The 57,671-nt window shown below is 71.1% G+C and carries 49 protein-coding genes and 1 tRNA gene (2 of these 50 running past the window's edge); 21 read left to right on the forward strand and 29 right to left on the reverse strand.

Going from position 1 to position 57,671, the window contains the following annotated elements; translation table 11 throughout:
- Positions 1-119 carry the 3' portion of a hypothetical protein gene (locus J2X55_RS01465; RefSeq protein ID WP_115916748.1) on the forward strand. 106 nt of this gene lie to the left of the window's left edge, so 119 of the gene's 225 nt are visible here — the last part of the coding sequence; the start codon falls outside the window, past its left edge; the stop codon is at positions 117-119.
- 109 nt (positions 120-228) lie between these two features.
- Here J2X55_RS01465 and J2X55_RS01470 read toward each other — a convergent pair whose 3' ends face one another.
- From J2X55_RS01470 to J2X55_RS01500, 7 genes are all read right to left on the reverse strand, one after another.
- On the reverse strand, positions 229-1,515 hold the full coding sequence (locus J2X55_RS01470; RefSeq protein ID WP_309821585.1) for a glycosyltransferase: 1,287 nt from the start codon (positions 1,513-1,515) through the stop codon (positions 229-231).
- Between the two features lie 5 nt (positions 1,516-1,520).
- On the reverse strand, positions 1,521-2,777 hold the full coding sequence (locus J2X55_RS01475) for a glycosyltransferase (RefSeq protein ID WP_396653234.1): 1,257 nt from the start codon (positions 2,775-2,777) through the stop codon (positions 1,521-1,523).
- 152 nt (positions 2,778-2,929) lie between these two features.
- A complete protein-coding gene (locus J2X55_RS01480) occupies positions 2,930-5,101 on the reverse strand; it encodes an ABC transporter ATP-binding protein (RefSeq protein WP_309821586.1) in 2,172 nt (723 codons plus the stop codon).
- On the reverse strand, positions 5,098-6,825 hold the full coding sequence (locus J2X55_RS01485) for an ABC transporter ATP-binding protein (RefSeq protein WP_309821587.1): 1,728 nt from the start codon (positions 6,823-6,825) through the stop codon (positions 5,098-5,100). The genes J2X55_RS01480 and J2X55_RS01485 overlap by 4 nt, the downstream gene beginning before the upstream one ends.
- A 158-nt stretch (positions 6,826-6,983) precedes the next feature.
- Positions 6,984-13,127 (reverse strand): non-ribosomal peptide synthetase, encoded by a 6,144-nt coding sequence (locus tag J2X55_RS01490; protein WP_309821588.1) that lies wholly within the window; start codon positions 13,125-13,127, stop codon positions 6,984-6,986.
- Positions 13,124-19,459, reverse strand: a complete 6,336-nt coding sequence (locus tag J2X55_RS01495; RefSeq protein WP_309821589.1) for a non-ribosomal peptide synthetase — start codon at positions 19,457-19,459, stop codon at positions 13,124-13,126. The genes J2X55_RS01490 and J2X55_RS01495 overlap by 4 nt, the downstream gene beginning before the upstream one ends.
- Before the next feature lie 3 nt (positions 19,460-19,462).
- Positions 19,463-20,788 carry a SidA/IucD/PvdA family monooxygenase gene (locus J2X55_RS01500; protein ID WP_309821590.1) on the reverse strand — a complete coding sequence of 442 codons (1,326 nt, stop codon included), beginning with the start codon at positions 20,786-20,788 and terminating at the stop codon, positions 19,463-19,465.
- Positions 20,789-20,917: 129 nt separating this feature from the next.
- On the opposite strand from J2X55_RS01500, the gene J2X55_RS01505 reads away from it, so the two are divergent.
- From J2X55_RS01505 to J2X55_RS01530, 6 genes are all read left to right on the forward strand, one after another.
- A complete protein-coding gene (locus J2X55_RS01505) occupies positions 20,918-21,862 on the forward strand; it encodes a methionyl-tRNA formyltransferase (protein ID WP_309821591.1) in 945 nt (314 codons plus the stop codon).
- Positions 21,859-23,544, forward strand: coding sequence for an ABC transporter ATP-binding protein (locus tag J2X55_RS01510; RefSeq protein ID WP_309821592.1), 1,686 nt, complete (start codon positions 21,859-21,861; stop codon positions 23,542-23,544). Before J2X55_RS01505 ends, J2X55_RS01510 begins: the two co-directional genes overlap by 4 nt.
- A complete protein-coding gene (locus J2X55_RS01515) occupies positions 23,541-25,331 on the forward strand; it encodes an ABC transporter ATP-binding protein (RefSeq protein ID WP_309821593.1) in 1,791 nt (596 codons plus the stop codon). The genes J2X55_RS01510 and J2X55_RS01515 overlap by 4 nt, the downstream gene beginning before the upstream one ends.
- A gap of 71 nt (positions 25,332-25,402) precedes the next feature.
- Positions 25,403-25,633, forward strand: coding sequence for an MbtH family protein (locus J2X55_RS01520; protein ID WP_309821594.1), 231 nt, complete (start codon positions 25,403-25,405; stop codon positions 25,631-25,633).
- 7 nt (positions 25,634-25,640) lie between these two features.
- Positions 25,641-26,321, forward strand: a complete 681-nt coding sequence (locus tag J2X55_RS01525) for a 4'-phosphopantetheinyl transferase superfamily protein (protein WP_309821595.1) — start codon at positions 25,641-25,643, stop codon at positions 26,319-26,321.
- A 68-nt stretch (positions 26,322-26,389) separates the two neighbouring features.
- Positions 26,390-26,983, forward strand: a complete 594-nt coding sequence (locus J2X55_RS01530; RefSeq protein WP_309821596.1) for a hypothetical protein — start codon at positions 26,390-26,392, stop codon at positions 26,981-26,983.
- A 116-nt stretch (positions 26,984-27,099) separates the two neighbouring features.
- Here the strand turns inward: J2X55_RS01530 and J2X55_RS01535 are convergent, their stop codons facing one another.
- From J2X55_RS01535 to J2X55_RS01555, 5 genes are all read right to left on the reverse strand, one after another.
- A complete protein-coding gene (locus J2X55_RS01535) occupies positions 27,100-27,537 on the reverse strand; it encodes a heat shock protein transcriptional repressor HspR (RefSeq protein ID WP_115916729.1) in 438 nt (145 codons plus the stop codon).
- 91 nt (positions 27,538-27,628) lie between these two features.
- On the reverse strand, positions 27,629-28,609 hold the full coding sequence (locus J2X55_RS01540) for a DnaJ C-terminal domain-containing protein (protein ID WP_115916727.1): 981 nt from the start codon (positions 28,607-28,609) through the stop codon (positions 27,629-27,631).
- Between the two features lie 11 nt (positions 28,610-28,620).
- Positions 28,621-29,235 (reverse strand): nucleotide exchange factor GrpE, encoded by a 615-nt coding sequence (locus J2X55_RS01545; protein ID WP_309821597.1) that lies wholly within the window; start codon positions 29,233-29,235, stop codon positions 28,621-28,623.
- Positions 29,236-29,245: 10 nt separating this feature from the next.
- Complete coding sequence (gene dnaK / locus J2X55_RS01550) at positions 29,246-31,120, reverse strand: molecular chaperone DnaK (protein WP_115916723.1); 1,875 nt, start codon at positions 31,118-31,120, stop codon at positions 29,246-29,248.
- Between the two features lie 538 nt (positions 31,121-31,658).
- Complete coding sequence (locus tag J2X55_RS01555; RefSeq protein WP_309821598.1) at positions 31,659-33,407, reverse strand: DEAD/DEAH box helicase; 1,749 nt, start codon at positions 33,405-33,407, stop codon at positions 31,659-31,661.
- Positions 33,408-33,534: 127 nt separating this feature from the next.
- On the opposite strand from J2X55_RS01555, the gene J2X55_RS01560 reads away from it, so the two are divergent.
- A complete protein-coding gene (locus tag J2X55_RS01560) occupies positions 33,535-34,905 on the forward strand; it encodes an MFS transporter (RefSeq protein WP_309821599.1) in 1,371 nt (456 codons plus the stop codon).
- Positions 34,906-35,025: 120 nt separating this feature from the next.
- Here J2X55_RS01560 and J2X55_RS01565 read toward each other — a convergent pair whose 3' ends face one another.
- Positions 35,026-35,547, reverse strand: a complete 522-nt coding sequence (locus J2X55_RS01565) for a MarR family winged helix-turn-helix transcriptional regulator (protein ID WP_309821600.1) — start codon at positions 35,545-35,547, stop codon at positions 35,026-35,028.
- Positions 35,548-35,654: 107 nt separating this feature from the next.
- Here J2X55_RS01565 and J2X55_RS01570 point away from each other — a divergent pair, with 107 nt between their 5' ends.
- A complete protein-coding gene (locus J2X55_RS01570; protein WP_309821601.1) occupies positions 35,655-36,404 on the forward strand; it encodes a hypothetical protein in 750 nt (249 codons plus the stop codon).
- A 58-nt stretch (positions 36,405-36,462) separates the two neighbouring features.
- Here the strand turns inward: J2X55_RS01570 and dcd are convergent, their stop codons facing one another.
- Complete coding sequence (gene dcd / locus J2X55_RS01575) at positions 36,463-37,068, reverse strand: dCTP deaminase (RefSeq protein ID WP_115916713.1); 606 nt, start codon at positions 37,066-37,068, stop codon at positions 36,463-36,465.
- A 346-nt stretch (positions 37,069-37,414) separates the two neighbouring features.
- Here dcd and J2X55_RS01580 point away from each other — a divergent pair.
- The 3 genes from J2X55_RS01580 to J2X55_RS01590 all read left to right on the forward strand — a co-directional run bounded on the left by J2X55_RS01580 (position 37,415) and on the right by J2X55_RS01590 (position 38,852).
- A tRNA-Gly gene (locus J2X55_RS01580) sits at positions 37,415-37,485 on the forward strand.
- Between the two features lie 116 nt (positions 37,486-37,601).
- Positions 37,602-38,006: a hypothetical protein gene (locus J2X55_RS01585; RefSeq protein ID WP_309821602.1), complete on the forward strand. Its 405-nt coding sequence runs from the start codon at positions 37,602-37,604 to the stop codon at positions 38,004-38,006.
- 414 nt (positions 38,007-38,420) lie between these two features.
- Positions 38,421-38,852 carry a hypothetical protein gene (locus J2X55_RS01590; RefSeq protein WP_115916709.1) on the forward strand — a complete coding sequence of 144 codons (432 nt, stop codon included), beginning with the start codon at positions 38,421-38,423 and terminating at the stop codon, positions 38,850-38,852.
- On the opposite strand, the gene J2X55_RS01595 is transcribed toward J2X55_RS01590, so the two are convergent.
- Positions 38,853-39,350 (reverse strand): MarR family winged helix-turn-helix transcriptional regulator, encoded by a 498-nt coding sequence (locus tag J2X55_RS01595; protein ID WP_309821603.1) that lies wholly within the window; start codon positions 39,348-39,350, stop codon positions 38,853-38,855.
- A gap of 153 nt (positions 39,351-39,503) precedes the next feature.
- On the opposite strand from J2X55_RS01595, the gene J2X55_RS01600 reads away from it, so the two are divergent.
- From J2X55_RS01600 to J2X55_RS01610, 3 genes are all read left to right on the forward strand, one after another.
- Positions 39,504-39,677 (forward strand): hypothetical protein, encoded by a 174-nt coding sequence (locus tag J2X55_RS01600; protein ID WP_181906400.1) that lies wholly within the window; start codon positions 39,504-39,506, stop codon positions 39,675-39,677.
- Positions 39,678-39,709: 32 nt separating this feature from the next.
- Positions 39,710-40,051 (forward strand): hypothetical protein, encoded by a 342-nt coding sequence (locus J2X55_RS01605; RefSeq protein ID WP_309821604.1) that lies wholly within the window; start codon positions 39,710-39,712, stop codon positions 40,049-40,051.
- 83 nt (positions 40,052-40,134) lie between these two features.
- Positions 40,135-40,512 carry a hypothetical protein gene (locus J2X55_RS01610; RefSeq protein WP_115916703.1) on the forward strand — a complete coding sequence of 126 codons (378 nt, stop codon included), beginning with the start codon at positions 40,135-40,137 and terminating at the stop codon, positions 40,510-40,512.
- A gap of 113 nt (positions 40,513-40,625) precedes the next feature.
- Here the strand turns inward: J2X55_RS01610 and J2X55_RS01615 are convergent, their stop codons facing one another.
- Both J2X55_RS01615 and J2X55_RS01620 read right to left on the reverse strand, forming a co-directional pair.
- Positions 40,626-41,387: an SDR family oxidoreductase gene (locus J2X55_RS01615; RefSeq protein ID WP_309821605.1), complete on the reverse strand. Its 762-nt coding sequence runs from the start codon at positions 41,385-41,387 to the stop codon at positions 40,626-40,628.
- 186 nt (positions 41,388-41,573) lie between these two features.
- Entirely contained in the window at positions 41,574-41,933 is a 360-nt protein-coding gene (locus J2X55_RS01620; RefSeq protein WP_115916699.1) for a hypothetical protein, read from the reverse strand.
- A 125-nt stretch (positions 41,934-42,058) separates the two neighbouring features.
- On the opposite strand from J2X55_RS01620, the gene J2X55_RS01625 reads away from it, so the two are divergent.
- On the forward strand, positions 42,059-42,643 hold the full coding sequence (locus J2X55_RS01625; RefSeq protein ID WP_309821606.1) for a YdeI/OmpD-associated family protein: 585 nt from the start codon (positions 42,059-42,061) through the stop codon (positions 42,641-42,643).
- A 21-nt stretch (positions 42,644-42,664) separates the two neighbouring features.
- A complete protein-coding gene (locus J2X55_RS01630; RefSeq protein ID WP_309821607.1) occupies positions 42,665-43,354 on the forward strand; it encodes an SGNH/GDSL hydrolase family protein in 690 nt (229 codons plus the stop codon).
- Here J2X55_RS01630 and J2X55_RS01635 read toward each other — a convergent pair.
- From J2X55_RS01635 to J2X55_RS01650, 4 genes are all read right to left on the reverse strand, one after another.
- Positions 43,349-43,984: a Pr6Pr family membrane protein gene (locus tag J2X55_RS01635; protein WP_309821608.1), complete on the reverse strand. Its 636-nt coding sequence runs from the start codon at positions 43,982-43,984 to the stop codon at positions 43,349-43,351. The genes J2X55_RS01630 and J2X55_RS01635 overlap by 6 nt on opposite strands.
- 40 nt (positions 43,985-44,024) lie before the next feature.
- Complete coding sequence (locus J2X55_RS01640; protein WP_115916691.1) at positions 44,025-44,462, reverse strand: BLUF domain-containing protein; 438 nt, start codon at positions 44,460-44,462, stop codon at positions 44,025-44,027.
- Positions 44,459-44,743, reverse strand: coding sequence for a hypothetical protein (locus J2X55_RS01645; RefSeq protein WP_181906399.1), 285 nt, complete (start codon positions 44,741-44,743; stop codon positions 44,459-44,461). Before J2X55_RS01645 ends, J2X55_RS01640 begins: the two co-directional genes overlap by 4 nt.
- 135 nt (positions 44,744-44,878) lie before the next feature.
- Positions 44,879-45,268: an ester cyclase gene (locus J2X55_RS01650; RefSeq protein WP_115916689.1), complete on the reverse strand. Its 390-nt coding sequence runs from the start codon at positions 45,266-45,268 to the stop codon at positions 44,879-44,881.
- Between the two features lie 135 nt (positions 45,269-45,403).
- Here J2X55_RS01650 and J2X55_RS01655 point away from each other — a divergent pair, with 135 nt between their 5' ends.
- Complete coding sequence (locus J2X55_RS01655; protein WP_309821609.1) at positions 45,404-46,723, forward strand: cytochrome P450; 1,320 nt, start codon at positions 45,404-45,406, stop codon at positions 46,721-46,723.
- A gap of 135 nt (positions 46,724-46,858) precedes the next feature.
- Here J2X55_RS01655 and J2X55_RS01660 read toward each other — a convergent pair whose 3' ends face one another.
- From J2X55_RS01660 to J2X55_RS01680, 5 genes are all read right to left on the reverse strand, one after another.
- Complete coding sequence (locus J2X55_RS01660) at positions 46,859-48,385, reverse strand: amino acid permease (RefSeq protein ID WP_309821610.1); 1,527 nt, start codon at positions 48,383-48,385, stop codon at positions 46,859-46,861.
- A 91-nt stretch (positions 48,386-48,476) separates the two neighbouring features.
- Entirely contained in the window at positions 48,477-49,475 is a 999-nt protein-coding gene (corA, locus tag J2X55_RS01665) for a magnesium/cobalt transporter CorA (protein ID WP_115916684.1), read from the reverse strand.
- An 88-nt stretch (positions 49,476-49,563) separates the two neighbouring features.
- Positions 49,564-49,893, reverse strand: a complete 330-nt coding sequence (locus J2X55_RS01670) for a DUF3140 domain-containing protein (RefSeq protein ID WP_115916682.1) — start codon at positions 49,891-49,893, stop codon at positions 49,564-49,566.
- 70 nt (positions 49,894-49,963) lie between these two features.
- Positions 49,964-50,872, reverse strand: coding sequence for an EamA family transporter (locus J2X55_RS01675; protein ID WP_309821611.1), 909 nt, complete (start codon positions 50,870-50,872; stop codon positions 49,964-49,966).
- A gap of 7 nt (positions 50,873-50,879) precedes the next feature.
- Entirely contained in the window at positions 50,880-52,151 is a 1,272-nt protein-coding gene (locus J2X55_RS01680) for a serine hydrolase domain-containing protein (RefSeq protein WP_309821612.1), read from the reverse strand.
- A 186-nt stretch (positions 52,152-52,337) separates the two neighbouring features.
- On the opposite strand from J2X55_RS01680, the gene J2X55_RS01685 reads away from it, so the two are divergent.
- Positions 52,338-52,991 carry a heme oxygenase (biliverdin-producing) gene (locus J2X55_RS01685; protein ID WP_115916676.1) on the forward strand — a complete coding sequence of 218 codons (654 nt, stop codon included), beginning with the start codon at positions 52,338-52,340 and terminating at the stop codon, positions 52,989-52,991.
- Between the two features lie 20 nt (positions 52,992-53,011).
- Here the strand turns inward: J2X55_RS01685 and J2X55_RS01690 are convergent, their stop codons facing one another.
- Positions 53,012-54,385, reverse strand: coding sequence for an ATP-dependent RecD-like DNA helicase (locus J2X55_RS01690; protein WP_115916674.1), 1,374 nt, complete (start codon positions 54,383-54,385; stop codon positions 53,012-53,014).
- Positions 54,386-54,394: 9 nt separating this feature from the next.
- Positions 54,395-54,880, reverse strand: coding sequence for a MerR family transcriptional regulator (locus J2X55_RS01695; RefSeq protein ID WP_309821613.1), 486 nt, complete (start codon positions 54,878-54,880; stop codon positions 54,395-54,397).
- Positions 54,881-54,899: 19 nt separating this feature from the next.
- On the opposite strand from J2X55_RS01695, the gene J2X55_RS01700 reads away from it, so the two are divergent.
- Positions 54,900-55,766, forward strand: coding sequence for an NAD(P)/FAD-dependent oxidoreductase (locus J2X55_RS01700; protein ID WP_309821614.1), 867 nt, complete (start codon positions 54,900-54,902; stop codon positions 55,764-55,766).
- A 42-nt stretch (positions 55,767-55,808) separates the two neighbouring features.
- Positions 55,809-56,888: a hypothetical protein gene (locus tag J2X55_RS01705; protein ID WP_309821615.1), complete on the forward strand. Its 1,080-nt coding sequence runs from the start codon at positions 55,809-55,811 to the stop codon at positions 56,886-56,888.
- A gap of 14 nt (positions 56,889-56,902) precedes the next feature.
- On the opposite strand, the gene J2X55_RS01710 is transcribed toward J2X55_RS01705, so the two are convergent.
- A protein-coding gene (locus tag J2X55_RS01710) for a cytochrome c oxidase assembly protein (RefSeq protein ID WP_309821616.1) crosses the window boundary here: on the reverse strand, positions 56,903-57,671 show its 3' end. The gene runs 1,214 nt beyond the window's last position; 769 of the gene's 1,983 nt are visible here — the last part of the coding sequence; its start codon lies off the right edge, out of view; its stop codon occupies positions 56,903-56,905.

Consider the following 57,671-nt stretch of genomic DNA (forward strand, 5'->3'; position numbering starts at 1 on the left):
GCGCGACGCCACCCGAGCCCCGCGACGAGCAGGCTGAGGCGCCGCGCGAGACACGGCGGGTGACGACTCCCGACGCTCGTCGCACCGTGACCAGCCCGATCGTCGTGCAGACGCCGTGACGGATGCCGCCGCGCGCGTCCTCAGGGGCGAGGCATCCCGGATGCCATCGCCCCGCGCGGCACGCATCGCTTCAGCGTCCCGCGCGCCTCTGAGGCGTCGGGAGTCGGTTCAGCGGCCCGCGGAGACGGCGCGGGCGTACACGTCCACCATCGCGGCCGTCCGGGAAGACTGGCGGAACCGCTCGGCGATGGAGGGGTCCGGAGCGACCGCGGCGTCGGCGGCGATGTCGTCGGCGGCACGACGGAGCGCCTCCGCGAGCGCCGGGACCGTGGCATCCCGAACCGCCCAGATCCCCGAGCCGAGTTCGGTCGCGATATCCGGGTCGCTGACCACGGCGGGGGTTCCGAGCGAGGCCGCTTCGAACACCGTCATTCCCTGGGTCTCGAACCCGATCGAGGTCTGCACGACGGCGTCCGCGTCGGCGAGACGGCGCAGCGTCTCGGCGTAGGGCAGGCGTCCCGAGAAGAGCACCGACGCCGTCGGCGACGACCTCTCGACCAGCCGCCGGGCGGCCCGGAGCTGCGCCCCGCCGCCGACGATCTCGACCTCGGCGTCGATGCCCGAGGCCACGACCGCCTCGAGGAATGGCAGCAGGCGCTTCTCGGGGCTCATGCGTCCGAGCCAGATGAACCGCGGGCGACCGGGACGACGCTCCGGCGCCTCGGCACTCAGGGCCGCGTCGAGCACGTCGTCGTCGATGCCGTTCCAGATGACGTCGACCGCGTCGGCGACGCCGTGGCTCTCGAGGCGGCGGGCGAAGTGGCCGGACGGCGCCGTGACCACGCGCGAGAGACGGGCCAGCTGGCGGAGGAACGCCCAGCCGTCGGCGGCGCGGCCCGCTACCTTCGTCGAACTCGGAGATTCGCGCCGATCTCGGAGCGGTGCGCCCGCGTTCTCCGAGGTCGGTGCGGTTCTCCGAGATTTCCCGCCGGCCGATGCCCCACCCGGGAGCACCCTCCGCGCCCAGGCGTTGAGCGCGCGGAGCACGAGCCCGGGAAACGGCGCGGTCGCCTCGATCCCCACGTCGACACGGTTGTGCATGGTGTGCACCACGGGCAAGCCGTGGCGCGCGGCGTAGCGGTGGCCGATGAACGCGCCCCAGAAATCCGCCTGCACGTGCACGACGTCGACCGGCAGTCGCGCGCCCATCTCGGCATCCAGGAATCTGTCGGTCCGCGTACCCGGCCAGCTCAGCGCGTACTCGCGGTCGGGGGTGATCGCGATCGACGGGAGGTCGAGGTACGCCGGGTCGTGGGGGGCGTCTCGGTGCAGGTGCGGCGCCACCACCGTGACCACGTGCCCCGCGCGCTCGAGGAAGCGCTTCTGCAACCGCATCGACACCTGCGCGCCGCCGAGCGACTCGAGGTGCTGGTCGGCGAACATCACGACGTGCACGGGTGTTACTCCGGCAGGGGTCGACCGCGGTACAGCGCCTCGAAGGTGTCGAGCGTGCGGGTGATGTCGTGCACGGCGACCGCATCGAGGGAGGCCTGCTGCATGCGCTCGCGATCCTCGGGGGCAGCGGTCAGCACGTCGGTCAGGCGTGCGGCGAGCTCGTCGGCGTCGCCCGGCTCGAAGAGGTAGCCGTTCTCGCCCTCGTGCACGAGGTGCGGGAGCGCCACGGCATTGGCGGCGACGATCGGCAGACCGGATGCCATGGCCTCCATCGTGGCGATCGACTGCAGCTCCGCGATCGAGGCGATGGCGAAGACGCTGGCTCGCGAGTACAGCGTGCGCAGGTCGTCTTCCGAGGCGTGGCCGTGGAAGGTCACGCGCGAAGCGACACCGAGCTGCTGCGCGAGGGCCTCGAGCTTGGCGCGCTGGTCGCCGCCGCCGACGACGTCGAAGGTGACGTCGAGGGCGGGGTCGAGCTGCGAGAGGGCCCTCAGCACGACGTCGATGTGCTTCTCGGTCGTGAGGCGCCCCACGAACAGGATGCGATTCGCGTCGCGCGGGGTGAGGTCGGGCCGGTAGTTCGAGCGGTCGATGCCGCACGAGACGGGGATGACGCCCGAGATGTCGATCGTCGACTCGAGGAAGTCGGCCGCTTTGCGCGTGGGGGTGGTGACGGCGCGGGTCAGCTTGAACGTGCGCTCGGCATCGGCCCACGCCAGCTTCACGAAGAGTCGGTCGAGCGCGTCGGGCAGGGTCGTGAAATCGAGGATGTTCTCGGCCATCACGTGGTTCGTCGCGATCACCGGGATGCCGCGCTTGCGCGCCTCGCGGGCGAGACCGCGGCCGATGATGATGTGCGACTGGATGTGCACGACATCGGGCTTGATCTGGTCGAGCAGGATACGGGCGTAGTGCTTCGCGCGCCACGGGAACACGAAGGTGAGCCAGTCGTGCGGCAGGAAACGGTGAGAGGGCAGCCGGTGCACCGTCATCGGCTGGTCTTCGATCACCTCGGTGCTCGTGCCGACCGGGCCGTGTTGCGCGCTGGGGGCCGCGACGTGCACCTCGTGTCCGCGGGCGACGAGACCCGCGGCCAGTCGTTCGGCGAAGCGCGCGGCGCCGTTGACGTGCGGGAGGAACGTGTCGGCGCCGATGAGGATCCGCAGCGGCGGATCGGGGGTCGGCGGCACGTCGGGCGCGGCCGAGGAATCGGTCGAGGCAGCGGGCGCGGAGGGATCGGCGGGCGTCGCAGGAGTGGTCACGAGGGGTGAGGCCTATCTATGCGGCGGTCGTGGCGAGGTCAAGGTGCAAGCGTCCGACCACTGTACCCGAGCGGGTTTTGCAGCCCCGGGTGGGCGCGGGCACGCGGCCGGTGCGAGGACCGGGCGGACTTCGAGGGCGACGCGGGGCGGCGTCACTCGCCGGGGCGCGACTCGGGCGAGGGAACGCCCTGGGCCGGACGCGGCGGACCGTCGGTGCCCGCCGCGGCGGGGATCTCGGATGCCGCGACCGCCATCGCCGAGACCACCACGGCGTCGTCCGTGGCGGGGGCGGGCTGCGCGTCGTCCTCGCCCCGCGTCTCGGAGGGAGCCGCGTCGAGGTCCGTCGTGGCTTGTTCGAACTGCGAGCGGTACAGGCGGTAGTAGGCCCCCTCGACCGCGATGAGTTCGTCGTGGGTGCCCTTCTCGACGATGTCTCCGTGCTCCATGACGAGGATGAGGTCGGCGTCACGGATCGTGGAGAGGCGGTGCGCGATGACGAACGACGTCCGGCCCTCGCGAAGCGCGGCCATCGCCTGCTGGAGCAACAGCTCGGTGCGGGTGTCGACCGACGAGGTCGCCTCGTCGAGGATCAGCACCGACGGGCGGGCCACGAAGGCGCGCGCGATGGTGATGAGCTGTTTCTCGCCCGCCGAGACGTTCGCGGCGTCTTCGTCGAGCACGGTGTCGTACCCCTCGGGCAGCGAATGCACGAACTGGTCGACGCGGGTCGCGACGGCGGCCTCGACGATCTCGTCGTCGGTCGCGCTCTCGCGGCCGTAGCGGATGTTGTCGCGGATGGAGCCGGCGAACAGCCACGGGTCCTGCAGCACCATTCCCGTCCGCGAGCGCACCTCGTCGCGACGGAGTTCGGCGATGTCCTGCCCATCGAGGAGGATGCGCCCGCCGTCGAGCTCGTAGAACCGCATGATGAGGTTCACCAGGGTGGTCTTGCCCGCACCGGTCGGCCCGACGATCGCTACGGTCTGACCGGGCTCGACGCGGAACGACAGGTCGGTGATCAGCGGCCGCTCGGGCGTGTACGAGAACCGGACGTTCTGGAACTCGATGACACCGCGTCCATCGACGTAGGCCGGGGCGTCCGCGGCATCCGGGTCTTGCTCGTCGGCGTCGAGCAGCGCGAAGACCCGCTCGGCCGAGGCGGTTCCCGACTGCACGACCGCGGCCATGCCGCCCAGTTGCGACAACGGCTGTGTGAACTGCTGCGAGTACTGGATGAAGGCCTGCACGTCGCCGAGGCGGATCTGCCCACCGGCCACCATGAGTCCGCCGAGCACGGCGATGCCGACGTACGTGAGGTTGCCGACGAACATCATGCCCGGCATGATCATGCCCGAGAGGAACTGGGCCCTGAAGCTCGCCTGGAACAGCTCCTCGTTCTCGGCCTCGAACTTCTCGCGCGCGTCTTTCTCGCGGCCGTAGACCTTGACGAGGGCGTGGCCCGAGAACGACTCCTCGACGCGGGCGTTGAGGCGACCGACCTTCTTCCACTGCTCGCCGAAGGCCTTCTGCGACTTCGGCCCGATGACACCGAAGATGACCGCCATGAGCGGCAGCGAGACGAGGGCGACGAGCGCCAGCTGCCACGAGATCGTGAACATCATGATCAGCACGCCCACCACGGTCAGCACGGACGTCAGGGCGCTCGAGAGCGACTGCTGCATCGTCTGCGTGATGTTGTCGATGTCGTTGGTCACGCGTGAGATGAGCTCGCCGCGCTGGACCTTGTCGAAGTACGACAGCGGCAGACGGTTGATCTTCGCCTCGACGTCTTCGCGCAGGCGCCACATCGTGCGCACCATGATGACGTTGATGACGTAGCCCTGGATCCACGACAGCAGCGATGAGCCGACGTAGATCGCGAGCACCGTCACGATGGTGATCCGCAGCGCGTCGAAGTCGACTCCCGCGCCCACGGAGAAGGTGTCCATCGCTCCGACGATGTTGGCGATGTCGTTCTGACCCGCGGCCCGCAGGGCGTCGACGACCTCGGCTTGCGAGGCGCCCGTGGGGAACTGCTGGGCGAGCCCCTTCGAGACCACTCCCTCGAAGATGATGTTCGTCGCATCCCCCAGGACGCGCGGCGCCAGAACGGCGAGGACGACGCCGAGCGCGCCGAGGACCGACACGAAGACGAAGGCCGCGGCGTAGGGCCGGAGCAACCCGATGAGGCGGCGGAAGCTGGGACCGAAGTTCGACGCCTTGCCGGGCGCGACGCTGTCCCAGCTGCCGGAGTTCAGGCGCGCCTGCTCGGCGAGTTCGGCTTCGGCGCGCTCTTCTTCGGTGAGGGTGTCGGGGGTGCTCATGCCTCGACCCCCAGCTGCGACTCGACGATCTCGCGGTAGGTGGCGCTCGTGGCCAGCAGTTCGTCGTGGGTGCCGAGCCCGGCCATCCGGCCGTCCTCGAGCACGACGATCCGGTCGGCGCCCGTGATGGTCGACACGCGCTGCGCGACGACGATCTTGGTCACCTCCGGCACTTCTTTCCACAATGCCTGTCGCAGTCGAGCATCGGTGCTCAGGTCGAGCGCCGAGAACGAGTCGTCGAAGACCAGCACCGCGGGGCGGTGCACGATGGCCCGCGCGATCGCGAGACGTTGGCGCTGACCGCCCGAGACGTTCGTGCCGCCCTGTGCGATGCGCCCCTCGAGCCGGCCCTCCATCGCCTCGACGAAGTCCCGCCCCTGAGCGATCTCGAGGGCGTGCCAGAGCTCGTCGTCGGTGGCGTCCTCACGCCCGAGCCGCAGGTTCGATGCGACCGTGCCGCTGAAGAGGAACGGCCGTTGCGGGACGAGCCCGATGCTCTTCCACAGCACGTCGAGGTCGGCCTCGCGGACATCCACGCCGCCGACGCGCACGGCACCCGACGTGACGTCGAACAGGCGCGGGATGAGCGAGACGAGCGTCGTCTTTCCCGCGCCGGTGGAGCCGACGATGGCGACGGTCTCACCGGGTCGAGCCGCGAAGCTGATCCCCGAGACCACCGGTGACTCGGCGCCCGGATAGGCGAACGCGACGTCGTCGAACACGATCGCGCCCGGTTCGGGCAGGCGCTCGACCGGGTCGGCCGGACGCTCGAGCGTCGACCGGCTGTCGAGCACTTCGCCGATGCGCTCGGCCGAGACGGCGGCGCGCGGGATCATCACGGTCATGAAGCTCGCCATGAGCACGCCGCCCAGGATCTGCGCCACGTACTGGATGAAGGCGAACAGCGTTCCGATCTCGACCCCACCGGCGTCGACCTGGATACCGCCGAACCAGATGACGCCGACCACCGTGACGTTGAGGACCAGCATCGCCAGGGGAAACAGCAGCACGAAGAGGGAGCCGACCTTGCGGCCGACGACCAGGATGTCGGTGTTGGCCTCGCGGAAGCGCTCTTCTTCGATGCGCTCGCGGACGAACGCCCGCACGACGCGCACGCCGGTGAGCTGCTCGCGCATGACGCGGTTCACGCCGTCGAGCTTGGTCTGATAGCTGCGGAACAGCGGCACCATGCGCGCGATGATCAGCCCGGCCGCCACGAGCAGCGTGGGCACCGCGACGGCGATCAGCCAGCTGAGGCCGACGTCTTGCTGCAGGGCCATGACGATGCCGCCGATCGCGAGCAGCGGGGCGCTGACCAGCATGGTCGCGCCCATCATCGCGAGCATCTGCACCTGCTGGACGTCGTTGGTGTTGCGCGTGATGAGGGAGCCCGCGCCGAAGTGCGACAGCTCGCGCTCGGAGAACCCGCTCACGCGTTCGAACACGTCGAGGCGGATGTCGCGGCCCGCGGCCATCGCCGCCCGTGCGGCGAAGTACGTCGCGATGACGGACGCCACGATCTGGCCCAGCGAGATCACGAGCATGAGCCCGCCCTGCGTCCAGATGAAGCCGGTGTCACCGCGGGCGACGCCGAGGTTGATGATGTCGGCGTTCAGGCGCGGGAGGTAGAGCGTCGCGATCGCGGACGCGGCCTGGAAGACGAGAATCGCGACGAGCAGCCAGCGATAGCGCGAAAGATAGAGGACGAGGAGTTTGCCGAGCACGAAGCCCTCCGAGGAGATCGACGCGGTCGCGATGACCGCTGGTCTCAGCCTGGCACCGACCTCCGACATCGGCCACCCCGAGCCGAGACGGCTCGCTCCTCGCGGTGCGGACCGGACCCGGCATCCCCGAACGTGTACCGGAGGAGAACGAATCGCCGTCAGCGGATGCCCTCGACCCATCGGGCGACCATCCCGCCGAAGACCTCCCAGTTGGCCGCGCGGCCGAGACCACCGTGGTCGAGATCGACCGGCTCGATGCGAAGCCGACCGTCGATGCGCGACCGCCAATCGGCGTCGCGGCGGGCCGCCGTCTCGGCGGTGACCCCCTGCGTCGCCGCCACCAGCAGTGTGTCGGCGCGCGCCGAGGCGGTGAGCGCGGGAATTGACAGCCGGAGGTGACGCTCGAACGTCGACACGAGCCTCTCCCGCGCTTCGCCATCGAGGTCGGCGAGGACCGGATCGTCGGCGATGCTGCGCACGAATCCCGCGACCTGCTCGTCGACGGGGGCGTCGAGCTCGTCGTCCGCGGCGTCGGCGTAGGCGTCGAGCAAGACCACGGATGCCACCTCGTCGCCGAGTCGCGCGGCGATCTCGTGCGCGAGCTGCCCCCCGAACGACCAGCCGAGCAGGTGATACGGGCCGTGCGGACGCACCTCGCGGATGCGCTCGATCTGGTCGTCGACCATCGCGTCGACCGAGGTGAGTTCGGAACCGCCGGACAGGGCGGGATCCTGCAGGGCGTAGACCGCGAAGGCGGGGTCGAGATGGCGGCAGAGTCCCGCGTACGCCCACCCGAGCCCGCCCGCGGGCTGCAGGCAGAAGACGGCGGGGCCGTCGGCGTCGCGCAGGCGGAGGACGGGGGCGAACATGGTCTCGCTGCGCTCTCCCGCCGCCGCGCGCGCGAGGCCGGCCACGGTCGGCGCGCCATACAGGTCGCGCACGCTCAGATCGAGGCCCGACGACGTCCGCAGCCGCGAGACGACGCGCACGGCGAGCAGCGAATGTCCTCCGAGCAAGAAGAAGTCGTCGTCGCGGCCCACCTCGTCGACGCCGAGCACCTCGGCCATCGCCTCGGCGACGAGGTACTCGACATCGCCGATCGGGCGCTGTCGCTCCACCGACTCGCGCACGGGCTCGGGCAGCGCGCGTACGTCGAGCTTGCCGTTGACCGTCAGGGGCAGCTCGTCGACGACCGTCACCGTGGCCGGTACGAGATAGTCGGGGAGCGTCGACCGCAGGGCGGCGGTGACGTCAGCGGTCCGGAGCGGCGAGACGTCCGCCACGACGTAGGCCGCGAGCTCCGTCCCCCGCGGGCCCCGCAACGGCACGACAGCGGCGCGACGGATGCCGTCGAGGGCGACGAGAGCCGACGAGACCTCGGCAGGCTCCACGCGGTGCCCGCGGATCTTCACCTGATCGTCGCTGCGTCCGAGGTAGCTGATCAGGCCGTCGGCACCGACCATCGCGAGGTCGCCCGTGCGGTACATCCGCTCCCCCGGCATCCCGAACGGATCGGCGACGAACCGCTCGGCGGTGAGGTCGCTGCGTCCGAGGTAACCCCGGGCGAGGCCCACCCCCGAGAGATAGAGCTCGCCCGCGACCCCGGGTCGCGCGGGGCGGAGGGCATCGTCGAGCACGCGCGCGACGGTGCCGGTGATGGGCCGGCCGATCGTCGGGGTGGGGCGTTCCTCGACATCGGCGCCGAGGGCGTTGATCGTGTACTCGGTGGGGCCGTAGAGGTTGTAGCCGTGCACGCCGGGGGCCTCGCGCAGCGCCCGCCACAGGTCGTCGGGCACGGCCTCCCCGCCCAGGGACACGAAGACCACGCCGGGGCCGTCGGCCGTCGGGTCGGCGCAGCGCGGGCGGGCGAGGAGTCCCTCGTCGACGAGGATGCGGCCGTAGCTCGGGGTCACGTCGAAGCCGTCGATGCGGTGCTCGTCGAAGTAGCCCAGGAGCGCGCGCGGATCGCGCCGCATGTCGTCGTCGATGACATGCACGCTGTGACCCTCGAGCAGCCAGAGCAGTTGCTCCCACGACGCGTCGAACGCGAACGACGTGGTGTGCGCGATCGCCAGGCGTCGACCGCCCGCCGCCGTCACGACGGTCGAGAAGAGCTCGGCGCGGTGGTTGACGAACATGTTCGTGAGTCCGCGGTAGGGCACGGCAACGCCCTTGGGCCGCCCCGTCGACCCCGATGTGAAGATCACGTAGGCGAGGGCGTCGAGGTCGCGTGCGGGCTCGACGAACGACCCCTCCGCCGACGCATCGGGCGACAGGAGCGGGATGCCGGCCGGAACGGCGGTGGCGAGCGTGGCGTCGGTGACGACGACCGCCGGCGCCGCCTCGCGGAGGATGTCCGCCACGCGGGATGCGGGCAGGGTGGGATCGACGGGGACGTACGCCGCGTGCGCGGCGAAGACCGCGAACAGCGCGACGATCATGCGCGCATCGCGGGGCAGGTAGAGCGCCACGCGCGACTCCGGTCCGATCCCGCGCTCCTGCAGGGCCGTCGCGAGCCGCGTCGCCCGCTGCACCAGGTCGGCGAACGTCCACCGGACCGGACCGGCCACCACGGCGAGGCCGTCGGGATCGACGCGGGCGCGGCGCACGAGCAGTTCCCACACCGTCGCGGCGAGCAGCCTGGCGTCGTCGCCGCTCGGGGTCGCCCCCACGAGCGCACCCGCCCCGGTCTCACCCGGGTCGCCGACGTCGAGCGCGGCGAGCGCGCCGGTGTGCGCGGCGATGCCCTCGAGCGCCCGCACGAAAGCGGCGACGATGCGGTCGGTCGCGCGCGGGCCCTCGTCGTCGGGCCAGGCGCCCGGGCGGGTCATGACGCGCACGCGCGCGCCCGCCCTCTCGCCGCCGGGATTCACCACGACGGTCACCGGGTAGTGGGTGGCGTCGCGGACGGTCTGCGCGTGCTGGCGCAGACCCCCGTCGGGGCCGAGCGGCTCGGTCGACGGGGTGACGGGGATGTTCTGGAAGACGAACAGGGTGTCGAACAGCTCGCGGTGACCCGAGCTCGCGAGGATCTCCGACAGGGGCACCTCGGGGTGGGCGAGCATCACGCGGCGGTACCGGGTGAGGTCGTCGAGGTGGCTCTGCACGTCGCCGCCGGGGCGGACCCCCACCCGGACCGGAACGGTGTTGAAGAGCAACCCGAGCAGGTCGTCGATGCCGGGGATCTCGGGGGGCCGCCCCGAGGTCACGGTGCCGAACACGACATCGCCGCGGCCCGTCTCGTGGCGCAGCGCGAGCGCCCACGCGAGCTCGTAGACGGCGCTGAGCGGTGCACGGGCGGCCGTACCGGCCTGACGCAGCCGCGCGGTCAGGGCCGGGTCGAGGGTCAGGACGCGTTCGAGCGACCGTCCGTCGTCGGTACGGACCCCGGTCGAGGGGGCAGGCGCGACGAGCGTCGGCGCCTCGACCCCGTCGAGGGCGTCGTCCCACGCGGCGCGCGCGACCGCCCGGTCACGGGCGGCGAGCCACGAGACGTAGGCCGCGTAGGGCGGCCCCGACCGGTCGATGCCCGACCCCTGCCGGGTGTACTCGTCGAGGATGCCGCGAAGGAACCGCCAGATCGACCAGCCGTCGAGGATCGCGTGCTCCACGGTGAGCACCCACGTGTGCTGCGAGCCGTCGGACGCGGTCAGCACGCCGAACCGCAGGAGCGGCCCGTCGCCGTCGAACCCCCGCTCGCGCTGCTGCGTCACGAAGCGTTCGCGATCGTCGCCCGTGCGGACGTCCCACTCGATGCGGGGCGACCGCGGCACGACGAGCACCGTCCGCTCACCGACGCGACGGAAGTGACCCGCGACGTGGGGGTGCTGCGCGATCGTCCGCGCGGCCGCCGCGCGGAGCGCCTCGACGTCGAGCGTTCCGGTCAGGTCGGTGACGGTCTGCGACAGGTAGACGTCGGTGTCGCCGGAGAGGTCGCGATGGAACAGCAGGCCTTCCTGCAGGGCCGTCGCGGGGTGCACGGCCCGCAGCGGGCCGGTCGCGCGCTCGATGCCGCGGATCGCGGCGACTCCGATCCCCGCCGTGTCCTGCACGCGCGTGTCGACCGGGCGCACGATGGCGGTGAGCGCGCTCGCGCCGGTTCCGGGGGTGACGTGCCGGGCGATGGCCGCCGCGATCGCCGCGGCATCCCGATGCCCCGTCACCGTCACCCGCCACCGGCCGGCGACGATGCTCGCGGTCACGGTGACACGGCCCGCGGTGGGGGCGACGGGCCGATCGGAGACGTGGATGTCGAGCCGCACGTCGGGGGTCACGAGGCCGTCGAAGACCCCCGGGGTGTGCGGGCTCGTTGCGCCCGCGATCGCGTAGTCGCGCGCGGCCTCGGCGGTCGGCTCGACCATGACCCCGTCGCCGCGGAGGAAGACGGGAAAGGTGCGACGCCGCACGCCGACGGCGGAGGCCCGAGCGGGGTCGTCGCGGTCGGGCTCAGTGACCAGGGCGACGGCGGGTGCGGCGCCGAGAGCGTCGAGCCCCGACAACACGGCGGCGCGCAGGGCGGTCACCGTCGCGGGGGGCGCGGGCAGCTCGGCGTGCGCCGACACCCCGGGATCGAGCCGAGCCCACGAGGGGTCGGCAGCCGACGGGGGCGCCGACTCGATCACGTCGAGCCAGGCCTCGGCCGCATCCACGATCGCGAGGTCGTCACCCCGCTGGATCCTCGCCTCGACGTCTTCGGCGGCATCGCGGATGCCGAGGGCCGAGCCCGTCGAGAGTGCGGCGAGCAGAGCGGGCCAGGATTCCTCGTCGATCGCCTCGGACGTCGCGGCGAGGAGGATGCCGTCCGGTCCGGCGGACGCGGCGAGCGGGCGCCCGGCCGCCGTGTCGGGGTCGCGGGGTTCGTCCGTGATCTCGGCGGCGGCGAGCACCTCGTCGAGCGTGAGGGGGACGTATTCGTCGCCGCTGCGGCGCGTGCCGATCGCGTCGCTCGAGGCGTAGACGCCGACCAGGGCCGCGGCGGCATGGTGTCGGGGCAGTCCGAGTCGCCGCTCGGTGACCTTGCTGTCCCGCGGCGCGACCGCGGCGCGGCGACCGGTCGTCCGCATCAGGGGCAGCGCGTCGGCGGGCGCGGCGGGGTCGCCGGTCACGGCGATGAGCGCGAGCACCACCGACTCCAGCAGGGCGGTCGTCGTCTCGGGGCGGAAGATCTCGGCGCGCGAGACGAGGTCGACCACGAGACCGTCGTCGCCCTCCCCGATCGCGAACGTGAGGTCGAACTTGGCCGTGGGCTCGGCGTCGTGCCGCACCTCGGCCGCCACGTCGCCGAGGCCGACCCTGCGGGTGCGGCGGTCGACCTCCGCGATCATGACCTGGAAGAGGGGGTGCACGCCGGCGACGCGGGCGGGAGCGACCTCGGCGACCAGCTCGTCGAACGGCACGGCCCGCCGCTCCCACGCGTCGAGCGCGCACGTCCGGACGCGGCCGATGACCTCGCCCACGGTCGTCGTTCCGCTCAGATCGGTGAGACCGACGACGGTGTTCAGGAACAGCCCGACCCCCGACGCATCGGACCCCTCGCGCAGGTCGGCCGCCATGCCGAGGGGGATGCGGTCGCCCGCTCCCCGCGATCGGAGCGCCAGGGCGACCGCCGTGTGCAGGAGCATGAGGCGCGAGGCTCCGACCCGGTCGGAGGCGTCGGTGAGCGCCCGTGAAACCCACGCGGGCAGCAGGCGTTCCTCGCGGACCGCGGCCGAGCTCGGCGCGGCGCTCCGCGGCCGGTCGAGGGGCAGGGGGACCGCGGTCGGCATATCGGCGAACAGCGACGCGAGCCCGTTCGCCGAGGCGCTCGGCGGCTCGGCGTCGGTCGCCGGGGGCGTCGGCCAGGCGGGCGCGGCACCCGCGAGCCGCCGTGCGTAGGCGTGCTCGAGGTCGTCGAGGATCGTGGGCACCGAGTGCCCATCGGCCGCCACGTGATGGACGACGATCACGACGTGCTCGGCGTAGACCGCCGCCGCGGCCGGTACCTCCCGGCGGGGGTCGGGCGCGAACGGCAGCCGCCCGTCCCACACCTCGGCCGACCGATCGTGGACGGGGGCGTCGCCGGCATCCCGGACGTTCTCGACCCAGCCGCCGTCGGTCTTCTCGAAAGCGGTGCGCAGACTCGCGTGCCGGGCGACGACGTCGCGGAAGGCGGCGGCGAACACCGACACGTCGAGGCGGCCGTCGACGATCCGCAGGACGAGGGGCATGGCGTACGCGCCCGGCGAGTCCTCGAACTCGGCGAGGAAGAGCATGCGCTCCCGCGCACCCTGCACCCGGACGGTCTCGATCACGTTGTCACTCATGCTCTTCCTTCTCCTACCGGCACCGCACCCGCGCGCACGGCATCACCGATCTCGGTGGCGAGGCGACGCACCCCCTGCTCCGCGTCGGCGGGCAACGCCATGCGGTGGACGACCAGACGCGGCGTCCCCTCGGCGATCTCGACGGTGGCGAGCCGCCCCTCTGCCACATCGACACCGTCGCCGGGCGGGACGCGGTCGACCTGGAATGCCCGCCACAGCCGCGCACGACTCCGGTCGAGGCGCACGCGCAGTTCCGGCCGCGCCTCGACCACGGCGGTCAGCGCGCGGCGGGCGGCCGCGGCATCCACCTCCTCCAGGGGCGCCGAGACCGTCATCGCGTCGACGTCGAGACCGTCGGTGCGCGCCGCGGCGAGCGTCGGCGGCAACGGAACGGGTCGAGCCGTCACGGTGGCGGTCGGCGGGACGCACCGCGCGGCCAGCCCCTCGACGGTGCGTGTCTCGAAGAGGTCGACGACCGACACCGGGATGCCACGGCGCTGCGCCGCGGTCACGACGGCGATCGCCGAGATGCTGTCACCCCCGAGAGCGAAGAAATCGGCGTCGGCCGGTACCGCCGCCGCACCCAGCGCCTCGGCGAACGCCTCGGCCAGCGCGACCTCGGTGGTCCCCGCCGGTGCCCGGCCGCCGACGGCGACGGGGACGCGGTCGAGCTGCGGCAGCGCCGCGCGATCGAGCTTTCCGTGCGGGGTGAGGGGCAATTCCGCCACCGCCGTGAGGCGAGCCGGAACGAGCGCGGCCGGAACGACGCCCGCCGCGTGTGAGCGCACCGCCTCGGGCGAGGCCTGCCCGGTGTAGACGGCGACCAGCGTGGTCCCCGCCACGAACGCCGCCGCCCCCTCGACGCCGGGGGCCGAGGCCAGCGCCGCCTCGACGTCGCCGAGCTCGATGCGCTGCCCACCGACCTTGACCTGCTGGTCGCGGCGGCCGAGGTACTCGATCGTGCCGTCCGGCCGCTGACGCGCCCGGTCGCCGGTGTCGTACATGCGCGCACCGGCGACGAACGGGTCGGCCACGAAACGCTCGGCGGTCAGCGAGGGGCGGTTCGCGTAGCCCCGAGCCAGCTGCACACCGCACAGGTACAGGTCGCCCACCGCGCCCGGCACGACCGGGCGGAGCGCGGCATCCAGGATGCGGCACGCCACCCCGGCGATCGGCGACCCGATACCGATCGGCCGGTCGCCGTCGACACCGAGGGCGGCAGTGACGTCGACGGCCGCCTCGGTCGGCCCGTACAGATTGTCGACGCGGACGCCGGGCAGCAGCTCGCGGATCCCGCGCAGGTGGTGCGCGGTGAGCGCCTCGCCGCTGCAGACGATCACGCGAAGGCTTCGCGCCACGGCGGCGGCCGTCTCGCGCGACCCGGAGAGGTGCTCGAGGAACGCGGCGAGCACCGAGGGGACGAAGTGGACGACGCTGATGCTCTCCGCGGTGATCGCGGCGGCGATCGCTGCCGGGTCGCGGTGCGCGTCGGGCGGGGCCACCGCCTGACGGATGCCGAGCACGGCCGGGAGGAACAGCTCCCAGACCGACACGTCGAACGTGAAGGGCGTCTTGTAGAGGATGACGTCCTCGGCCCCGATCCCGTGCAGCCCGGGGGCCGCGAGCAGACGGTTCACGATCGCGCGATGGCTGACGACGACGCCCTTCGGCCGCCCGGTCGACCCCGAGGTGAACAGCACGTAGGCGGCGTCGTCGGGCAGCGGCGAGGTCGGCGGGGCGGTGGGAGCCGACGGGTCGGGGGCCGCGTCGAGCACGAGCTCGGCGCCCGCGTCGGCGACGACGGCCTCGCGTCGCGCGGCCGGCCACGCGGGGTCGATCGGCACGTAGGCCGCCCCCGCGAGCACGATGCCGTGCACGAGGTCGACCTGCACGCGGCCACGGGCTGCGCACACGCCCACGACCGCGCCCGGGCCGATCCCCCGGGCCGCGAGCGTTCCCGCGATGCGGTGGGCCTCGTCGGAGGCACCCCGCGCGATGAGGTCGACGAGCGTGCGGTCGCGGCCGGCCGGGAGCGCCGCCCCTCCCTCGAGGAGCGCGAGCGCCGCGGAATCGACCGCGTCGACGCCCTCGAGAGCCGCGCACACGTACCGGAGGAAGCGCTCGGCCTCGTCACCGGCGAGGGCATCCGTCGCGTACTCGAGCTCGACGGCGAGATCGTCATCGACCTCGGCGACGGTGATCGTCGCGTCGAACTTCGCCGTGCCCGTCGAGACGGGCACCCGCACCCCCTCGACCCCGCCCAGCTCGAGCCGGTCGAGGCGCTTCGACTGATGCACGACCATGAGTCGCGGGGCGGTCCGGTCGCGCAGCTCCGGCGCCGCCGCCACCAGGTCGGCGACGTCGGCGCGGGTGTCGAGCGCGGCGACGATCTGCGCCCGCAGGTCGGCCCCGGGCCGGGTGGCGAAGAGCGTCGTGGTGATGTGGCATCCCACGATCTGATCGTCGGGCGTCGTCCGCGCCACCGGCGAGGCGATCAGCAGCTCCGCGGGGCCGCCCAACCGTTCGACCGCGGTCGCGACCGCGCGAACGGCGAGCTCGAAGACGGTTCCGCCGCGCGCACGGACGGCCGTCGCGGACTCCCCCGTCAGCAGGGCCGCCCGGGTCGCCCCCGGGCGCCCGAAGCCGGCGGTGGTGGTCGACCACCCCGGGATGTCGGCGCGGTCGGGCAGCGGAGCGAGGCGGGCCAGCGCGTCGAGAGCGCTCTCGCCCGTCGGCGCCTCGACCGCGGCCTCCGTGTCGGGCCACACCGGGGCGCTCCCCGCCGATCGGGCCCGCATGGCCTTCGCGATCGTCTGCAGGAGGACGGGCTCGGACGCCTCGTCGACGGCACTGTGGTGCAGGGCGATGACCAGCAGCCAGCCGTCGTCACGCGCGCTCAGACCGACACGGAGGGGGATCGTGGATGCCAGGTCGAACGGTCGACGCAGGAAGGCGTCCACGTCTGTCACGTCTTCGACCTCGGGGTGCGCCCGCGGGTCACCGGCCGCGAGCCGGTCGGCGACCAGGGCATCGGACCCGCGCGACAGCAGCGTCCGCAGCGCGGGGTGCCGCCGTGTCGTGTCGGCCAGGGCCGCCCGCAGCGCCGAACGGTCGGGTTCGCGGGGGAAGAGGAAGCCGAGGGGCACGGTGTAGGTCGCCGAGGTCGTGTCGAGCTGCGACGCGAGCCACATGCGTCGCTGCCCCGCGGTCGCCGGCAGGCGAGCCGCCCCGTCGGCGGCGCCGGTCTCGTGCGGACGGGATGCCGCGGCGTCGGCGTTCTCGACGAACCGGGTGAGCTCGGCGACCGTGGGGTGCTCGAACACGGCCCGCGTCGGCACGGTGCGCCGCCACGCGCGCGACAGCCGGTTCGCCAGCCGCACCGCGGCGAGCGAATCGCCGCCGAGGGCGAAGAACCCGGTGTCGGGACCGAGCTCAGACGGGTCGACCCCGAGCACGGCGGCGACCTCGTCGGCGACCGGCCGTTGAGCGGAGGTGAGGGCACCCGAGCTGGCGGTCTGCGCAGCCGGCTCGGGGAGGGCGGCACGGTCGACCTTGCCGTTCGCCGTCGTCGGCAGGGCGTCGAGCGCCGTCACCCACGCGGGCACCATGTGCCGGGGCAGGGTCTCGATCGCGCGCTCCCGGGCCGCCGCCTCGACGTGCTCCGGCGCAGCGCCCGCCTCGGGCACGACGTAGGCGTGCACGCGCGCGCCGCGGACGACGACGACGCACGCGCGCACGCCGGGGGCTGCCGCGATCGTCCGCTCGATCTCCTCGAGCTCGACGCGCATCCCGCCGATCTTGACCTGGTTGTCGGTGCGCCCGAGGAACTCCAGTTCGTCGCCGTTCCAGCGCGCCCGGTCCCCCGTGCGGTACAGCCGCGGTGTGGATGCCGGGTCGCCGGCGTCGTGGAAGGGGTTCGCCACGAAGCGCGAGGCCGTGAGCGCGGGGGCGTTCACGTACCCGCGGCCGAGAAGGTCGCCGGCGACGTAGAGCTCGCCGCCCATCCCCGCCGGGACGGGGCGCAGCGCCCGATCGAGCACGTACAACCGGCATCCGGGGTTCGGCCGCCCGATCGAGGTGGTGCTGCGCACGCCGTCACCGCGGTAGACGACGTGCGAGACGCCGATCGTCGCCTCGGCCGGACCGTAGCCGTGGTACATCGTCGCGCCCGGCAACTGCCGGCGGAATCTCGCGAACAGCTCGGGCGTGAGCAGCTCGCCGCCGCACCACACGTGACGCAGGCCCCGCAGCCGCGGAGTCGTCGTGACCGCGTCGCTGTCGAGGAGCGCGTCGAGCATCGACGCGACGAGGTACGTGAAGGTGACCCCGCGCTGCGAGATCAGCTGCAGCAGTCGCTCGGGCTCGCGCTCCTCCCCGTCGCGCGCGACGACGACCGTGCCGCCCGAGCAGAGCGGCAGGAGCACCTCGTTGATCGAGATGTCGAACGACAGCGGCGCCTTGAACAGGCTCGCATCGTCGGGGCCGAATCCCAGCACGCGCTCGATCTGCCACCGCATGCGGCTGGCGATCGCGCCGTGGCGGATCATCGCCCCCTTCGGATTGCCGGTGGAGCCCGACGTGAAGATGACGTATGCGAGCGACTCGGGGTCGCGCGGCACGACGTCGGCGGGCGGATCGGTCTGCTCCAGATCGACGGGGAAGGTGGGGAGACCGGTCGCCGCGCCCGCTCCGGGTCCGACGAGCACGGCCCGCGCCCCCGCGTCGGCGACGACGCCCGCGCGGCGCCGGTTCGGCCATGCGGGGTCGAGGGGCACGAACGCCGCCCCCGACAGCAGGACGCCGAGGATCGCCGCGACCATCTCGGCACTGCGGTGCATGTCGATGGCGACCACTGTCTCGGGGCCGGCCCCGACCCCGTCGCGCAGGGTGCGGGCGATGCGCGTCGCCGCGCCCAGCAGGGTGCGGTAGTCGACGTCGCGGTCACCGTCGGCGACGGCGATCGCCGACGGTGCGCTCTGCGCCCGCGCGAAGATCATGTCGACGACATCGGCGTCGGAGAGGCAGCGCCCCGTGTCGTTGCGCGTGCTCAGCAGGAGCGCGCGCTCGGCCTCGTCGACGATCCGGTGCGCTCCCAGCGCCCGGTCGGGAGCGGCGACGGCGGATGCCAGGAACGCGGCGAGCCCCGACGCGTGGGCCGCGAGCTCGAGGTCATCGGCCCGGCCGCGGACGACGAGCCGCAGGGCACCGCCGGCGATCTCGCCCTCCGCGACGACGTCGAGGTCGGTCGACGGCCCCACCCAGGTCGATCGCGCGATGCCGTCGCCCCGGTCGGGACCCAGCATGACGTTGATCCCCGGCGCGACCAGCGCGGGGCTGCCGAAGCGAGCGCGCAGGGCGCGGGCGACGGCGTCGGGGTCGGCGTGGTGATGCGGACGCGACGCGCGCAGCGCCTCATCGAACGACCGCAGGTACTCCTCGACGCTCGCGCCGCCGTCGGCGATCGGCTCGAGGGGCACGACGGCCGAGCGCATCTCGATCGCGTGCGGATCACCCGGTCCGGAGACGGCCAGGCGCACCGCATGGGCACCCGGCCCGCGCACCGTCGTCGTATAGGCGGCGATGAGCCCCGCGACCGCCCGGCCGAGGCTCAGCCCGCACCGGTCGGCGAGACCGGGAAGGGCGGCGACCACCTCGGGAGCGAGCTCCACGGCGATGCTCCGGATGCCACGCGTCGGGCGCTCGATCAGACCGTCGTCGGCGCGGCTCAGCGCGGCGACGAGTGCGTCCGCGTCCGGCCGGGGCGCCTCGATGGGGCGGACCGGCGGCGCCTCGGCATCCCGCGCCTCTGCGGACCGCGGCGCCGGCGGCGCGGCATCCGGGTCGTCGAGGACGGCGAGCACGCGCCGCGTCAGCTCGCGGATGGATCGACCGTCGACGAGTACGTGGTGGTAGGCCTGCGCCCACACGCAGCCGCCGGGTACGATGAGGATCTCGTGCCGGTGGAGGGGGCGCCCCGTGCCGAGGGCGACCTCGTCGCGCAGGCCGTCGATGCGGGCGAGGACGGCGTCGTCAGGACGACTCTCGTCGCGCAGGTCGATCACGGCCGGCGCGTCGATCGGGGCGGATGCGCCCCATCGCGGCTCTCCGTCGTCGGCGACGACCGTTCGCGACAGCCGCGGTTCGGCCCGCAGCACGCGGGCGACCGCCTCGGCGATCGAGGCGGGTTCGTGCGCCGCGGAGAAGCGCGTCGTCCACCCGAGGTGGAAGTCGGAGGCGCTGTCGGGGTCGACCTCGGACGCGACCCACACGGCGCGCTGCGCCGCGGTGAGGGCGAGATCAGGAGAGGGAAGAGAACGTGCGGAAGCGATCACCGCTCAGACGCTCCGCACCAGCTCACGCTCACGGGTGCGCAGTCTCGCGGCGATCGAGTCGACGATCTCCGCGGAGCGCACGGCGATGTTCGACAGCAGCGATGAGGTGAGACCGTGCGTGTCCTCGGTGCCGCCCTGCAGGTAGACGCCTCCCGCCGTCGGGCGCGTCGTGCGCAGGCGGTAGTCACGCGTCACCCGCGCGCCGTCCACCGGCGCCGGGGCCGCGTAGAGGTCGCCGAGGATCGCGTCCAGCGCCATGGAGGTGAAGCCGGTCGCGTACACGACGGCATCCGCGTCGATCTGCTCGACCGCCCCGGTGAGGCGGTTCTCGATCCGCACCGAGACACCGTCGGGCTGCTCCCGCGCCTCGGCGAGCGCGCTGCCGCCGTGCACGAAGAGGCGACGGGCGCCGGCGACCCGCTCCGCGTACTCGATCTCGTAGAGCCGCTCGATGAGCGAGAGGTCGACCGCCGAGTAATTTGTGCCGCGGTGGTACGACAGCATGCGGGCCTTCATCTCGGCGCTGCTGCCGTAGTAGTCGTCGACGGCCTCCGCGTCGAAGATGCGGTTGGCGTACGGGCTGTCGTCGGCGGGCGTGTACCCGTACTTCCCGAAGACGGCGTGCACGTCGGCGCCGGGGTACTGCTCGTGGAGGTAGTGGGCCACCTCGGCGGCGCTCTGCCCCGCCCCGACGACCACGAACGCGTCGTGCGTCGTCTCGGGCAACGCGGCGAGGCGGCTGAGCAGCGCGTGGTTGTGGAACTGGCGGGCGCTGGAGCAGACCCCCTCGGGCAGGCGGGCGGTCAGCCCACCCGCCAGCACGACGTTCCGGGCGCGGACCGTTCCGGAGTGCGCGCCCTCGAGCACGACCTCGAAGTGGTCGGGGTGGTCGATGACCTTCGTCGCGCGCGTGTCGTAGCGCACGTCGGCGTCGACGCGGTCGGCGGCCCACGCGAGGTACTGGTGGAACTCGATCCGGGTCGGGAAGAACGTCTGGCGGTTGATGAAGTGGGGCAGCCGCCCGCTGTCGTGCAGGAAGGAGAGGAAGCTGTAGTCGCTGGCGGCGTTGCGCTGCGTCACGAGGTCTTTGAGGAACGAGATCTGCATCGTCGCCCCGGGCAGGAGCATGTCGGGATGCCATTGGAACTCGGGCTTCGACTCCACGAAGGTCGACGTGATGGGCGTGTTGCCCGGGATGGCGTTGCGCTCCCGCAGGGCGATCGCGAGTCCGAGGTTCGACGGGCCGAACCCGATGCCGACGATGTCGACGATCTCGTCGTGCGCGCCGATGTTGCGCGAGTTCTCTGCCGAAACGCGGGCCTGCGTCATCCGTCACTCCTGTCGGTCATCGCCGCCGCGAGTCCGCGGAGGCGTTGTGCTAGCTTAGGTAAGCCTTACATAAGTAAGGGCAGGCTAATCGATTTCCGGGTCGGCCGGAACCACCGCGAAGGGAAGCGCATGCGGGTTGCGATGTTCGGGTACCAGACGTGGGGCCACCGCACGCTGGACGCTCTGCTCGGGTCGACGCACGACGTCGTCGGCGTCGTGACGCACCCCGCCAGCGACCACGCCTACGAGAAGATCTGGGACGACTCGGTCGAGCAGCTCGCACAGGATCACGGCATCCCCGTCCACCTCGCCCGACGCCCCGACGACGCGATGATCGCCCGGCTCGCCGAGTGGCATCCCGACATCATCGTCGCCAACAACTGGCGCACGTGGCTCCCGTCGGAGGTCTACGCCCTGCCCCCGCACGGCACCCTCAACCTGCACGACTCGCTCCTGCCGGCCTTCACCGGCTTCTCGCCCGTGCCCTGGGCCCTCATCAGCGGCGCAGACCAGGTCGGCATCACCGCGCACCGCATGGACGGCGGGCTCGACACCGGCGACATCGCCGCGCAGCGCGCCCTCCCGATCGGTCCACGCTCGACCGGCACCGAGCTCGTGCGGGCGACGATCGACCTCATCCCCGAGGTGTTGCTCGACGCCCTGGCGCAGATCGAGGCGGGCACGGTCGACTGGCGCCCGCAAGACCTCGACCAGCGCACCTTCTTCCACCGCCGCACCGAGCTCGACAGCCTGATCGACTGGACGTGGCCCGCGGAGGACATCGACCGGCTCGTGCGCGCCATGTCGGACCCGTACCCCAGCGCGCACACGTACTGCCGCGGGGAACGCCTCGAGGTGATCGAGGCCCACGTCTCGACGTTCCGCTACGGCGGCACACCGGGGCGCATCTTCATCGCCGAAGGCGACGGCATGGCCATCGTCGCGGGCGGCGACGCCTACCGGGGCGGCCGACGCGCGCTCGTCATCGACCGCGTCCGCACTCCCGACGGGGTCGAACACGCGGCGCGCGACTACTTCCCGACCGGCGGCGGCTACCTGAGTCGCGAACCGTGACCGCGCGCGCGATCCGCGCGGGCGGGGACGTCATCCGCCGAACGGTCGCCCGCCACCGCAGCGCCCTCCTGATCGGCACGGTGCTGCTGTGCGTCCACCAGCTCGCCGAGACCTCGGTGGCGGTCGTGATCGGCGTTCTCATCGATATCGGCATCGCTCCGGGACGCGTGCCCGGGATGGTCGCGGCCGTCGCCGCCCTCGCTGGGGTGTTCCTCGTGCTCACCGTCTCGTACCGGTCGGGCATGCGCGCGCTCAACATCGCGCTGCAGAAAGAAGCGCACGCGCTGCGTCTCGAGGTGTCCGAGAAGGCGCTGTCGCCGCGCGGAATGAGGAGCGACCTCACCCCCGGCGAGCTCGTCACCGTGTCGGGCAGCGACGCCGACCAGACCGCGTGGTTCCTCGACCTGCTCCCCCGCATGATCGCGGCGGCTGTCGCCGTGGTCGCGACCGCGATCGCGCTGCTCGTCGTCGATGTCACCCTGGGCGCGGTCGCCCTCGTCGCCATGCCGGTCTTCTTCGCGCTGGCCCACGCCGCCGCCCCGAAGATCACGGCGAGGGCCGTGCAGCAGCAGTCGCGCGTGGCCGAGGCGACGGCGCTCGCCGGCGACCTCATCTCGGGTGCGCGATCGCTCGCCGGCATCGGGGCGCAGGATGCCGCGGCCCGGCGGTACAGAGGCGCGAGCCGCGTCGCCCTGTCGGCCGCGATGTCGACGAACCGGTGGATCGCGCTGCAGCGCGGTGTCACGGCGGCGCTGAGCGGCGTCGCCGCCGCGGTGATCGCCTCGGTCGCCGGCTGGTACGCCCTCACTGGGCGCATCACGACGGGCGAACTGGTCACGGTGGTGGGGCTCGCGCAGTTCCTCATCGAACCCCTCACCACATTGTCGGGCCTGCCGGCCACCGCCGCCAAGGCCCGGGGATCCGCCGAACGGGTGGCCGCCGTGCTCGCCGCGGAGCCGCTGTTGCCCGCGGCGACCTCGTCATCCGCCTCCGCCGAGGCACCGGGGGTGCGGCTGCGGGACGTGCACCACCGTTCGCTCGACGGTGTCGACCTCGAGGTGCGGTCGGCCGAGATCACGGCGGTCTTCGCGCACGACGCCGCCGACGGCGACGCCGTGGCCTCCCTGCTCGCGGGGCGGATCGCCCCCGAGTCGTATGGCGGCAGCGTCGAGGTACACGGCGGGGGTGAGGGGTCGCTGATCGCCGAGCCGCACGAGGCGCACCTGTTCAGCGGCACCATCCGCGACAACGTCATCGCGGGCGACGAGCCCGTCGACCCCGCCCGTCTGACGCGCGCCCTGCGCGCGTCCGGTGCCGACCAGGTCGTCGACCTCTTCGAAGCGGGTCTCGAGCACCCCCTCATCGACCGGGGCCACAACCTCTCCGGCGGCCAACGCCAACGCCTCGCGCTCGCGCGCGCCCTGTACGCCGATGCCCGCGTGCTCGTGCTGCACGAGCCCACGACGGCCGTCGACTCGGTGACCGAGCAGCGGATCGCCGCGGGCGTCCGCGCGCTCCGCAGCCGAACAGGCACGTCCACGGTCGTCGTCACCGGCTCGCCCGCGCTGCTCGCGATGGCCGACCGCGTCGCGGTGCTCCGGCACGGCCGCGTGATCGCCGAGGGCACGCATCGCGAGCTGCTCGAGACCGACCCGCTCTACGCCGAGGCGGTGGCGAGATGACGACGCCGCCCCCGGTCTCGCTGCCGATCGCGCGCTATCGCGATTCGCTGCGGTGGCTCGCCCGCACGACGCTGCGGCATCCCCTCCTCCTGGTCGCCGCCCTCGGAACGGGCGTGCTCGCTGCCGCAGCCGCGCTCGTGCCGGTGTACGCCATGGGCTGGCTCGTCGATGCCACGGTCGCCGGTCGCGCGGCATCCGACATCGTCGTGCTCGTCGTCGTGCTGGTGGCGGCCGCCCTCGTCGCGGGCGCACTCTCGGGACTCAGCACGTACGTCATCGTGCGACTCGGCGAGACCGCCGTCGCCGTGTTGCGCGAAGACGTCGTCGCGGGCGTGCTCGACCTGCCGTCGGGCGTGGCCGAGCGCGGTGGGCGCGGCGACGTGCTCTCGCGCGTCGGCGACGATATCGCCCGCATCACGCGCGCCGGCGGCGAGGTCGTTCCGGCCGTGCTGTCGGCGGTCCTGCTCGTGGCCGTGTCTCTGGGCTCGCTGTTCGGCGTCGATCCGGTGCTCGGGGTCGGCGGGCTGCTGACGCTTCCCCTCTACGGCGTCGCCCTGCTGTGGTACCTGCCCCGCAGTGCCCACGTGTACGCGGAGGAGCGCGTCGCCGCCGGCGAGCGCACCGAGGCCCTCGCATCGAGTCTGTTCGGCCGTGAGACGGTGCACGCGTACCGGATGGAGCAGGCGCGCCTCGACGAGATCCGCACGGCATCCGACCGAATGCGGTCTCTGTCGGTCTCGGTCTTCCGCCTGCTGCTGGGGTTCGTCGGGCGCGTGAACCTCGCGGAATTCTGCGGCATGGCCGTGCTGTTCGTCGTGGGGTTCGTGCGCTACACCCAGGGTGACGTCACGATCGGCGGCGTGACGACGGCGATCCTGCTCTTCCACCGCCTGTTCACCCCCCTCGGAACCGTGCTGTTCCTCTTCGACGACATGCAGTCCGCCGGCGCGGCGATGAACCGCCTCGTCGGGGTCGTCCGCATGCCGTCCGCCCGTGCTGCCGCGCGGGCGACCCCGGCCGACCGCGTGCTGCGGGTCGACGACGTCCGTTTCGCCTACGGACCGGGCGACGACGTGCTGCACGGCGTCTCGTTCACCGTTCCCGCCGGAAGGCGGCTCGCGCTCGTGGGCGCCTCGGGGGCCGGCAAGACCACGGCGGCCCTCGTCGCGGCGGGTGCCCTCGCCCCCGATTCCGGCAATGTCCGGCTCGGCGGTGCGGCGTTGTCCGAGATCGGCACCGACGCGCTGCGCTCCCGCGTCGCCGTGCTCAGCCAAGACGTCCACGTCGTGGCGGGCCCCCTGATCGACGATCTCCGTCTCGCCGACGAGAATGCGGACGAGGATGCCGTCTGGCGCGCCCTCGAGACCGTCGGGGCCGACGCGTGGGTGCGGGCCCTGCCCGCGGGCGTGCACACCGAGGTCGGCGCGCACCACCACCGGCTCACCGCCGCGCAGCAGCAGCAGATCGCCCTCGCCCGTCTCGTGCTGAGAGACCCCGACGTCGCGATCCTCGACGAGGCGACCGCCGAAGCCGGCAGCGCCGGTGCGTCCGCGCTCGAACGCGCCGCCCTCGCAGCGACCGAGGGACGCACGACGCTGATCGTCGCGCACCGCCTCACACAGGCGGCATCCGCCGACGCGATCGCCGTCATGGCGGCGGGGCGCATCGTGGAGTTCGGCTCGCACGAGGCCCTGCTCGCCCAGAAGGGGGCGTACGCGCGGCAGTGGGATGCTTGGCGAGGACACCCCGCGCCCCCGAGCGACCCATCGAGACCGTCTTCGGACTGACGGCGTCGCAGCCTCGTGTCGGGGCGCCCCTCCGATCTGAAAATCCCCACCCGAAGAGACAGGAGACACCTATGTCGCAGAACCCGTTCGACGACGAGTCCGGCCGCTTCCTCGTGCTGGTCAACGCCGAGGAGCAGCATTCGCTCTGGCCGGTGTTCGCGCCCGTGCCGGACGGCTGGAGCCTGGCCTTCGGGGGCCCCGACGGTGCCGAACGCGGCGAGTGCCTGACATTCGTCGAGACGAACTGGACCGACCTGCGGCCCCTCAGCCTCCGCGAGGCGCAGGACACGACGACGCGTTGAGCGGTCGATGATCGAAAGCATCCTGCCGGCCGCCGCGCATGCCGTCGAGGAGTTCGACGGTCCGGGCGGGCAGTCCCACCCGGACCCCGCGGCCGATGACGACACGCCCTTCCCCGAGGAGGAAGCCGTCATCCGGGATGCCGTGCCGAAACGCCGCGACGAGTTCCGCGCCGTCCGCCGCTGCGCACGCCGCGCGCTCGCGCGCCTCGGTCACGCGCCCGTCCCGCTGATTCCCGGGCCGGCCGGGGCACCGATCTGGCCCGCGGGCATCACCGGCAGCATGACGCACTGCCCCGGCTACCGCGCGGCCGCGGTCGCCGACCGCGCGCAGCTCCCGACGATCGGGATCGACGCCGAGCCCGACGAGCCGCTCCCCCGCGACGTGCTGGGCCTCATCGCGCGACCGGAGGAGCTCACGCGCCTCGCCGACGCGGCATCCGCCGATCCGTCGTTCCACGCGGATCGTCTGCTCTTCAGCGCGAAGGAGTCGGTGTACAAGGCCTGGTACCCGCTGACGCAGCGGTGGCTCGACTTCGACGAGGTGTCGGTGACCATCGACCGTGACGGACGCCGTTTCGACGCCGTGGTGCTGGCGCCGAGCGCCGGGACGTTCGTCCGGTACGCGGGAACGTGGACCACCGGCTCCGGCCTGATCCTCACCGCGTGCGTGCTGGCCGACACCGCCTGAGCGTTCTCTCCTCGCGAACGCCGGGAATCGACATCCCACTCCCCGGGGCCGGATCGTAGGCTGATCGCATGTCCCGACTCCAGGCCGACGCTCCCGCCGACCGCTGGGTTCCCGTGACGGGTTCCCTGGGATTCCGTGGCCGCCGCCACCGGAAGGCCGCGATCGGCATGCTGTTGAGCCAGGCCAATCGGGCCGCCGGTGCCGCGCCGAGGCCGGGCGGCGGCGCGTTCGCGTGGATCCTCAGCCAGGCGGCGCCCCTGCTCATGCGCCGAGCCGCGGGCCGCGTGCTGGTCTGGGTGTGGAAGAGCGACCCCGAGCTGCTCGTCGTCATGGCCCAGCTGCAAGAGGCCACGCCCCAGCTGCGCACGGCGCGCGCCATGATGCCGATGGAGTACGACGACACGGAGTCGTTCCGGAACCCGCACCTCGGAGTGGGCGAGAAGCTCGCGATGCCGCTCCCGAGCGATCCGAAGACCCCGCCCTTCGCCACCTACACGTGGGACACGGGTTCGCACTTCGTCACGGTGACGGCCGTGTGCGCGGACCGCGAGCGCTTCGGCACGATCATCTCGTCGGTCGACGAGGTGGCGCGCACGATCCGCGTGGTCGACGACCTCAAGCTCGGCGAATCCCCGACGGTGCTGCGACTCGACCCGGCCTGAGGCACGGCGCCGTCACCGGGAAGAGGCGTTGCATCCGCGACACGGACGCGCGCGGAAATCGCCGCGCAGGTCGGCGCGGAACGGGCTCTTTACAGCCTCAAAGAAACGACGACGTCTCAGTCGTCGTGCGGGCCGCGCGGGCGCCACAGCACGATGTCGGTGGCGCGGCGCACGCGGGCTCCGTGGCGCAGCGTCACGACCGACCCCGTCGCCCCGGCCGCGAAGACGCGGGCTCCGGGGCGAGACTGCCGCTCGATCGTCAGCTGACGTTCGAGGTCGTTCACGCGGCGCGCGAGCTCGTGCACGCGTTCCTCGAGAGCGAGCAGGCGGGCGATCGCCGGCAGGCTCATGCCCTCGCCCGAGAGGCGCGAGACCTCACGCAGTTGCTGCACGTGGCGGCTGGAGTAGCGACGCGAACCGCCCTGGGTACGCGCGGGCACGACAAGACCGAGCCGGTCGTACTGCCGCAGGGTCTGCGGGTGCATGTTCGACAGCTCGGCGGCCGCGGCGATGGCGAAGATCGGGGCGTCTTCGTCGATCTCTCTCTCGGACACGTCTTCACCTCTTTCGTCGTGCCGGGTGCGGTGCCGGGTTCTCGGCATCCTGTCGTATCGGATGCCGAGAACCTCGGCGACGCGCGCGGGGTTATCGCGCCTTCGACATCAGGTCGGCGCGGGGGTTCTCTTTGGGCTCGAGCTCGTGGAACCGCTCGAGGGCTTCGCGGGCGGCGTCGTCCAGGTGCGTGGGGACCGCGACCTGGACCTCGGCGAGCAGGTCGCCGGACCCCTTGGCGGTCTCGATCCCGCGTCCCTTGACGCGCAGCACACGGCCGGACGGTGTTCCGGGCGCGACGCGCAGACGGACGGGGTCGCCGCCCAGCGTCGGCACCTCGATGGTCGCGCCCAGCGCCGCCTCGGTGAAGGTGACGGGCACGGTGAGACGGAGGTTGAGTCCGTCCCTCGTGAACACCGGGTGCGGACGCACCGCGACGGTCACGACGATGTCGCCGCTCTCGCCGCCGTCAGGGGATTTGCGCCCCCGCCCGCGCAGGCGGATCTTCTGCCCGTCCGAGACACCCGCCGGGATCTTCACCTTGAACGGGACGTTGTCTTCGCCCGCGAGGGTGATGGTCTCGCCCTTGGCCGCGGTGACGAAGTCGAGCGTCGTCCGTGCGGTGACATCGGCGCCCTTCTGCGGACCGCCGAAGCCCCGGAACCCTCCGGTGGTCTGACCGAACCGGCCGGAGCCGAAGCCGCCGCCCTGCTGATCGAACATCGTGAAGAAGTCGTCGAAGCCGCCGGACGGCGCCTGGCGCCCCTGGCCGAAGCGGCTGAAGACGTCGTCGAAGCCACCGCCACCGCCGGCCCCGGGAGCCGAGAAGCGCGCCCCCGAGCCCATGGCCCGGATCTGGTCGTACTCCTCGCGCTGCTCGGGATCGTTGAGCACCGAGTAGGCCTCGCTGATCTCTTTGAACTTCGCTTCGGCCTTCGCGTCTCCCGGGTTCGAGTCGGGGTGGTACTGGCGCGCGAGCTTGCGGTACGTCTTCTTCAGATCGGCAGCGCTGACGCTCTTGTCGACACCGAGGACCTTGTAGAAGTCCTTGTCGAACCAGTCCTGACTCGCCATGTGTCCTCCTCTTAGGCCGGCACGGCGACGACGACCTTCGCCGGTCGCAGTTCGACCGAACCGAGGCGGTAGCCGACCTCGACGACCTCCAGGATCGTCGTCTCGGTCGCACCCGGGGTCGGGGCCTGGAAGATCGCCTCGTGCTGCTGCGGGTCGAACACGTCGCCGACGGCTCCGTACGACACCACGCCGAGGCGCTCGGCCACGGCGCGCACCTTGTCGCCGATCGCGGCGAGGGGGCTGCCCTCGACGAGGTCGCCGTGCTTGGCGGCGCGGTCGAGGTCGTCCATGACGGGCAGGAGGCCCTTCACGGCCTCTCCCTTTGCGCGTTCGATCTCGCGCTCGCGCTGCTCTTCGGTGCGCCGACGGTAATTGGCGTACTCGGCCTGCAGGCGCTTGAGGTCGATCAGCAGAGAAGCCTCCTTGTTGGAGGACGCCCCCTCTGCGGCGGCCTCGGGCGTCTGCTCGGCGCCGAGGATGTCGTCGATGGTCAAGCCCTCGGCATCCGCGTCCTGCGTCTCGGACTGCTCGCCCGACGGCGCGGGGCCGGAGGTGTTCTCCTCCGGCCCCGTCTCGTCAGGACCGGCGCCCGAGCCCGTGGGCTGTTCGTCGTCCTTGTGTGCCATGTTCTGTCGCTTACTTCTTGTTCTCGTCGGTCGGCTCGTCGTCGACGACCTCGGCGTCGATGACGTCTTCCTCGGGGTTGGGCGTCTCGCCGTTGCCCGGCTGACCCACGTTGGGGTCGGCGGGCTCGCCGGCGGCCTGCGACGAGGCGTAGATGGCCTCGCCGAGCTTGCCCTGGCTCGCGTTCAGCTTGTCGAAGGCGGTCTTGACCGCCTCGTCGTCGTCGCCGGCGAGAGCCGTCTTGAGAGCGTCGACATCGCCCTGCACCTCGGTCTTGACCTCGGCGGGGAGCTTGTCCTCGTTCTCCTTGATGAGCTTCTCGATCGAGTACGACAGGGTCTCGGCCTGGTTGCGGGTCTCAGCGGACTCGCGGCGCTTCTTGTCGTCGGCCGCGTTCTCCTCGGCCTCGCGCACCATGCGCTCGATGTCCTCCTTGGGCAGCGACGAGCCGCCCGTGATGGTCATCGACTGCTCCTTGCCGGTGCCCTTGTCCTTCGCCGAGACGTGCACGATGCCGTTCGCGTCGATGTCGAAGGTGACCTCCACCTGCGGGATGCCGCGGGGAGCCGGGGCGATGCCGGTGAGCTCGAAGGTGCCGAGCGGCTTGTTGTCGCGGGTGAACTCGCGCTCGCCCTGGAAGACCTGGATCGCGACCGACGGCTGGTTGTCGTCGGCGGTGGTGAAGGTCTCGCTGCGCTTGGTCGGGATGGCCGTGTTGCGCTCGATGAGCTTGGTCATGATGCCGCCCTTGGTCTCGATGCCGAGGCTCAGGGGGGTGACGTCGATGAGCAGGACGTCCTTGCGCTCGCCCTTGAGGACACCGGCCTGCAGGGCTGCGCCCACGGCCACGACCTCGTCGGGGTTCACGCCCTTGTTGGCATCCTTACCGGTCTCCTTCTTGACGAGCTCGGCGACCGCGGGCATGCGGGTCGAGCCGCCGACGAGCACCACGTGGGCGATGTCGTCGACCTTGACGCCGGCCTCGCGGATGACGTCGGAGAAGGGCTTGCGGGTGCGGTCGAGGAGGTCCTTGGTGAGGTCCTCGAACTTCGCGCGGGTGAGGGTCTCGCTGAGCGAGACGGGGCCCGAGTCGGTGAGCGACAGGTACGGCAGGTTGATGGACGTCGAGGTCGAGCTCGACAGTTCCTTCTTGGCCTGCTCGGCCGCTTCCTTCAGGCGCTGCAGGGCGATCTTGTCGCCCGAGACGTCGACACCGGTGGTGTCCTTGAACTGCTTGATGAGGTAGTCGACGACGCGCTGGTCCCAGTCGTCTCCACCGAGGCGGTTGTCACCGGAGGTGGCGCGCACCTGGATGGTCGAGAAGTCGTCGTCCTTGCCCACTTCGAGCAGCGAGACGTCGAACGTTCCGCCACCGAGGTCGAAGACGAGGATGAGCTCGTCTTCCTTGCCCTTGTCGAGGCCGTACGCGAGGGCCGCGGCGGTGGGCTCGTTGATGATGCGCAGCACGTTCAGGCCCGCGATCTCGCCGGCCTCCTTCGTGGCCTGGCGCTCGGCGTCGTTGAAGTACGCGGGCACCGTGATGACGGCGTCGGTCACGCTGTCGCCGAGGTACTCCTCGGCGTCGCGCTTGAGCTTCTGGAGGATGCGGGCCGAGATCTCCTGCGGCGTCCACTTCTTGCCGTCGACGTCGAAGCTCCAGGTGGTGCCCATGTGGCGCTTCACGCTGGAGATCGTGCGGTCGACGTTGGTGACGGCCTGGCGCTTGGCGGTCTCGCCGACGAGCACCTCGCCGTCCTTCGTGAAGGCGACGACCGAGGGGGTCGTGCGGAAACCCTCGGCGTTGGCGATGACCTTGGGCTCGCCACCCTCGAGCACGCTCACGACGGAGTTGGTCGTACCGAGGTCGATTCCCACTGCACGGGGCATATGTGTCTCCTTGATTGTGAGCCGGGCGGATGCCACGACTCGTGGTTCGTGATGAAGTCTCTGCGCGGGTTGAGCCGCGATGACTCAAGGTTAGCGAACGCCTCCCGAGAGGTCAAGATGACTTGATATGAATTGGCTCAACTTCCGGGTGGGACACGGCTCCGCGCCGGGCACCCGGCATCCCGGCTCCCCTGTCCCCTTCTGTGCAGACGATGTCCCGAAATGGGCTCTCTGCCACGCCCCCAGCCAGCACAAATCGGGACATGGCTCGGTTCGCGACGGGGCCGACCGGCGTCACGTTAGACGCCCCTCCCTCGTGGCCCCGGGGCCACTCTCAGCACCCCGGGGCCACATCCGCCGCCCCGCGAAGGCTTCGCGATGCGTCGCGTCCGAAAACCCCGGCGGGCCGCCGGCCCGGTGCACGCACGACGCCCCCGCACCCTCAGCGGGGTATGGGGGCGTCGAACGGATGCCGGCAACCCGGCGCGACGGCGGGGACAGCCGATGCGCGCGCCCGGCGCTACGGCCGAACCGCGACTCAGTCGCGGTCGCGGTCGCGGCGCTGGGGACGGTCGCTGCGCTTGGCGGAGCGCCCGCCCTGGTCGAGTCGCAGGTCGATCAGCTGGCCCGAGATGCGGGTGTCGGCGAGGCGGTTGATCGTGTCGTTCGAGAGGTCGGCGGGCAGCTCGACGAGCGAGAAGTCCTGACGGATCTGGATCGCGCCGAAGTCGTTGCGGCGCAGACCCCCCTCGTTGGCGAGGGCGCCGACGATCTGGCGCGGCTCCACGCGCTGGCGGCGCCCGACGGCGATGCGGTAGGTGGCGAAGCGGCCCGAGGTGTCGCGGCGGGGAGCCCCCTCGCGCGAACCGCCGTCGCGCGCGTCGCGCGCGGGGCGGTCGTTGTCGAAGCGCTGGGGGCGGAAGGCCTCGGCCTCGAGCAGCAGGGGCGTGTCGCCCTGGGCCACCACGGCGAGGGCGGCGGCCACGTCGGCCTCGGGCACGTCGTGGTGCGCGACATAGTGGGCCACGACGTCGCGGAACGTCGCGATCGCGGCGGTGTCTTCGAGAGCCGCGGTGATGGCGTCGTCGAAGCGGGTGAGGCGCGTGGCGTTGACGTCGTCGACGCTCGGCAGCGACATCTCGGTCAGCGGCTGGCGCGTAGCCTTCTCGATCGCCGTCAGCATGCGGCGTTCGCGCGGCGTGACGAAGCTGATCGCGTCGCCGGTGCGACCGGCGCGACCGGTGCGGCCGATGCGGTGCACGTACGACTCGGTGTCGATCGGCAGGTCGTAGTTGACGACGTGGCTGATGCGCTCGACGTCGAGGCCGCGGGCCGCGACGTCGGTGGCGACCAGGATGTCGAGCTTGCCCGACTTCAGCTGGTTGACCGTGCGCTCGCGCTGCACCTGGGCGACGTCGCCGTTGATCGCCGCGGCCGTGTACCCACGGGCGCGCAGCTTCTCGGCGACCGTCTCGGTCTCGTTCTTGGTGCGGGTGAAGACGATCATGCCCTCGAAGTTCTCGACCTCGAGGATGCGCGTGAGGGCGTCGATCTTCTGCTGGTACGACACGATCAGGTACCGCTGCGTGATGTTCGCCGAGGTCGTGGTCTTGGTCTTGACCGTGATCTCTTCGGGGTCGTTGAGGTACTGCGCCGAGATGCGGCGGATCTGCGCCGGCATGGTCGCCGAGAACAGCGCGACCTGCTTCGTCGACGGGGTGTCGGCGAGGATCGTCTCGACGTCTTCGGCGAAGCCCATCTTGAGCATCTCGTCGGCCTCGTCGAGCACGAGGTACTTCAGCTCGCTCAGGTCGAGCGTGCCCTTGTCGAGGTGGTCCATGATGCGACCGGGGGTGCCCACCACGATGTCGACGCCGCGACGCAGGGCCGACAGCTGCTGGCCGTAGCCCTGTCCGCCGTAGACGGGGAGCACCGAGACGCCCTTGATGTGCGACGCGTACTTCTCGAACGCCTCGCACACCTGGAGCGCGAGCTCACGAGTGGGGGCGAGAACGAGTGCCTGCGGGTTCTTGTGGCCGGTCTCCATCTGCGACAGCACCGGCAGCGCGAAGGCTGCGGTCTTGCCGGTTCCGGTCTGGGCGAGGCCGACGACGTCGCGGCCCTGCAGCAGAACGGGAATGGTGGCCGCCTGGATGGCGGAGGGGGTCTCGTATCCGACGTCCTTCAGGGCCTTGAGCACAGCGGCATCCAGTCCCAGATCGGCGAAGGTGAGCTTTTCGGGGGTGGTCTCCGCCTCAGCGGAGTCGACGGGGGTTTCGGATGCCATGCCTCTAACGGTAGCCTCCTGCGCGCTCCCGCGCGGGCCGGGGTCTAACCTGGGGCCGTGCGCCGACGACGGCGTCGCCCCGCCCGGCCGCACCGGGTGTTCACCGAAGGGCCCTACCGTGACCCCCATGCCTCCCCCCGGCACCGCTCCGCACGCCGCCTCCGCTCGCCGCCCCGTGCTCGCGTGGGCCCTGTGGGACTGGGGCTCCGCGGCCTTCAACGCCGTCGTGACGACCTTCGTCTTCAGCACCTACCTGGCGAGTCAACTCTTCGTCGATCCCGCGATCGTGGCCGCCGCGAACGGCGACGACAAAGACCCGGCGCTCGTGCGCGCCCTCGCCGACAACGCGAGCCTCGTCGGCGTGGCGCTGATGATCGCGGGGATCGTGGTGGCGCTCGTCGCCCCCGTCCTGGGCCAGCGATCCGACGGCACCGGCCGTCGCAAGCTCTGGCTCGGCATCAACACCGGACTCGTCGTGCTCGCGATGGCGGCGATGGTGTTCGTCGAGGGCACCCCGCAGTTCCTCGTGCTGGGGGCGGCGCTCATCGCGGTCGGCAACGTCTTCTTCGAGTTCGCCAGCGTCAACTACTACGCGATGCTCACCCAGGTCTCGACCCGCGAGAACATCGGCCGTGTCTCCGGCTTCGGGTGGGGCATGGGGTACGTCGGCGGCATCGTTCTGCTGATCCTGCTGCTCGTGCTGTTCATCCAGAGCTTCGGCGATCCGGATGCCGGCGGGCTCCTCGCCGTACCCAAGGACGGGGGATGGAACATCCGCCTGGCGGTGTTGGCATCCGCCCTCTGGTACGCCGTGTTCGCCATTCCGGTGCTGCTGCGCGTGCCCGAGATCCCCGCGCGGGAGCGTCGCGTGAAGGTCAGCTTCTTGCGCTCCTACGTCCTGCTCTGGGGCACGTTGCGCTCGCTGTGGCGTGACAGCCGGCAGGTTCTGGTGTTCCTCATCGCGAGCGCGGTGTTCCGCGACGGGCTCACGGGCGTGTTCACCTTCGGCGCGATCATCGCCGCCCAGGTCTTCGGTTTCAGCTCGACCCAGGTGCTGTACTTCGCGGTCGCGGCGAACGTGGTCGCCGGGATCAGCACGTTCGCTGCCGGACGCCTGGACGACCGGTTCGGCCCCAAGCGCGTCATCGTCGCCTCGCTGATCGGGCTGATCGTCCTCGGTTCCGCGGTGCTGTTCATCGGCACGTCGCAGACCGCGTTCTGGATCGTGGGCCTGGGCCTGTGCGCCTTCGTCGGTCCGGTGCAGTCGGCGAGCAGGTCGTTCCTCGCGCGCGTCGCTCCCGAGGGCCGCGAGGGCGAGATCTTCGGCCTCTACGCCACGACCGGCCGCGCCGTGTCGTTCCTGGCCCCGGGTCTGTTCGCGCTGTTCGTCGGACTGACCGGTGACACCCGCCTCGGCATCCTCGGCATCGTGCTGATCCTCGGCGCGGGGCTGTTGCTGATGATCCCGGTGAAGGCGAAACCCGCCGTCGTCGCCTGAATCCCGCGCGGGCGTGCCCACATCACACGACCGGCGCGCCAGCACACGGTGCGAGTGGTCGCGATCGGGTGATCTCGCGCTGATCGTGCGATCTCGCGGCGGGACTCGGATGCCGCTGCCTCAGTCGCGCGGCCAGGAGTCGGCGAACTTCGACAGGAGGCGGGCGAACTCCACCCGCTCGGCGTTGGTGAACGACGCGAGTGCGGAGCGCACGGCATCCCGTCTGCGCCCCCGGAAGCCCGACACGAGCCCCTCGCCCTCGGGGGTGAGACGAACGCGGGTGCGGCGCGCGTCGTCGGGGTCGGGCTCGCGCGCGACCAGGCCCATCTGCGCGGCCTGCTGCACGAGGCGCGAGGCGCGCGGCTGGTCGACGCCGACGGCCTCGCCGATCTCGCTGACCGAGAGCGATCCGGATGCCGCGATCAGAGCGTCGAGCATGCGCAGGCGCGCGGGTCCGCCGAAGCGTCCATGCGAGGGATCGGCCACCCACGGCGGAGCACCTCGACCCCACGGCCCGCCGTGCCCCCCGCCGTGGTCGCCGTGCGGGTGATGGTGCGCCTCGGCCGGGAACGGCGGCCTCGGGCGTCGCCCGCGCAGGCGCCCGAGGGCGGCGGCGATCTCGTCGGCGGGGTCGGTGGACATGGGGAGATTTTACATGTCGCTTGACAAGCATCGGGAATGCATGTCACAGTACATTCGTTGTCACATGACATGCAACGGCGGATGAACCGCCCACGAAAGGACTCCCCATGAACACCCCCACACCATCCGATCCCCGCAGCCTCGCCCATCGCCTCACGACGGTCGGCCACGCGCTGCACCACCGCCTGTTCGCGCAGTTGCGCGACAGCGACCTGCACCCCAAGACCGTCCTGGTCCTGTCCGTGATCGACGGGCGCCTCGACGCCCCGTGGATCAGCGAGCGCATCGCCCGCGGCGGCAAGCGCATCAGCGCCCTCGCCGACCGGGGATGGATCGCCCCCGCCGGCGACGGCTGGACGCTCACCGACGACGGCCGCCAGACCCTCGATCGCGTGGATGCCGACCGCCAGGCGCTTCTCGCCCAGGTTCCGGCCGAACAGCTGGAGCATCTGGCCGCCGCCCTCGACGCGATCTCCGAGGCCCTCGGTCTCGAAGAAGATGTCGAGCCCGCCGGCCCGCGTGGACCCCGCGGCTTCGGTTTCGGCCCCGGCCCCTTCGGCCCCGGTTCGGGCCGCGCCTTCGGCCCCGGCATGCGCGGCGGCCCCCGTTTCGGCGGCGGCGAGCGCGACCACCGGCGCGAAGACGGCGGTAACGCCCACCACGGCTTCGGGCCCCGCCACGGCGGGCACACCGACGGACACCGTCCCGGCGATGACGACTCCACCCACGGCGGCGACCCCCGCCACGGCGAGCACGGTCACCGGCACGAGCGCGGGCACCGAGCGGCGGAGCGCGCCTTCGCGCGCGGTTTCGACGCCGGGTTCAGCCGTGGGCGCGAGTCCGCGGCATCCGAGTGATGGCCGAGAACACGACGCGGCGGGACCTCCCTCGGGAGCCCGCCGCGTCGTCGTTCCGTCAGCGCCCCGCGGAACCCGCGTCGGTGGAACCGACGTCGGTGCGATGGAAGTTCAGCGCCGAACGCGAGGCCGTCGGTCCGCGCTGACCCTGGTACCGGTTGCCGTATGGTCCGGAGCCGTAGGGGTTCTCGGCCGGCGAAGTGAGCCGGAAGTAGCAGACCTGCCCGATCTTCATCCCGGGCCACAGCTTGATGGGCAGCGTCGCGACGTTCGACAGTTCGAGCGTGACGTGACCCGAGAACCCGGGGTCGATGAACCCCGCGGTCGAGTGCGTGAGCAGCCCCAGGCGTCCGAGCGACGACTTGCCCTCGAGACGCGCGGCGACGTCGTCGGGAAGACTGACCCTCTCGAACGTCGATCCGAGGGCGAACTCGCCCGGGTGCAGGATGAAGGGCTCGTCGGGCTCGACCTCGATGAGGCGCGTGAGCTCGGGCTGGTCCTCGGCGGGGTCGATGAAGGGGTATTTATGGTTGTCGAACAGCCGGAAGTACCGGTCGAGCCGCACGTCGACGCTCGAGGGCTGGACCATGGCCGGGTCGAAGGGCTCGAGGCCGAGGCGCTTCGCGTCGATTTCGGCCCGGATGTCGCGATCGGAGAGCAGCACGGCCCCAGCCTAGGGGCGTGGCCCGTGTCGCGTCTGTCGGGTTTCAACGCGAGGTAGTGGGCGCGGCGTCGAGATCACCCGCGTTTCCCGACACGACTCGGGATGCCATCGAATGGCCCGTCATCTCGCTCGACGACCGTCATCTCAGCGTCGGGCGGGGCCGCGCGGCGCCGAGGACGCACTCATTTGACGAGACCGCATTCGATGCGTGACAAACGTGTGCGTCCTCACCAATCTCCTGCGGTCTCGACGCCACCGCCCCGTCGCGTGGACCGCGGGATCAACGCGGATGCCGCGGGATGCCGCGCAGACGCTGTTATGCTGGCCGGGCTGCCGTAAGGCGCACGGGGCTGTAGTTCAATGGCAGAACATCTGCTTCCCAAGCAGATAGCGCGGGTTCGATTCCCGTCAGCCCCTCAAAGCCCTCACGGGCGGCCCCGGCCGCTCGGGAGGGCTTTCGTATTTCCCCGTCAACCCCTCCCCCTCCTCCCTCCGCCGCACGGGCAGACTGGGGGCGACGAGGGGGAAACGTCATGACAGAGGTCGTTCAGCACAATCCGGATGCCACGGACAAGCCGGGGCTGCCGTTCTGGGTGAAGGCGCTCGGGTGGCTGCAGGTGGTCGTCATCGGGTTGGGAATCGTCGCATTCCTGCTGCTGCAGGGCATGCAGGCGGCCTCGAGCGGCGTCAACTACGACGCGGCGGCGTTCGCGGTCATCCTCTTCCTCCCGCTGCTCATCGTCTGGCAGCAGCCGATCGCCGCCCTTGTCGTCGCGGCCGTGCTGATCGTCGGGATCGTGCTGGGCGTCCGCTTCCGACGCGGTCGGATGAGCGTGGGCGAGGCCGTCTGGGGCTACACCCTGCTCGCGTGGACGCTGTTCTGGATCGTGATGTGCGCGTGGGGGTTCGTCCGGCTGTTGTTCGCCTTCCTCGGCTGAGAGGGCGGTAGTCGGACCGGAACTTTCCACAGGGTTGAGGACACCCGGACGGGACCTTCCCCGCGGAATTACGCGCGTGTAGTTTCGAACACGTTAACGAATACAGGGCTTATCCACATGCCTTTACACAGGCTGCCCGCGTTTCCACACACGCTTTCCACAAAGTTATCCACAGCTGTGGAGACGGCCTATCGCCCGTGACGACGAGTCGTGGGGCGCCGGCGACACGGAGCATCCCCTCTTCGTCGGCACGTGCGCCACGGGCTCTCCTACAGACCAGAGCACGTGCCGCGCGAGAGGGAGGGGGCCGATGGGCGACGCCCGCCTCCTGCCTTTGCCTGGCGATACAGACGCCGGGAGGAACGAGATCGACGGGGCGCAGAGGGGCCGGGAGCAGCCCGGACGAGGGGATTGATGAGCGGCGTCCATGATGTCGTACGATCGCCTGGCGGGAACACGATCCGCCAGGAGAACCAGAAGGGGCCCGGGGTGCCGTTTCGCAGTAAAGAGATGCTCGACGCCTGGCTGGAGGAGTTCGCCGCTGGCGGGGTCGGCGAAGGCGTCGCCGCATTCGTTGCCGACCAGGACCCTGTCGGTGGCGTCGACAGCGGCCTCGTCATCTATCCCCTGGCGAACGCGACGACGTCGGTGTACCTGGCGCCGATTGCCGTGGGCGTACCGGACTGGCGGGTCACCTTCGAGGCTCAACCCGAGGTGACCGAGTTGTCGCCGGAAGCCGTTTACGCGTTGTGCCGTGAGATCTCTCGCGCCGCAGACCTGTGCGCGTTCTTGCAGCGCAAGTCCGTCGAGCACATGGCCCAGCTCGCGGCCGACGCCGAGAACTAGCTAGGCGACAGCCCGGTCCACACGCGCCGACTCCTCGCGCGCCGCGAGCGTGGCGTGCCTCAGGAGGTCGGCGAAATCGGCCTGCACCCGCGGGTCCAGTTGCTCGATGACCTGCCGGCACGTGGCGTCGAAGAGCGTGAGCTGAGACCAGGGCTCCTTCTCGATGTCGACCGCCAGATAGATGTGGTTGACACGGCGGTCGACCTGATCAGCCTCGCGACGCAGAATGTCACGACGAACGAGGCGCTCGACCATGGTCGTGATACCCGCGGACGTGACCCTCAGATAGCCGGCCAACTCCGACGGGCGGATACCCGGATTCTTGGCGATGTAGGACATCGCATTGGCCTCGAGCTCGTTGACGCCGAGCTGCTTACGTGCCCGCGCCGCAGCGGCGTCGCGCTCCTGAGAGTAGAACGTCAACGCTGCCGATAGCGGCGACGTGTCGTCGATTTCTACTGTCATGGTCGTCCCCGGATCGCATCGTGTCTCCACCACTATACCTAACCTCCTAAGCTTCCGGCGATGATCATCAAGCGCAGTGATCTTTAACGAACATGACACTCAATTCAATTACCTAACTGCGTTGACTATCTGTTACGTTGATCATCGTCGGACAGAACCCGCGACGCCGAGAGAAGGAAGGTCACGATGACCAGCACCGCGTTGACGTGGACCCCACCGTCTCACCGGCGTCGGCAGACGTTCGTCCCCTCCCCCGTCGTCGTCACCGTCCCGCGGTGGCGCATCGGCGTCGCCGCCGCAGCGATGCTCGCTTCGGCGGCCGCCGTAGGCGTCGTCGTCGCCGCTCCCCTCGTTTTCTGAACTACCCGCACCCCTCACCGCACGGAGTCCTCATGGGAAAACTCTTCTACGGCTCGGATACTCAGCCCATCGATGTGAACGACCGTCTCTTGCAGTACCTGCAGGTCGTCCTGTCGACCAAGTTGCGTCGTAGCGAGTCCTTCACCATCACGTGGACGGACACCGAGGCCGCGCACTCGCGAACGACGCTGTGGGTCCAGCCGGCCATCCCCATGCGTTTCGAGTACGCCAGCGCCGAGTCGCAGCGCCTGTCGGGCGGGTACCTGCGGCAGCTCGCCGATCAGGCCGCTCTGTCATCGGGTCTGATGCTGAACGCGGCCACGTGGCAGCAGCAGGAAGACGCTCACCGCGTACAGCTCGCTTCGGCTGCCTGACCGGCTCATACTCAGGACGGCGCACCCTCGTTGGGGCGGGGCCATCCCTGACTCGATTCACGTTCGCACTGAGGTTTCTCGCCATGCCTTTCCACAGCAAGACCACGCTCGAGCACTGGGTTGCCGAGTTCATCGCCGCTCGCGGTGCGGGCGACGAGGTCCGTGTCGCGATCCAGGAGGGCCACGACGGACAGGACACGGGCCTGGTCGTCATGCCCCTCGAGAACGCGCCCAACACCGTCTGGATCGAACCGCGCGAGAGCGACGACGATCTGGCGTGGCATGTGCTGATCGAGCCCTCCACCGAGGTCTTGGATCTGACGAGCTTCGAGCTCAATGCCCTCACCCACGAGCTCCAGGTGGCCGCGGAGCTGTGCGCCTTCTTGCAGGAGCGATCTCTCGGGCACTTCGAACCCGAAGCAGAACCCGAGATCAGACCCGAGTCGGCGACGACCGAGTAAGGTCCGAGTTCTCCGTCACCCCCGGACAGTGTCGCGCGACCTCATCGCGGGGGGGGGCTGCGCGGCCGTGCCCGCAGCCGAGAGAGGATCGCACCGATCGAGAGTCGAACTCGTCACGTCCGCAGGTGCGACGCCCCGTTCAGATCGAGGACGGCTCCCGACGCCCACTGCGAGTTCGGCGCACTGAGGTACACCACGGCATCCGCCACCTCTTCGGGGGTCGCCACGCGACCGAAGGGGCTCTGGTCCCGGATGCCGTCGCCCTCCGCCCCGGTCAGCTTCTCCTGCTGCCGATCGGTGCCGACGAAACCGGGGGCGACGCTCGTGACGGCGATGCCGTGGGGCGCGAGGGCGACCGCGAGCGACTGCCCCATCGCGTGCAGCCCCGCCTTCGCCGCCCCGTAGGCCGGGAAGTCCGGCTCGCCCCGGAAGGCGCCGCGAGAGCCGACGTTCACGATCGCGCCGGGCAGCCCCCTCTCGATCAGGGCGCGGCCGACGAGGAAGCTCAGGTTGGCGGGCGCCTGCAGATCGACCTGGACCATGCGTTCCCACGTGCGGTGCCAGGTGGCGTAGTCGACCGTCGCGACCGGGTGCGAGGTCCAGGGGTTCGGGGCGAGCGCCGCGTTGTTGACGAGGACGTCGATGCGTCCGAATGCGGCGAGGACGTCCTGGACGATCCGCTCCGCGGTCGCCGGGTCGGAGACGTCCCCCTCGACCAAGAGGTGCCCGTCACCGTGCAGGAGCGCGAGGGTCTCTTCGGCGGCCGATCGATCCTGGCCGTAGTGGACGGCGACCCGATCGCCGCGTGCGCTGAGGGCGACGGCGATGGCGCGTCCGATTCCGCGCGAGGCGCCGGTGACGAGGGAGTGCAGCATGTGCCCATCTTCCCGGTGCCGAGCGTTCGGGCGGCTCCACGAAACGGCGGGCCGCCCGAACTGTCCGGGGCTCACGCATCGGGGCGATGAACCGGTCGCGTCCGATGCGGATGTCCCACGCTACGACCGGGCGCGGGAGAGGAGGTGGGCTTGACGAGCTCCCCCCGCGGGTGCGGGGGCTCGGCGTCAGGCGCGGGTGAACCCGTCGAGGTCGGGGTCCCAGAAGGCGTCGGGATTCGCCTCGTCGCCCGGCTGCTCGACCGCGATGGCCGGCGCCTGCGGGAAGCGCTTGTGCTGACGCAGCTCCTCAGCGGCCCAGGCGAAGTCGGGCTCGTCGCCCTCCCAGTGCGCGGGGGCGCTGAGCACGTCGTTTCCGACGCCAATGACGAGCTCGGCCTCGTCCTCCTGGCCGCCGCCGGTGATGATGGGGATGCTCACGGCCTCGGCCTGCCCCTCGGCGGCGATCGACGCGGTGAGCTGCACGAGCGCCTCGGCCACATCGTCGGTGGTGGTCACGGTCTCGCCGGCATAGGTCACACTGCGCATTCCCTCATAGTTCCGTCTGGCGGCCGAGAGAGGGGGCCACTTGCCCCGGGTGCCCGGCTCCGATAGGGGCCCGCGTGTCGGAGGGGCGCGCTAAGGTCCGGAAGGCGCAAGAGAGGGCGACGACCATGGCAGATGTTCCCGAACTGATCGTCGACGACGCCGCGCGCTGGCGGTCCTGGCTCGACGCCCACGAGGACTCCAGCGACGGCGTCTGGCTCGTTCTCGCGAAGAAGGGCACGACCTCGCCCACCTCCCTCACGTACGCGCAGGCGCTCGACGAAGCCCTGTGCAGCGGGTGGATCGACGGGCGGAAACAATCTCGGGATGCCGACACCTTCCGGCAGCACTTCACTCCCCGCCGCGCCCGCTCGATGTGGTCGAAGCGCAACGTCGATCACGTCGCGCGCCTGAGCGACGAGGGGCGTCTGCGGCCCCGCGGGGCCGACGAGATCGCCCGGGCGCAGGCGGACGGCCGGTGGGAACGCGCCTACGAGGGGTCGGCGGCGATGGAGGTCCCGGCGGATCTCCGCGAGGCCCTCGATGCCACGCCCCGGGCAGCACGAGCCTTCGAGGCGCTGACCAAGGCCGAGCGATACTCGGTGCTGCACCCCGTCGTCACGGCGCCGACGCCCGCCACCCGCGCCGCGAGGATCGCCCGACACGTCGAACATCTCGCCGCCGATCCGGCTCCTCCGGCCCCCGAGGACTGACACGACGCAGAGAATGGGCTCATGCGCGCGCGACGACTCCTCGGCCTGATCGCCGCGGCATCCCTTCTTCTCAGCGTGTCCGCCTGCGCAGCGGCCCCCGCAGACTCCTCACCCTCCACCACCGGGCCCGTCGTCTCGTTCTACGGCGACTCGTACACGCGCGGCACGGGGGCGAGCTCGAACGACAAACGGTGGTCGACGATCGTGTCGGCCGAGCGCGGCTGGCAGGAGATCAATCGCAGCGAGAACGGCCTCGGCTTCGTCAACCGCCGGGCGTCGATGGGACCGGGACTCGACGACATCCCCGCCCAGGTCATCGCCGACCACCCCGACCTCGTCTTCGTGACCATGGGCCTGAACGACAATTTCAGTTACGACCGGGCGGCCGACCGCATCCGCGACACCATCGACAGCGACCTGCAGCGTCTGCGCGAGGGGCTGCCCGACGCGAGGATCGTCGTCGTCGAGCCCTTCTGGTACACCGCCGACCGCCCGGCGTCGGTCGACGTCATCGCCGGCTGGGTCGAAGATGCCGCCGCGCGCATCGGCGCCGACCATATCGAGGGCGCCAGCCACTGGCTCGACGAGCATTACGCCGACTCCCCCGACAGCTGGATGGCCGGCGACGGCCTGCACCCGAACGACACCGGGTACGCGTACATGGCGGAGCGGATGGACGCCGCGCTCCGCGCCCTCGACCCGCCCCTATGACGGCAGCGCTCGCGACGACCTCCGTCGGCCGAGGGACCAGACGCCCGCCGCGGCGACGAGCAGCAGACCGAGGATGCCGACGACGTGCAGCGCGAGCGACGCGAGGCCGCGCTCGGGCAGCAGGAATCCGTAGGGGACCCACCCGTCGGTCGCGCCGCGCACGAGGACGACGCTGATCCAGACCAGAGGGTAGGGGAGCACCCACCAGAGGTGCCGCCACGCGAGTCGGGGCCGGTCGGGAGCCGTGGCGAGGTCGACGACCACGAGCACGGGGAACACGATGTGCAGCATCGTGCTGACCCACGGAGGCGCCGAACCCGTGCCGGGGACGAGCCCGTTGTAGACGACGGCGACCACGATGAGGCAGGCGGCGCCGACCGCCCACGCGACCGCGACGGAGAACGGGACCTGACGCCCTGCGAGACCGAGTGTTCCCACGGCGATCAGCACGAGCGCCGTCAAGCTGCTCGTCTGGTTAGTGAAGTACCCGAAGAAATCGAAGGGGTTGGCATCGTCCGCCGCGACACGCAGCACGTAGGCGAACAGCACGACCGCCAGCACGACCGCGCCGGCGACGACGCGCGCGAGGGAACGCAGACGTCCGCGAGCACGGGCGGGATGAGTGGTCACTCCGCGACGCTACCGCGACCGACCGGCGACGAGCTCCTCGTCAGCTGTCACCCGCGGTCCGCGCGCGGAACCACACGGTGAGCTCGCGCACCGCGCGGATGCTCGCGTCCTCGTCGTCGGCCTCGAGATCGTCGAACGTGTCGCGGAAGCCCTCGGGAGCGGGAGTGGTGGGTACGCCGATCGGCTCGTACCCCATCGTCCACTCCGTGAAGCGGCGCTCGTCGATGTGCTCCGAGAGCAGCACGCGGACGCCCGTGTGCCGCGGGTCGCGGCGGATCTTCGTCATGAGCTCGTCGACGGCATCCTGCGGCCCCTCGAGGACCTGGAAGAAGCGTCCGCGGCGATACAGCAGCATGCCGGTGAGATCGTGGCCGTGGTTCGAGCGGCGGCTCTGCGCGAGAAGGTCGTTCAGGTGGCCGTCGTCGAAGGGCTCCGAGGCCGCGCTGACGTACGAGATGGAGACGAGGTCAGAACTCATGAGGCCTTCCCGCCGTCGATCGACCGGGGCGCGGGGACGCGCACTTCGCGGAGGGTGATCTCGGCGTCCTGCGGGGGCTGGTCGTTGGTCACGGCGGCCATCGCGGCGGTGAGGGCCTCGAAGCGACCGACGAGGCGCGAACGGCCGTTGTACGCCAGGAACGCGCCGCCGGGCTGACGGTCGATGTAGCCGAGGAACACCCCGCTCCTACTGCCGACGTGGAAGCCGTCTTCGACGCGAGCCCAGACGACTCCGGCGCCGGGGCGGTCGTGTGACACCATGGTCGCCCCTCTTTCTACCCGGGATGGAAACGGGCGAGAGCGACCGTACCCGGCCCCTCCGACATGCGGCCGCCCTTGACAGATCGCGCAGCGATGGAGTGCGCGACCGAGCGATGCGTGCGCGAGCTCGTTCGCTCAGGCCAGAGCGGCGCGGATCTGCGCGGAGTCGTCGGTGCCCGTCGCCTCGACGATGCGCCCCTTCTCGACGCGGTACATCGCGAACGAGGCGATGTTCACGCGCCGACGGGTCGGGCCGACATGGGCGAAAGCCCCGGTGTGCGCTCCCCCGCCGCGCAGGTGCACCGCCAGACGATCGTCCTCGACGATCAGCTGGATGCGTTTCCACTGCCAATCCGGAAAGCCGTGCAACAGCTCGGCGAGATCGGCGATCCACGCCTCGGCCCCCGCGGGCAGGTGCGCCCGGCGCACCGCCGGGTGCAGGAACCCCCGGATGGCTTCGAGGTCGTGCCGGTTGAGGGCATCGAGATAGTCGGCGAACCACTCTCGCGTCTCCCAGACCTCCACTCCCCCATTATCGGCGGGATGCCGACGACCCGGCCCGTCCGCGCAGAGTCCCGGGCGAGCGTCGACGAGCTACCACACGACCCGTCGGCGCGCCGCCCCCTCGGCAGCCCGAAACGGGCGTGACAGCGTGAGGGCATGGCATCCCCCCTCGCCCTCCTTCGTGACGACTCGCTCTCGCTCCTGCTGCGCGGCTACGGCTTCGGCGCGCACCTGTGGCGTCGCGCCGACCGCGGTGCCCGTGCGGTGCCGTTCCGCCTGCTCGGGCGCGAGGCGCTGTTCGTCCGGGGCGAGGAAGGCGTCGATCTGTTCTACGACGAGTCGCGGATCCGCCGCCACGGCGCCATGCCGGCCTTCATCCAGGAGTCGCTCTTCGGCCACGGCTCGGTGCACAGCCTCGACGGCGACGAACACCGCCACCGCAAGTCCACCTTCGTCGACGTTCTGTACGACGACGCCGAGGTGCAGCGCCTGCTGCCCGAGCTCGACCGTCAGTGGCGGGGCGAACTCGACGCCTGGATCGCGGGCGGCGAGCGCTCGGCGTACGACGCGGCGGTCGGCGCCCTCGGCCGGTCGATCATGCGCTGGGCCGGCATTCCCGGCACCGCGGCGGCGCAGACCCGCTGGGCCCGGCGGCAGGCGCAGATCGTCGACGGCTTCGGGGTCCCCTACTCCCCCGAGTTCGCTCTCGCGCTGCTGAACCGCGGGTGGTCCGACCGCCACGCGGCCGAGCTCATCGACGCGGTGCGCGCCGGCACCCTGCGCCCCGACGAGAACACGGCCCTGCACGCCTGGGCGCACCACCGCGACCAGAACGGCGACCTCGTGCCCGCGAAGACCGCGGGCATCGAGCTGCAGAACAGCTTCCGCCCGATGATCGCCGTCTCGCGCTTCGTCGCCTTCGCCGCGAAAGAGCTCCACGACCGCCCCGAGTGGCGCGCGCGCATCGCCGCCGAGACCGCCGAGCGCGGCACCCTCGTCGGCGGCGAGCTCGCGACGGCCTTCGCGCAGGAGATCCGCCGCACGGCCCCGTTCGTGCCCATGCTTCCGGCGTGGGCCGAGACCGACATCGAGCTCGACGGCCAGCGGGTGTCCGCCGGCGGCCGGGTCGTGCTCGACATCCTCGGGACCGACACCGACACCCGCGAGTGGGAACGCCCCTCGTCGTTCGACCCCGAGCGCTTCGTCGGCGTCGACGACTACGAAGCGCTCCGCGCGTTCGTGCCCCACGGGGGTGCCGACGTGCGCACCGGCCACCGCTGCCCCGGGGAGAAGCTCGCCATCGCCGGGCTCGCGGCATCCATCGCCGTCTTGAGCGACCCGCGCATCCGCATCAGCGGCCGCGGTCTCGAGGTCAACAGGCGACGGATGCCGACCAAGCCGCGCTCCGGAGGACGCGTGCGCCCCGCCGACGCCCCGGCGTCGTGCCCGTTCCACTTCGGTCGCTCCGCGCGCTGACACCGCCACGAGAACAGGCTGCGCGACGAGAACAGGGCGATCCGCGTCGGATCCGCCTGTTCTCGTCGCATCTCCTGTTCTCGTGACGCGCAGGCACGCGCGGCCCCGCCCCCGATGGCCCGGGCGCCCGCGTGCTCAGTGCGTGTCGTCGCGCGCCTTCTTCTCGCGCGGCTGGGGGAAGGGGCTCGGCACCACCGGCACCGTCCCGGTGTAGCCCTCGCGCTCGGCGGCGAGCTCGGCTATGCGCTTGCGGCATGCGAACCACCCGGCCGTGATCGCGAGGCTCGCCAGTACCGCCACGAGCAGCGTCGCGGGGGAGTCGATGAACACCAGCACGAGCACGACCGCGAGGAACACGAGCGTCGCGTACCCCGTGTACGGCGCCCAGAACAGCCGGAATCTCGGCCGCACGACCTCGCCGCGGTCGGCGAGGCGCTTGAACTTCATCTGGCAGAGGATGATCGTGGCCCAGGTGACCAGGATGCCGACGGCGGCGACGTTCAGCACGGTCTCGAACGCGTCGCTCGGGTTGACGTAGTTGATGGCGACGCCGAGCAGCGCGACGACCGCGGTGATCGCGATGCCGCCGTAGGGGACGCCCGCCTTGTTCATGCGCGAGGCGAACTTCGGCGCCGATCCCGCGACCGCCATCGAGCGCAGGATGCGGCCGGTGGAGTACAGCCCCGCGTTCAGCGACGACAGGGCCGCGGTGAGCACGACGAGGTTCATGATCACGTCGACGCCGGGCACGCCGATCGACCCGAAGAAGGTGACGAACGGGCTCTCGTCCTTCGTGTACGCCGTGTACGGCAGCAGCAGGGCGAGCAGCAGCACCGAACCGACGTAGAAGATCGCCACGCGGAAGATGACCGAGTTGATCGCGCGCGGCATGACCTTCTCGGGATTCTTCGTCTCACCGGCGGCGGTGCCGACCAGCTCGATCGAGGCGTACGCGAACACCACGCCCTGCATGAGGATGATCGCGGGCAGGATGCCGTTGGGGAAGAACCCGCCGTTGTCGGCGATGAGCGAGAACCCGGTGGGGGCGCCCGTGGGGGTGCCGAAGACGACGAAGTAGATGCCCACGAGCAGGAACGCCACGAGGGCGGCGACCTTGATGAGCGCGAACCAGAACTCCAGCTCGCCGAACACCTTCACCGACACCAGGTTGACCGCCAGCACGGTGACGAGCGCGGCCAGCGCCCAGACCCACTGCGGGACCGCGGCGATCCACGGCACGTACTTGCCGAAGAAGTTCATGTAGAGCGCGGCCGCGGTGATGTCGACCATCGTGGTCGTGGCCCAGTTGATCCAGTAGAACCAGCCCGAGACGAAGGCCGCCTTCTCGCCGAAGAACTCGCGCGCGTACGACACGAAGGAGCCCGAGGTGGGCCGGTGCAGCACCAGCTCGCCGAGCGCGCGGAGGATGAAGAACGCGAACACACCGCACACGGCGTACGACAGCACGATCGCGGGGCCGGCCTGGGCCAGGCGACCGCCGGCACCCAGGAACAGGCCCGTTCCGATCGCACCGCCGATCGCGATCATCTGCACCTGACGCGACGTGAGGCGCTTGTGATACCCGCTGTCCTCGAGCTGGACGGTCGAGGTGGTGCGGGGCGGCTCTGCGGCGTCGCTCGAGCGGGGGGAGGAGTCGGTCACGTACCCATCGTGCGAATCGCGCAGCGTCTGTCCAGCAAGCGCGCCGCAGTCTCGGCATCCCGGATCGGATGCCGAGGCCCGGCGCGACGGTTCAGAGCCAGTGTTTGCGCTTGAAAGCGAACCAGAGGCCCACCGAGGTGGCCGCCATGAGGGCGAGCGCCATCGGGTACCCGAAGGTCCAGTCGAGCTCGGGCATGTTCTTGAAGTTCATGCCGTAGATGCCGCCCACCAGCGACGGCGCGAAGAGGATCGCGGCCCATCCCGAGATCTTCTTGACCTCTTCGTTCTGGCGAAGCGAGGTCTCGGTCTGTCGCTGCGTCACGAGCGTCGCGTTGACCGTGAGGGCGTTGTCGAGGATCGCCCGCAGGGCCGTGAGCTTCTCGCACTGGCGCAGCACGTGGTCGAGGACGTCGCGCAACGACCGCTGGAGCTCGAGGTCGACACCGTACTTGTCGGCGCCGCGCAGCAGGGCCTCGAGCATGTCGCGCAACGGCTCGGTCGCCCGCTGAAAGTGGATGACCTCGCGGGCGAGCTCGTAGATGCGCTGCGTCAGATCGGCGCCGCCCTCGCCGAAGAGCTGGTCTTCGATCTCGTCGACGTCGTTCTGCAGGCCACGCGCCACGGGGTCGTACTGGTCGACGACCTCGTCGAGGATCGCGTACAGCACCGCCTCGGGACCCCGCGCGAGCAGGTCGGGGTTCTTCTCGAGCCGCTTGCGCACCGCCGCCAGATCGGGGACCTCCGCGTGCCGCACCGTCACGACGTAGTCGGGGCCGATGAACACGTGCAGCTCGCCGAACTCGACGGTCTCGGTCTCGTCGATGTACCGGGCGGGGCGCAGCACCGCGAAGAGGTTACTCCCGTATCGCTCGAGCTTCGCGCGCTGGTGGCCGGCGAGCGCGTCCTCGACGGCGAGCGGGTGCAGCGAGAACTCGGCGGCGACCCGCTCGAGTTCTTCGGGCGCGGGGCGCAGCAGTCCGATCCACGCCATTCCGCCGTGCGCCTCCATGTACTCGAAGGTCTGGTCGAGGCTCGCGGGGTTCTCGATCCGGTGTCCGTCGACGTACACGGCGCTGTCGATGATGGGCATGGTTCCGTTCTACCCCGCCGGGCTATGACGCGGGACCGGGCGGCGCGCGATCCTCACGCGATGTATACGCCCCGTTCCTCGACGCGGCTCACTTCTTAGGGTCGTTGCCCCAGTTCATGAGAGAGTACCGCCAGTCGGTGTCGGTGATGTCGCCCTTCGGCTTCTGTGCGCTGTGCCGCTTCACGTATCCGACGACCTTCCGCATGTGGGCGTAGTCGTCGTCGGTGAGGTCGGCCTTCTTCTTCTCGAGGATGCGCACGATGTGACGCCCGCTCTCGTGGCCGGTCGACTCGCCGCCGTCCTTCTTCTGCCCGACCGACTTCGACTCGTCGGTGTCGAGCCACTTCTTCAGCTCGCTCGCGGTCATGTTGACCGCCTCGTCGAAGTCCTTCGCGGTCTGCTGCTGGTCGTCGCTCATGTCGTCATCCTCGCCACCGCAGCCGGGCGGGACCGACCCCTTGCGTCCGCGCCGGGGTCATGGCATCCGCTCAGCCGACGGGCTCGCTCAGGGGCTCTTCGGAATCCGGTCCCGGATGCCGTGCCCCCGCGCTGCGGCGGGCCGCGGCGAGCACCGCGCCGATGCTGGCGACGATGACGAGCGCGATTCCCCCGAGCTCGAGCCACGAGAGGTGCTGGCCGAGGAGCAGGAACCCGGCGATCGAGGCGGTGGCGGGGCCGAGGCTCATGAGGATGGCGAAGGCCGAAGCCGCGAGCCGCCGGAGCGCGATGAGTTCGAGCGCGTACGGGATCGTCGACGACAGCAGGGCGACCGCGGCCCCGATGGCCAGGATGTCGAGCCGCAGCAGGGCGGATCCCGCCTGGGCGATGCCGAACGGCAGAGCGATGACCGCGCCGACCGCCATCGCCAACGCCAGGCCGTCCAGCCTCGGGAATTCTCGACCCACCCGCGCCGAGGCGAGGATGTACAGCGCCCAGCTCACCGCGGCGCCCAACGCGAAGAGCACGCCGAGGGCGTCGAGGCGATCCCACCCGCCCGCGCCGAGCGCGACGACGCCGCCGAGCGCGAGCCCGGCCCACACCCATCGCGCCGCGCCCGTCGCCGTGAGGATCGACAGGGTGAGGGGCCCGAGCACCTCGATCGTCACGGTCACGCCCAGCGGCAGTCGCTCGAGTGCGAGATAGAAAAGCCCGTTCATGGATGCCAGCACCACGCCGAACCCGATGACCGAGCGCCACGCGGAGCCGGCGTGTCCCCGCAGGCGTGGACGGGCGATGATCAGCAGCAGCACGGCCGAGAACAGCAGCCGCAGCATGACGATGCCGAGCGGGCCCGTCTGCGGGAACAACAGGACCGCGAACGAGGCGCCGACCTCTTGGCACGCCAGTCCGACGAGCACGAGCGAGGCGGCAGAACCCTGCCCACCGCGCGCGGTCATCGCGGGATCATCCGGCGGGGGCGGCGCAGATGGCGTTGCTGTTGATGTTGTCGCGCATCTGCTCGGCGGTCCACGGCAGGCCCGCCTGTGGCGCGGTCTGGCCCTGGGCGGCGGGTGCCTTCGAGACGATGGCCGCAAGCTCCCAGGCCAGCCAGGCACCGGTGGTCTTGTTGCCGCCGGAGTTGTTCAGCACGACCGCGATCGACATCCCGGTCGTGGGGTCGGCGAACGCCCCCACCAGGTAGCCGGGCATCGACCCGTACTGACCGATCAGCGACCCGGCCTGGAAGGCGCCGCCCGCGGAGGTGAACCACGTGGGCTGATCGCCGCCGACGGGCACGGGAGCGGCGAAACGGTCGTTCCCCGAGGGGAGCAGTGCGCCGGTGGCGAGCGCCTGGGCGTACCGCCCGAGATCGGTGATGTTCGTCACGGCGCCGGCGGCGGCGCCGCCGTAGCTCGAGGACATCTCGGTGTAGTCGCGCGGGTCGGTGCAGTTCCACGCGCCCTCGGCGTTCTGCTGCGACCAGTAGCCCTGCAGCGAGGCATCCGCGGGGGCGGCGGGGGCGGAACCGGGGATGCCGGTCGCCTCGAGCCCGAGGGGCTCGGTCACGCGCTCGGCGATGAGCTGCGCGATCGGTTCGTTGGCCGCGCGCTCTGCGGCGAGACCGGCGATCACGAAATCGGTCGCCGAATCCGAGAAGGCGACACCCGGGGCGTTGGTACGCGGGCTGGCGATGCCGTAGGTCATGAGTTCGCGCGGGTTCCAGACGCGCTCGGGATTGTTCGCCACCTGACCCTCGAGCACCGAGGTATAGGACGCGAGACCGGACGTGCCGTCGCAGAGCTGGCGCAGGGTGATGGCGTCGTACCCGGGCAGGTTGCTGACCCAGGTGGTGACGGGGTCGTTCATCGAGAGCGTGCCGTCGGCGGCCAAGCGGTACAGGACGTCGCACGTCATCGCCCCGGTCACATCGCCCGCGCGGAACCCCAGGTCGGCGGTCACTTCGGCGCCACCGGGACCCTGCGTTCCCAGCCCCGACACCCACGTGCCACTCCAGGGCGCCCAGACGCCGACGATCGCACCGGTGGAACCCGTCGCGGTCATCGCCGAGGTGACCGCCTCTTGCAGCTCGGTCACGGTCGCTTCGGGCAGGGGCGCATCGACCTGGGCCGGAACGTTGATCGACACCGAGCCCTGCGGCGAGCAGCCGCTCAGCACGAGGGCGAGAACGCTCGCTCCCGCGATCGCGATGGTCGCGGAACGACGCCATGCCCGCATGTGAAACCCCCACCACTTCCGCGCGCGACGAAGCGCCCGCTCTGAAGATTCAAACACATGGCACCTGAACGAAAGCGGCGCTTGCGCTGTCGTACCGTCACGTCTGCATCACGACCGGCCGGCGGAGGGAGGTTTCTGAGGGAAATGGGGGTTAGGGGAACCTAACTCTATGCGTATGATGGCCGCATGAACGCCGTCGTCCCGTTCTCGACCGCTCTGCGCGAGCGTTCCAGTGACGCGCATTCGCCCCACGAGTGCGACGGGTTCATGACCGACCTGCTCACCGGGGCCGGCACCCGCGACGACTACATCGCCCTCATCGCGCAGCACTGGTTCATCTATGCCGCCCTCGAAGAGGCCGCCGTCCGCATGGGCGACGACCCGGTGGCATCCGTGTTCCTCCGGGGGCGCCACTCGCGCCTCCCCGCTCTCGAGGCCGACCTCGCCTTCCTCATCGGCGACGACTGGCGCGAGCGGATCACTCCGCTCCCCACCACGCAGGCGTACATTTCGCGCATCCGCCGCGTGGCCGCGACCTGGCCCGGCGGCTTCGTCGCGCACCACTACACGCGCCTGCTCGGCGACCTGTCGGGCGGCCCCTCGATCGGCCGACTCATGCAGCGCCGATTCGGGTTCGAGACCAACGGCATCGGCTTCCTCTTGTTCGGCGACATCGCCGACCCCAAGGCGTTCAAGACCGTCTACCGCGAGCAGCTCGACGCGGCCCCCTGGGACGACCGCGAGAAGGAACGCGTCATCGCCGAGGTCCTCGTGGCCTACCGCTTCACCACCGAGCTGTTCGCCGACCTCACACGGGCGAAGGCCGACCAGGTCGCCTGAACGGACGGCGACCGGCCCGTTCAAGCGTGAGCGGCCGCCTGCCTGCTCATCCACGCCTGTTTCATGAACCGGCGTACGTCCTCGTCGACGCGGATGTCGCTCGGCTTGAGCGGACGGGTGAGGTACAGGCCGTCGAGCGAGGTCAAGCGGCTGAGCGCGACGTAGGTCTGCCCGGGGGCGAAGGCCCCCGCACCCAGGTCGACGACCGCGCGATCGTAGGTCTTGCCCTGCGACTTGTGGATGGTCACGGCCCAGGCGAGCCGCAGCGGGAACTGCGTGAACTCGGCGACGATCTCGCGCGAGAGGTTCTTCGTCCCCGGATCGTACGCGTAGCGGTACCTCTCCCAGACGGCCGGCTCGACATCGTGCGCGATGCCGTCGACCTCGACGCGGACGCTGTCACCGGCGATGCGGGTCACGGTGCCGATCGTGCCGTTGACCCATCGCGGAGCCTCACCGAACTGCGCCGCGTCGTTGCGGAGGAACATCACCTGCGCGCCGACCTTGAGCGTGAGCTCCATCTCGGCCGGATAGTTGGCCTCGCCCCGGCCGAAGTCTCCCGAGATCTCGGCGTTGGCCGTCTGCGTGCGTCCGATCAGCTCGTCGAGGTGCTTGCGGTTGATGGTGTTGACGCGGTCGTTGCGGGTCGCGAGCGTGATGATCGGGTGCTCGCCGTCGGCCGGATGCGGGGGCGTCCGCGCCCCGGCGGTGTTCAGGATGCCGGCCATCTCGGCCGTGACGCGCCCGTACCGCACGGCGTTGAGCAGCTGCTTGAACCCGGGGTCGGACTGACGGTGGATCTCGACGAGCTCGTTGACGTGCAGGTCGGCGCCGTGCCGACCGATGTCGATGAGACCGTCGCTGGCGGCCTCACCCGACCAGACCTTCGCGTCGAAGAACCAGAACGAGCGGTAGTGGTCCTGGATGTACCGCATCTCATCGCCCCGCGGCGGCACGGGCGCGAGCTGGTACGGATCGCCGAACATCACGATCTGCGTGCCGCCGAACGGCTCCGAACGCCGGCCCCGGGCCTGGCGGAGCGAGCGGTCGATGGCATCCATGAGATCGGCGTTCACCATCGAGATCTCATCGATCACGAGCGTGTCGATGGCGTTGAGGATCTTGCGCGTGGCGTCGTTCTGATCGATGTCGCCGTTCGCGATGAGCCCGATCGGCAGACGGAACAGCGAGTGGATCGTCTGGCCCTCGACGTTCAGGGCCGCCACCCCCGTGGGCGCGCACACGGCGATCTGCTTCTTCGTGTTCCACGCCAGGTGCTGCAGGAGCGTGGACTTTCCGGTGCCCGCACGACCGGTGACGAAGACGTGCTCCCGTGTGTCCTCGATCAGCCGGAACAGCGCCTGCTGCTCGGCGGAAAGGGGCGGCGTGGTCACCGGCCCATGCTAGTTCGCACAGCTCGCCTCGGGCGGCGAGCGGGGGACGGGGCCGCCCGTCGGCTCGGTGTGGACGAGCAGCCAGCGCGCCTCTCCCGAGAGCACGTCGGCGACGTGACTGCGGAATCGCGGGCACTCGGTGATGTCGTGCGCGCGGCAGCGCAGGGCGTGCTCGGTCATCGCCCGCGCCTGAGCGATGTCGGCCGCCCGGCGGTCGAGCTCGGCGACGTGCTCCTCGAGCACCCGGTGGCGGTCGGGGGCATCGTCGTCGAGCAGCACGCGGATCTGCTCGAGCGAGAGCCCCGCCGCCTTGTTGCGCAGGATCACCGCGATGCGCACGCTGTCGCCCTCGTCGTAGCGGCGTCGGCCCGCGGCATCCCGAGTCGGGCGGAGCAGCCCCTCGTCCTCCCAGTGCCGCAGCACATGCGTCTCGAGACCGAACCGTGCCGCCGCCTCGCCGATCGACTCGCCGTCCCGCACCGCACTTGACTTCATGTCGACATGAAGTCACAGGATGGAGCGGAACGCAAACGGAAGGGAGCTCATCGTGTACGACGCGATCATCATCGGAGGCGGCCCCGCCGGCCTGCAGGCCGCCCTCACCCTCGGGCGCATGCACCGCCGCACACTGCTGCTCGACTCGCGCGACTACCGCAACGGCACCGTCCGTCACGCGCACAACCTGCTGACCAACGACGGCCGCGATCCCGCCGAGCTCCGCCGCATCGGCCGTGACGAGGTCGCCGCCTACCCCGACGTCGAGATCCGGGATGCCGCCGTCACCGCCGTGGTGAGAGAAGACGCCGCCCTGACCGTCCGTGTCGGCGCCGAGCGTCTCCGCGCCCACGCCGTCATCCTCGCCACGGGCGTCGCCGACCGGCTCCCCGACATCCCCGGCCTAGCCGAGCAGTGGGGCGACCGCGTCGCGAACTGCCCGTTCTGCCACGGCCACGAGTTCGCCGGCCGCCCCGTCGCGATCGTCAACGGCAGCGACCACGCCGCCGTGCTCGGACGGATGCTCGAGCCCGTGGCATCCGAGGTCCATCTCGTCGATCCCGCCACCGTGACCCGCATCGACGGCACGGACGAGGGGCTCGCTCTGGAGCTCACCGACGGTTCCGCGATCGAGGTGGCCGGGGCCTTCGTCGCTCCGACCTGGCGTTCGCGCGCCGACTTCCTCGGCGAACTCGGCGTGGAGCTGCAGGAGACGGGGGCCGTGCGCACCGATCCCTTCGGCCGGACGAGCATCGAGAACGTGTACGCGGTGGGCGACCTGGCGCAGCCCGACCACCTGCCGGGACCGATGTTCTCGCTCGCCGCAGCCATCGCGGGTGGCCAGCTCGCCGCCGTGGCCGTGGTGCAGTCGCTCGTCATGCGCTGACGCGCGCGGCGCCTCCACAGGAGGTTTTCCTACACTGGAGGCGTGGACACCGCAGGCGGGGGCCCCGCGACGCCCGAGGGCTTTCGCGGCGCGCGCGCACGCCCGGCACGCACCATCGTCGGGATCGCCCTCGTCGGCGTGCTGCTGATCGCGGCCCTCGGGGCCGGGGCCGCTTCGCTCTACCGCGAGTTCTACAGCCCGCGCGCGTTCGTGCAGCACTACCTCGAGCTGTTGCAGGACCGCCGGACCGCCGAGGCGCTCGCGATTCCGGGCGTCGCGGTGGATTCCGCCGACCTCCAGTCCGCGGGCCTTCCGGCCACCTCCTCCGAGGCACTGCTGCGTCCGGACGCCCTGGCCGCCCTGACGAACGCCGAGATCGTCGGCGAGAGCACGAACGGCGATCAGACGCAGATCACCGTCAGCTACACCGCCGGCGGCTACGACGGCCAGACGACCTTCTCCATCCAGCACGACACGAACGAGGGCCTCCTCCCCCGCTGGCGGTTCGCCCGCAGTCCCCTGTCGGTCATGAAGCTCACGGTCGACGGATCGATGCGGTTCGCCGTCAACGGGTTCGAGGTCGACAAGCGTCAGGTCTCGGTCGACGGCGCCGACGTGGACCCCACGGCCGCGGTCCCCCTGCTGGTGTTCTCGCCCGGGCTGTACTCCGTCGACGTCGACACCGCGATATCGGCGACCCCCGGTGTCGCCGTGCTCGCCGACACACCGCTGGCCGGCATCCCGGTCGATGTGCAGGCCCAGCCGACCGACGAGTTCATCTCGGTCGTCCAGTCACGGGTCGAGGACTTCCTGACCACCTGCGCCCAGCAGCAGGTGCTGCAACCCACCGGCTGCCCCTTCGGCTTCACCGTGCGCAACCGCATCGATGACGCCCCCACCTGGTCGATCGCCAAGCAGCCGGTGGTCACCGTCGTTCCCGACGGGGCCGGATGGCGCATCCCCTCGGCCGCGGCCGTGGCCCACATCGTCGTCGACATCCGCTCCATCTTCGACGGGAGCGTCCGCACCGTCGAAGAAGACGTCGCTTTCCGCGTCGACGGCGAGATCACGGTGCTCCCGGACGGCACCGCCTCGATCCTCGTCGGCGGCTCGTCGGACTGACCCCGGCGCCCGCTCTAGGCGCCGCGCGACGCGACCCGCGCGTCGCGATCGGCCAGTCGCCGCAGCTCTTCGTTGTACGCGTCGAGTTCGAGGTCTCCGACGCGGTCGACGTGGCGGTCGCGCCGGCGCTGCTGGCGCTCGTCGCTGCGACTCCACTGGATGGCCACCGCGATCGCGAGGATCAGGGTCGGGATCTCGCCGACCGACCACGCCACGCCGCCGCCGACGTACTGGTCCTGCAGCGGCGTCGCTCCCCAGGTGCGCCCCATGGCCCCGAACCACTCCGCCACCATCAGACCCGAGTTCATCATGATCGCGATGCCGAAGAAGGCGTGCATCGCCATGATCGCGATGAGCACCAGCAGGCGCATCGGGTACGGCAGGCGGTACGGCACGGGATCGATGCCGATGAGGCTGAGCACGAAGAGGTAGCCGGTCACAAGGAAGTGGGCGACCATCCAGATGTGCCCGACGTGGTCGTACAGCGACCACCGGAACAGATCCGTGTAGTAGAACGCCCAGAGCGAACCGATGAACAGGCCCGCCGCCACGTAGGGGTTGGTCAGCACCTTCGCGACCGGGTTGTGCACCGCCCAGAGGATCCACTCGCGGCCGCCGCGCGTGCCGTCGGTGCGTTTGCGGATCGCGCGGGCCGCGAGCGACACCGGCGCCCCCGCGACCAGCAGCAGCGGGATCGCCATCGACAGCAGCATGTGCCCGATCATGTGCATGCTGAACAGGTAGTCCTGGTACACGTTGATCGGACCCGAGGTGACCCAGAAC

The sequence above is a fragment of the Microbacterium sp. 1154 genome (genome assembly GCF_031455375.1).
GTDB lineage: Bacteria > Actinomycetota > Actinomycetes > Actinomycetales > Microbacteriaceae > Microbacterium.

Bases quoted from the DNA above. Each gene is read 5' to 3' on its own strand.
- J2X55_RS01480 (WP_309821586.1), bottom strand. From the start codon at position 5,101: ATGAGCACCCCCGACACCCTCACCGAAGAAGAGCGCGCCGAAGCCGAA.
- J2X55_RS01490 (WP_309821588.1), bottom strand. From the start codon at position 13,127: ATGAGTGACAACGTGATCGAGACCGTCCGGGTGCAGGGTGCGCGGGAG.
- J2X55_RS01500 (WP_309821590.1), bottom strand. From the start codon at position 20,788: ATGACGCAGGCCCGCGTTTCGGCAGAGAACTCGCGCAACATCGGCGCG.
- J2X55_RS01505 (WP_309821591.1), top strand. From the start codon at position 20,918: ATGCGGGTTGCGATGTTCGGGTACCAGACGTGGGGCCACCGCACGCTG.
- J2X55_RS01515 (WP_309821593.1), top strand. From the start codon at position 23,541: ATGACGACGCCGCCCCCGGTCTCGCTGCCGATCGCGCGCTATCGCGAT.
- J2X55_RS01520 (WP_309821594.1), top strand. From the start codon at position 25,403: ATGTCGCAGAACCCGTTCGACGACGAGTCCGGCCGCTTCCTCGTGCTG.
- J2X55_RS01525 (WP_309821595.1), top strand. From the start codon at position 25,641: ATGATCGAAAGCATCCTGCCGGCCGCCGCGCATGCCGTCGAGGAGTTC.
- J2X55_RS01530 (WP_309821596.1), top strand. From the start codon at position 26,390: ATGTCCCGACTCCAGGCCGACGCTCCCGCCGACCGCTGGGTTCCCGTG.
- J2X55_RS01540 (WP_115916727.1), bottom strand. From the start codon at position 28,609: ATGGCGAGTCAGGACTGGTTCGACAAGGACTTCTACAAGGTCCTCGGT.
- J2X55_RS01545 (WP_309821597.1), bottom strand. From the start codon at position 29,235: ATGGCACACAAGGACGACGAACAGCCCACGGGCTCGGGCGCCGGTCCT.
- dnaK (WP_115916723.1), bottom strand. From the start codon at position 31,120: ATGCCCCGTGCAGTGGGAATCGACCTCGGTACGACCAACTCCGTCGTG.
- J2X55_RS01555 (WP_309821598.1), bottom strand. From the start codon at position 33,407: ATGGCATCCGAAACCCCCGTCGACTCCGCTGAGGCGGAGACCACCCCC.
- J2X55_RS01560 (WP_309821599.1), top strand. From the start codon at position 33,535: ATGCCTCCCCCCGGCACCGCTCCGCACGCCGCCTCCGCTCGCCGCCCC.
- J2X55_RS01565 (WP_309821600.1), bottom strand. From the start codon at position 35,547: ATGTCCACCGACCCCGCCGACGAGATCGCCGCCGCCCTCGGGCGCCTG.
- J2X55_RS01570 (WP_309821601.1), top strand. From the start codon at position 35,655: ATGAACACCCCCACACCATCCGATCCCCGCAGCCTCGCCCATCGCCTC.
- J2X55_RS01585 (WP_309821602.1), top strand. From the start codon at position 37,602: ATGACAGAGGTCGTTCAGCACAATCCGGATGCCACGGACAAGCCGGGG.
- J2X55_RS01590 (WP_115916709.1), top strand. From the start codon at position 38,421: ATGAGCGGCGTCCATGATGTCGTACGATCGCCTGGCGGGAACACGATC.
- J2X55_RS01600 (WP_181906400.1), top strand. From the start codon at position 39,504: ATGACCAGCACCGCGTTGACGTGGACCCCACCGTCTCACCGGCGTCGG.
- J2X55_RS01605 (WP_309821604.1), top strand. From the start codon at position 39,710: ATGGGAAAACTCTTCTACGGCTCGGATACTCAGCCCATCGATGTGAAC.
- J2X55_RS01610 (WP_115916703.1), top strand. From the start codon at position 40,135: ATGCCTTTCCACAGCAAGACCACGCTCGAGCACTGGGTTGCCGAGTTC.
- J2X55_RS01615 (WP_309821605.1), bottom strand. From the start codon at position 41,387: ATGCTGCACTCCCTCGTCACCGGCGCCTCGCGCGGAATCGGACGCGCC.
- J2X55_RS01620 (WP_115916699.1), bottom strand. From the start codon at position 41,933: ATGCGCAGTGTGACCTATGCCGGCGAGACCGTGACCACCACCGACGAT.
- J2X55_RS01625 (WP_309821606.1), top strand. From the start codon at position 42,059: ATGGCAGATGTTCCCGAACTGATCGTCGACGACGCCGCGCGCTGGCGG.
- J2X55_RS01630 (WP_309821607.1), top strand. From the start codon at position 42,665: ATGCGCGCGCGACGACTCCTCGGCCTGATCGCCGCGGCATCCCTTCTT.
- J2X55_RS01640 (WP_115916691.1), bottom strand. From the start codon at position 44,462: ATGAGTTCTGACCTCGTCTCCATCTCGTACGTCAGCGCGGCCTCGGAG.
- J2X55_RS01645 (WP_181906399.1), bottom strand. From the start codon at position 44,743: ATGGTGTCACACGACCGCCCCGGCGCCGGAGTCGTCTGGGCTCGCGTC.
- J2X55_RS01655 (WP_309821609.1), top strand. From the start codon at position 45,404: ATGGCATCCCCCCTCGCCCTCCTTCGTGACGACTCGCTCTCGCTCCTG.
- corA (WP_115916684.1), bottom strand. From the start codon at position 49,475: ATGCCCATCATCGACAGCGCCGTGTACGTCGACGGACACCGGATCGAG.
- J2X55_RS01670 (WP_115916682.1), bottom strand. From the start codon at position 49,893: ATGAGCGACGACCAGCAGCAGACCGCGAAGGACTTCGACGAGGCGGTC.
- J2X55_RS01675 (WP_309821611.1), bottom strand. From the start codon at position 50,872: ATGACCGCGCGCGGTGGGCAGGGTTCTGCCGCCTCGCTCGTGCTCGTC.
- J2X55_RS01680 (WP_309821612.1), bottom strand. From the start codon at position 52,151: ATGCGGGCATGGCGTCGTTCCGCGACCATCGCGATCGCGGGAGCGAGC.
- J2X55_RS01685 (WP_115916676.1), top strand. From the start codon at position 52,338: ATGAACGCCGTCGTCCCGTTCTCGACCGCTCTGCGCGAGCGTTCCAGT.
- J2X55_RS01695 (WP_309821613.1), bottom strand. From the start codon at position 54,880: ATGAAGTCAAGTGCGGTGCGGGACGGCGAGTCGATCGGCGAGGCGGCG.
- J2X55_RS01700 (WP_309821614.1), top strand. From the start codon at position 54,900: ATGGAGCGGAACGCAAACGGAAGGGAGCTCATCGTGTACGACGCGATC.